Origin of the sequence: Alteromonas sp. S015, from assembly GCF_036864485.1 — a bacterium.
In the GTDB taxonomy this organism is placed as follows: Bacteria; Pseudomonadota; Gammaproteobacteria; order Enterobacterales; family Alteromonadaceae; genus Alteromonas.
Genome location: NZ_JAZETO010000009.1, coordinates 172,441 through 230,111, shown reverse-complemented (window position 1 = coordinate 230,111; position 57,671 = coordinate 172,441). Strand labels below are relative to the sequence as shown.

Below are 57,671 nucleotides of genomic sequence, written 5' to 3'. Positions count from 1 at the left end.
TTTGTTCATACGCTAAGTTTTCTTACCAATTAGCCTCAAAATATGATGTGCCAAGCTTACCTACCAATAAGCGCTATCTGTCCTAGTCAGGTTTTTCTAGTTGATATAGCGCTTCTTCATAATCCATCTGTTTAAACCGATAACAAGATATAGCTAAAAAAGCGATGCTATTACTACTAGTAGGTGAACTTTTTTTCATGTTGTGGCCGTACAAATTAAAAAATAAGGCAACGGAATAATTATACGTTGCTCGATTCTTGCGTTGGAAAAATTGAAACGTACACAATATTCACGAACAGGCAAAAAAGGAAGGTGAGCGTATGACATATAAGTCTTTTTCGCAGCTTGAAGTAAACGGCAAAAACTTCAAGGCGGTTAATTTTGACAGTATAGGCAGTAAATATGCGCTCGACAGGCTTCCGTTTTGTATCAAAATTCTATTGGAAAACCTGATTCGTCATGAAGACCAAGAGTTTGTTAATAGCAACGATATTGAGCAGGTAGCGAAGTGGGATACAGAAAATCATGTTGATCATGAGGTGTCTTTTGTTCCCGCGCGCGTTATCCTCCAAGATTTTACGGGCGTGCCCGCTATTGTTGACCTAGCAGCCATGCGCGATGCAGTTAATCGTTTAGGTGGCGACGCTCAGGCCATTAACCCATTAAACCCAGTAGAACTTGTTATCGATCATTCAGTAATGGTTGATCACTTCGCTGAAGAGAACGCGCTTGAAAAGAATACTGATATAGAAATCCAGCGAAATAGAGAGCGTTATCAATTTCTAAAATGGGGGCAATCTAGCTTTGACAATTTCAAAGTGGTTCCCCCAGGTCGCGGTATCGTGCATCAGGTTAACCTAGAGTATCTTGCTCGTTGCGCATTTACCAAAGAACAAGATGGGGAAACCTTGGTTTACCCAGATACCCTAGTAGGAACAGATTCGCACACTACTATGATTAATGGCCTTGGCGTTCTAGGCTGGGGTGTGGGTGGTATTGAAGCAGAAGCGGCGATGCTGGGTCAGCCAGTTACCATGCTTTTGCCTAAGGTCGTTGGCTTCAGGCTTTCAGGTAAGTTACCTGCTGGCGTAACTGCTACTGACATGGTGCTTACCATAACGGAGCAGTTACGTGAACATGGGGTAGTTGGAAAGTTTGTAGAATTTTATGGACCGGGTCTGAAACACCTAACAACGGCTGATCGCGCCACCATCGCAAACATGGCACCTGAGTATGGCGCAACGTGCGGCATATTTCCTATTGATGACGTGGCTTTAGATTACCTCCGACTGACGGGTCGAGATGAAAATCAAGTTGCTCTTGTTGAGGAATATGCGAAGTTTAGTCATTTATGGCACGACGATCATTCAAAAGACGCACAGTATCATGAAACGCTGGAACTTGATTTAAGTGAAGTCGTGCCGTCGCTTGCAGGACCCAAACGCCCACAAGATCGAATTGCACTAGATAAAGCGGCAGAAGCGTTTAATGAATGGCATCGTTCGCAAATTGATGTAAAAGTTCTTGATGAAGAAACCGATCTAATCGCTGAAGCGGGGTTAGGTACAACAGACGAGGTGGACGAAGAGCACGACTCCTTTGTGGAATTTAGAGGAAGCAAGTTCAACCTAGAAGATGGCGCTATTGTAATCGCTGCTATCACCAGCTGTACTAACACGTCGAATCCATCCGTGCTTGTTGGAGCAGGTTTACTTGCTAAGAAAGCCGCGGAAAAAGGTCTAACGCGCAAACCTTGGGTTAAAACCTCACTAGCTCCTGGCTCTCAGGTTGTTACTCAGTATTTAGAAGATGCTGGCCTTATGGACCCGCTAGAATCGCTTGGTTTTAATTTGGTAGGCTATGGTTGTACTACTTGTATCGGTAATTCAGGTCCCTTACCTGACGCCATTACTGACGCCATTAGAAAAGCGAAGCTCACCGTGACGTCGGTTTTATCTGGTAACCGTAACTTCGAAGGCCGAATCCATCCTGATGTAGCTGCAAACTACCTTGCATCTCCGCCGTTGGTTGTGGCGTACGCATTAGCAGGGAATATGAATGTTGATATTACGAAACAGCCGCTAGGCCAAGCGAATGACGGTACTCCAGTATATTTAAAAGATATCTGGCCTACTGAAGACGAGATTCAGCAATATATCGCACAAAACGTTACAGGCGATTTGTTTAAAGAAAAGTATGCAGATGTTTTCAAAGGAAGTGGTGAGTGGAACGAGCTACAGGTAAGTAAAACTTCAGTATATGACTGGCCGGAATCAACCTACATTAAACACCCGCCTTTCTTTGAAGTGATGGGTAAGGAGCCTGAAGCATTATCTGCAATCGAAAACGCGCGCTGCCTGGTTAAGGTTGGTGATTCGATTACTACTGATCATATTTCGCCAGCTGGCGCCATTGCTAAAGATAGCCCTGCGGGCGAATATCTGCAGGCGCAAGGCGTTGACCCTAATGATTTTAACTCTTACGGGTCTCGTCGTGGTAACCACGAGGTTATGATGAGAGGTACGTTTGCTAATGTTCGACTCCAAAACCAGCTGGCACCAGGTACTAGAGGGAGCGCAACAACACATTTCCCTAGTGGCGAAAGCATGTCCATTTTCCACGCTGCGATGCGTTACAAAGATGACGGCGTACCAGCCATTGTTATTGGTGGAAAAGAGTACGGTACTGGCTCGAGTCGAGATTGGGCAGCTAAAGGCCCTTCACTTATGGGTGTAAAAGCGGTTTTGGCTGAGAGCTATGAAAGAATACATCGTTCAAACCTAATTGGTATGGGAATCTTACCCCTTCAATTTAAATCGGGTGACAGCGCGAGTTCTTTGGAACTTAAAGGCAATGAGTCTTTTTCTATTAACGCTGTTGAACGTGGGCAGACCGAGGTTGAAGTGAAAGCAGTGTCGGATGAAGGGAAAACAACAACGTTTATGATGGATATCAGAATTGATACATCAAACGAGTTCACTTACTTTGAAAACGGCGGAATTCTACATTACGTGATCAGAGAATACTTGAAAAAATAAGTACTCCAAATGTCGAAGGCAAGGGAGCGCTCCCTTGCCTTTCTTTTACGTTGAAAACGAAAATAGAAGATTAATCACCACCAATAATTTGTACTTGAGCTAGGTCGGTGTCGCCTTTAAGTACTTTAAAAATTGCATCTTGTACGAGAGTACGCATACCATCAGCTGCTGCCTGAGATTTCATATCGGCGACGCTAGCTTCTTTATATATCATTGAGCGAAGCTCTGGCGTCATGCCCAGTAATTCGTGTACGCCTGTTCTCCCCTTGTAACCTGTGTTTCCGCACTCTTCACAGCCTTTTGCTCGGTATAACTCTAACGGCGTTTGAATATTCAGTTCTGCAATGTGCGCATTGCCGTACTGGCGCTCAATAAAGGCCATATCGGTTTCAGTGGCAATGTATTTTTCTTTACACTTACCGCAGAGCGTGCGGATAAGCCGTTGGGCCAGTATTCCTACGCAGGCATCAGAGAAGTTCACGGGATCGAGACCCAAATCAAGTAGACGAGTAATGGTTTCTGGTGCTGAGTTGGTATGAAGCGTAGACAACACCAAGTGACCGGTTAACGAGGCCTCAATACCTGCATGCGCGGTTTCTTTATCACGCATCTCACCAATCAGAATAATGTCAGGGTCGGCACGTAAGAATGCGCGCAGGGCTGCAGCAAAGTTGAAGCCAATCTTAGGGCTTACCTGTACCTGTTGTAGGCCAGGTTGTGTGATTTCCACTGGGTCTTCAGCCGTCCAAATCTTCTTTTCTGGTGTGTTCAAATAACCCAATATCGCGTGAAGCGTGGTGGTTTTACCTGACCCCGTTGGTCCCACTACCAAAAGAATGCCGTGAGGCTTCTTAATCATCTCTTCCAAACGGGCACGGTTGTTCGGTGCCAAGTTCATCTTATCTATAGGCATCGCACCGCCAGAGGCAAGAATACGCATAACCACACCTTCACCGGCAACCGTAGGTATGGTGGCAACACGAACTTCAACAAGTTGACCATTCATTCTGAAGGCGAGTTTGCCATCTTGTGGTACGCGTTTTTCAGCGATGTTCAAATTCGACATAATTTTTATGCGGGCAATTACTGCGCTATGGTGAGAATTCGGCACCTGGTTCATGTCGCGGCAAACACCGTCCACGCGCATACGCACGCGAGTAGGCGCGTTTTTCTCTGGGTCGATATGGATGTCCGAAGCATTAAGTCTTTTGGCATCGTGAAGAATACGGCTTACTAGGCGCACAACGGCAGGAGCGTCGTCCGATAGCTCGTCTACTTGTTCGTCAATATCGTTAGTCGATGTGCCTATCTCGTCGAGAATATCGCTCATCTCGCCTGGACCACCACCGCCGCTGTTTTCCCCCAAATATTGGAGGATTAAACTTGGAAGGCTGACAGCTATCTCGTAGCTGTCAATGCCCATGGCACTCTCTATTTCCATGAGAAGCGCAGCATTATTAGGCTCAGCCATCAATACAATGGGTTTGTCATGGGCATCGGCAATAACAGCCACATAGTTTCTTTTTAAATAAGAAACATTTAGACGGCTTTCATTTTCGAACCTGTGGTATTTATCAGGTAAATAGGGAATGAAAGGCACTTGATAATGAATAGAAAGCGAATTGCCAATTTCTTCTTCAGAGATACGATGTTCAGATACAAGGCGATGAATTAGGGCGCGAATGTCTGGAGTAGCGTCCTGAGTATCGTTCAATGTGGCTTCGTCCAACAGGCCTTTATGAACGAGTAGATCGAAAGGGTTATTCGTACCCCCTAATTCAAATCTGAATTTATCGCCTAGAATAAGGGCAAGTGCGTTACCAAGCTTAAGATCGTCTTCTGTAAATCCACCGTTGGTTTTGTTGATGATTTGAATTACACCCATTAACACACCTGCATTCATTATCGGTACGCAAAGAATGTTCTGTGTTTTGAAGTCGTTGTTTTTATCAAATTTGTCGGCGAACCGAAGGCGGGGGTGAATACTTTGAAGTAGCGTAGGGTTGTAAGGGTCGTCGATAACAACAGGTTTCTGCGAAAGGGCAACGTAGCCAGCAATAGACATGGGGCTAATCGGTACTTTTATTTCTAAGTTTTCTTTACCAGTTTTAAATCGGGCAACCAAGTCCTGATGCTGACGGCGGCGCTGAAAAATACTCATGCGAGTTGCGTCAAATAAGCCGAGTATCATGGGCTCTAATAGGCTGTAGGCATCTAACAACGTAGAGTGGCTGCTTAAGATGCGTTTTATTTGTGCAAAAATTTGCTGACTATTTACTACTTCCATACTCTCACTACTAAAAATGTTGTCGCCTATTCCTTTAAGCATTTGGCATAACACGTACTTGTTAAGTTAAGGTAACAAGATATACCTATACAGTAAAAGCAACAATACTACTTATAGCCAGTTACATATACAGGCATAGCGTAAAAATATGTGTATAAAAAGCAAACTGACGCTTGCATTGCTTCAGTCTTTCTGTATAATTCGCGCCCACTGCCCAATTAGGGCACGTAATTTTTAGCCGCAACCTCACTGCTTTTAGGGTGGTTGCCGAAGTGACGGATTCATCTTTACCGATTAGCCTGTTGCTGGCGTGCTAGAAAAAAGAACAGGGTTCCGATTGGGAACCATCGGTTTACGCACATCCTTTCTTTCCTACATTAATGGAAGAGAAAGGGTGAATTTTTTTGTTCTTTCGATTGGAGCTTAATCGATGCCAAATCAAAGAATTCGCATTCGTTTGAAAGCGTTTGATCACAAGTTGATCGATCAGTCTACGGCTGAAATCGTTGAAACTGCGAAACGCACTGGTGCTCAGGTAAGTGGTCCTATTCCTCTACCTACTCGCAAAGAACGCTATACAGTTCTGATTTCTCCGCACGTTAACAAAGACGCGCGTGATCAATATGAAATCCGTACTCACAAGCGTTTGGTAGACATCATCGAGCCAACTGATAAAACAGTTGACGCGTTGATGCGTTTGGACTTGGCTGCTGGCGTTGATGTTCAAATCAGCCTGGGCTAATAAGAGAGGGTTATAACAATGGCGATTGGTCTAGTCGGTCGTAAAGTGGGTATGACTCGCATCTTCACTGAAGATGGTACGTCTATCCCTGTGACTGTTATTGAAGCGACCCCAAACCGTGTTACTCAGCTTCGTACTGAGGAAACTGACGGTTATCGCGCTCTTCAGGTTACTGCTGGAACTAAGAAAGCTAACCGCATCAACAAAGCTGAAGCAGGTCACTTTGCTAAAGCTGGTGTTGAAGCTGGACGCACTCTAGTAGAATTCCGCCTAGAAGAAAACGAAGGTGCCGATATTGAAGTAGGCAGTGAAATCACTGTTGAAATCTTTAACGACACTAAGAAAATTGATGTAACTGGTACATCAAAAGGTAAAGGTTTCCAAGGTGCTATCAAACGCTGGAATTTCAGTTCTCAGCGTATGACACACGGTAACTCTTTGTCACACCGTGCTCCTGGTTCAATTGGTCAAAACCAATCACCAGGTAAAGTATTCAAAGGCAAGAAAATGGCTGGTCAGCTTGGTAACAAGCAAGTGACTACTCAGTCTTTGGAAGTTGTACGTGTTGACGTAGAGAACGGCCTTATCCTAGTTAAAGGTGCCGTACCTGGCGCAACTGGCAACGATGTAATCGTAAAGCCAGCTGTTAAAGCGTAACGTCTGGGGAGTGAACTGATGGAATTAACATTGAAAGACGCGAAAAGCGCTCTTGAAGTATCCGAAGCGACCTTTGGACGTGAATTCAACGAAGCCCTGGTACACCAGGTAGTTGTAGCTTACGGTGCAGGTGCTCGTCAGGGTACAAAAGCGCAGAAAACTCGCGCTGAAGTTCGTGGTGGCGGTAAGAAGCCATGGCGTCAAAAAGGTACTGGCCGCGCGCGTGCTGGTACAATCCGTAGCCCAATTTGGGTTGGCGGTGGCCGTGCTTTCGCAGCAAAGCCTCGTGACTTTGACCAAAAAGTTAACAAGAAAATGTATCGCGGTGCGATCAAGAGCATCCTGTCTGAACTAATCCGTCAAGACCGTTTGGTTGTTGTAGAGAAGTTCGGTGTTGACGCACCTAAGACTAAAGCTCTTATTTCAGCACTTAACGAATATGAACTAAATGACGTTCTAATCGTTACTCCTGAAGTTGATGAGAACTTGTTCCTAGCGGCGCGCAACTTGTACAAAGTTGACGTACGTGACGTAGCAGGCATCGACCCAGTGAGCTTGATTGCATTTGAAAAAGTGCTAATGACTGCTGATGCGGTTAAACAACTTGAGGAGGCGTTAGCATGAAAGAAGAACGTCTACTGAAGGTGCTAGTAGCACCTCACGTTTCAGAAAAGTCTACAATGGCTGCTGAAGCGAACAACACAGTTGTATTTAAAGTAGCTAAAGACGCGAACAAAGCCGAAATCAAAGCTGCAGTTGAAAAACTGTTTGAAGTTGAAGTTGAAGGTGTTCGTACTGTGAACGTTAAGGGTAAAACCAAGCGTCACGGCATGTCTTTCGGTAAGCGCAGCGACTGGAAAAAGGCCTACGTGGTTCTTAAAGAAGGTCAGGACATCGACTTTGTCGGTGGTGCTGAGTAAGAAGGGGATTAGAAATGCCATTATTGAAAGCTAAGCCAACTTCTGCCGGTCGTCGTCACGTTGTTCAGGTCGTAAATCCTGACCTGCACAAAGGTGCACCGTACGCACCTTTGCTTGAAAAGAACAGCAAATCTGGCGGTCGTAACAACAATGGTCGTATTACCACTCGTCACATTGGTGGTGGTCATAAGCAACACTACCGTGTAATCGACTTTAAACGCAACAAAGACGGCATTCCAGCTAAAGTTGAGCGTTTAGAATACGATCCAAACCGTTCTGCAAACATTGCACTAGTATTGTACGCAGACGGTGAACGTCGTTACATTCTGGCTCCTAAGGGTATGCAAGCAGGTGATGCAATCCAGTCTGGTTCGGACGCTCCGATCAAGTCTGGTAACACACTACCTATGCGTAACATCCCTGTAGGTACTGTTGTACACGCAATTGAAATGAAGCCTGGCAAAGGTGCGCAAATCGCACGTTCTGCTGGTGCTTATGCTCAGATCCTAGCACGTGACGGAAACTACGTTACCTTACGTCTACGCTCTGGCGAAATGCGTAAAGTTCTATCTGATTGCCGCGCCACTATCGGTGAAGTTGGCAATGCAGAGCACATGCTTCGTTCACTAGGTAAAGCTGGTGCTACACGCTGGCGTGGTGTTCGTCCTACCGTTCGTGGTGTTGCCATGAACCCGGTTGATCACCCACACGGTGGTGGTGAAGGTCGTACATCAGGCGGTCGTCACCCAGTAACTCCTTGGGGTGTTCCTACCAAAGGTAAGAAAACCCGAAGCAACAAGCGTACTGATAAGCTTATCGTACGTCGTCGAAACAAGTAATAGCGAGGATTCACCATGCCACGTTCTCTCAAGAAAGGTCCTTTTATTGACCTTCACTTGCTGAAGAAGGTAGAGGCTGCAGTGGAAAAGAACGAACGTAAACCAATCAAAACTTGGTCTCGTCGTTCTATGATCATCCCAGATATGATTGGGTTGACCATTGCGGTCCATAACGGTCGCCAACATGTACCTGTCATTATTAGTGACGAAATGGTCGGCCACAAGTTGGGCGAATTTGCGCCAACGCGTACTTACCGCGGCCATGTCGCGGATAAGAAAGCTAAACGTTAAGGGGTAGGAAGATGGAAGCATTAGCTAAACACCGTTTTGCCCGCACGTCGGCTCAAAAGGCACGCTTGGTTGCGGATCAAATTCGCGGAATGCACGTTGAGAAAGCTCTAGAGCTTCTTGCGTACAGCCCGAAGAAAAGCGCAGCGCTAGTAAAGAAAGTATTGGAATCTGCGATTGCTAACGCAGAGCACAACGAAGGTGCAGACATCGACGAATTACGCGTGTCTAAAGTTTTCGTTGACGAAGGTCCAACTATGAAACGTATCAAGCCACGTGCTAAAGGCCGTGCTGATCGTATCTTCAAGCGCAGCAGTCACATCACTGTGGTTGTAGCGGATAACTAGGAGTAGATAATGGGACAGAAGGTACATCCTACAGGTATACGCCTGGGTATCAGCAAACCATGGACTTCTACCTGGTACGCTAATACTGCAGACTATGCAGACAACCTGTATAACGATCATCAGGTACGTCAGTATCTGACTAAGCAACTAAAGAACGCTTCACTTTCTAAAATCGTGATTGAGCGTCCTGCTAAGAGCATCCGTGTGACTATTCACACTGCTCGTCCAGGCGTTGTAATCGGTAAGAAAGGTGAAGACGTAGAGAAGTTGCGTAACTACGTATCTAAGCTAGCCGGCGTGCCAGCTCAGATCAACATCGCTGAAGTACGTAAGCCAGAGCTAGATGGCCAGCTAGTAGCTGACAGCATCTCTAGCCAGCTAGAGCGTCGTGTTATGTTCCGTCGTGCTATGAAGCGCGCAGTACAAAACGCAATGCGTTTAGGCGCGAAAGGTATCAAAGTTGAAGTTAGCGGCCGTTTGGGCGGAGCAGAAATTGCACGTTCTGAATGGTACCGTGAAGGTCGCGTTCCTCTGCACACTTTCCGTGCGGATATCGATTACGCAACCTCTGAAGCGTCAACTACTTACGGTATCATCGGCGTTAAAGTATGGATCTTCAAAGGTGAAGTTCTAGGTGGTCTACCTACAACTCAAGAGCAAGCACCAGCTGCTCAACCTAAGAAGAAAGGCCGCAACGCTAAGCGAGAGGGCTAATCATGTTACAACCAAAACGCATGAAGTTCCGTAAGATGCACAAAGGCCGCAACCGCGGCTTAGCAGCGGGTAATACTGTTGCCTTTGGTACTTACGGCCTTAAAGCAGTTGGTCGTGGTCGAATGACTGCGCGCCAAATCGAAGCAGCGCGTCGTGCTATGACTCGTCACGTTAAGCGTCAAGGTAAAATTTGGATTCGAGTTTTCCCTGACAAGCCAATTACTGAGAAGCCTCTAGAAGTGCGTCAAGGTAAAGGTAAAGGTAACGTTGAGTACTGGGTATGCCAAATTCAGCCTGGTCGTGTGCTATACGAGATGGAAGGTGTTCCTGAAAATCTTGCACGCGAAGCGTTTGAATTGGCAGCGGCTAAACTGCCATTTAAAACAACCTTTGTAACTCGGACGGTGATGTAATGAAAGCGACTGAACTGAAAGAAAAGAGCGTAGAAGAGCTGAACGCAGAGTTGATTAACCTGCTACGCGAACAGTTCAACCTACGCATGCAGCACACAACAGGTCAGCTTGAAAAAACTGATCAGTTGAGAAAAGTACGTCGTAACATCGCGCGTGTTAAAACCATTCTGACTCAAAAGGCTGATGCGTAATGACTGAGCAAAAAATTCGTACAGTACAAGGTCGTGTGGTTAGCAACAAGATGGATAAGTCTATCACTGTTGTAGTTGAACGTTTTGTTAAGCACCCAATCTACGGGAAGTTCATCAAGCGCTCTACTAAGCTTCACGCACACGACGAAAACAACGTATGCAATAAAGGTGACGTAGTAACAGTACGTGAATGTCGCCCGCTATCTAAGAGCAAATCTTGGATGCTAGTTGACGTTGTTGAGAAAGCTGGCGTTTAATCGCTAACTTTTTTCAAAGTCTTAAAAAAGCCGCTTTCGAGCGGCTTTTTTGTATTTTGACCTTCCTAGTAGAGGCTCACCCCGTTGAGTTAGAGCCTGATCATCGCAGTTAGAGAGCAATATTTAACTACGCATAATAAGGCCAAGCTCTAGACGCAGGCTATTAAGTCACTACAATGTCGAAACTATTTATTTTGGCATGTGACAGTTTACAAACGTATTTACATGCGCAACGCTTTAAAGTGAGCGCATCGCTTCTTGTCACACAAGGTTTGAAAGGCAAATATCAATATTTGCTAACACAAAGTCCTGTTTCCGAAGTACCTGTTTTAAAAGGATGTATTTATGGTTGTTGCCAACATTCACGGCTATAAACCGACTTTACTTGAAACACTCTGCCGGTGGGGATATTCGCTTGTATTGGTACTTGCTATTCCCTTCGCACTTATTCATTTGTTAATAAAGGCCTCGAAAACAAGTGATAACTCGCATCGTGGACGATTTGAGCGGTTTGGCTTAGTCCCACAGCCGCTTAAGCAGAATGGCTATTTATTTCACTGTGTTTCGGTAGGGGAAGTGGTAGCTGCTTCGTGCGTAATTAAACGGATAATTCAACAGGAACCCAATGTGCAAATAACCGTTACAACTACAACACTTACAGGTTCTGCCCGCGTACGAGATATATTTAAAGATACGGTTCATCATTTCTATTTGCCTTACGACTTGCCGTTAACCATGTCTGCAATGCTAAAACGCATTAAGCCAAAAGCCGTTATGATTACTGAAGTTGAATTATGGCCAAACCTTATTGATGTGTGTTGGCGGCGGAGCATTCCCGTTATGGTGATAAATGCTCGCATGACCGATCGCTCAGCTAAGCGTTATAAAAAAATTGGAAAGCTATTTAATCCCATGTTGTTAAAGCTATCCCACGTGTGTGCACAAGGCCAAAGAGATTTCGATAACTACGCATGGTTAGGAGTTACGCAAGATAAGCTAACCCTAACGAATAATATTAAGTTTGACCAAGCCGCTACCACAGTTAGACCCTCTGAACGCTTTCTTGGATTAGCGAAGGGTGAAAGGCCAATACTTGTTGCAGGTAGTACGCATGAACCTGAAGAGAGCGTTATCATTGAAGCTGCACAGGCTTTATGGAAAGTGAATGCCCAGCTACGGGTTATTATTGTTCCTCGCCATCCAGAGCGTTTTGATAGCGTAGACAAGTTACTTGAAAAGCATAAACTAACTTTTGTTAAAAGTTCAGAGACAAGCAAGGTACCTGAAGATGTAAACGTCATCTTATTGGACGAAATGGGGAAGCTAAATCACGCCTATGCCGTTGCCTCATTTGCCTTTGTTGGCGGATCGATTGCCGATAGAGGCGGTCATAATGCTCTTGAGCCCGCTGCTCACGCGCTGCCAATAATGATGGGGCCACACATCTATAATAACCCTGTTATTTGCGATTACCTGAAGGAGTGCGGCGCGTTGAGAATAGTTGAAGATGCCTCCCGTATTTCTTCAACGGTGCAAGATTGGCTTGAATCACCCAGTAAGGCAGAACAAGCTGGAAGGGCGGGTAAAAAGGTTCTGCAAGACAACAGTGGCGCATTAGATTCTACTTTAGCGTGTATTCATCGCTGTTTGCATTAATGACGTCATTGAAAGCGACAAATCATTGTAAATGAACGAAAAAAGAACCCCGTAACAGTGCGCATGATGCACCGAAATGGTAACTCTGAGCGCGGATAAGAAGTGGATAGGACCGCGTTTTTGAACTATGTGTATGATTTTAAAGGCTTTGAAAAAGTTGGTTTGCGTCTTGCTATAAAGCGTACGACAGCGTAACAACAGCAAAATTCAAATAAATATGCGCCTTTAAAACGGGCACTGTGTTACGTGTTCTCCAGGGAGAGACCTCCTGCCGGTCGGCAGGAGGTTTTCTTACCTTCACCCTTCTATTTCTTGCTCAGGCTCAATCAAGCTGATAACACGCCAGCCTGCTTTAGGCTGAATACTATTGCCGTTGATGAAGGTATAACTTTTACCTTCCGCATTAATAGCGATAAGAGGCGTAGCGCGCTCACCATACTGCTTGGCGTACTGCTCGTAGGTAAATTCTTCAGATAAACGAGTGGTTTTCACCATTGAGTCACGGGCAATGGCTGACGCCAAGTACCCATAGGTCACACCTTCATCGAACAGTGTAAGCTTTTTAGCATACTGTTCACTAACTTGGTGGCTAGGTCGCGTAGATTGTTCATTATTAGTAAGCGCCCACACCTTGTCTTTGCCCATGGTATATTCAAAGTGATAAGCAATGAGAGGGTTAAGTTGTTTGTAAGGCGACATAATTAGCACAGTACCAAAGGTGTTTAAATCGAGGTGTCGTGCTGCATGGTCAGACATTGGGTTGCCAAAATATACAGGAATATCCATCATACGTGCTTCACGAATAGCATCCCAGTTTGTATCTGCAATAGTGACGTCTAGTTTTTGGTTTATCATTTCCGTTGCTAAGGCGCGGTTGAATTTACTGCCACCGAAAATCAGATAGCCAGTTGGCGCAGGCGCCCTCACCTTAAGCAGCGAGGCAACAGTGCGTGAAGTTAGGCTTTGTACCACTACTGTTGCAATAATCACCATAAAGACGATAGGAACGATAATCCCCGCGCCTTCATAGCCTATTTCTTCAAGTTTCAACGAAAAAAGGGCTGATACGGCCGCTGCGACTATACCGCGAGGTGCAATCCAACTCAGCAAAGCTAGCTCGTTTAGTTTGAGTCCAGTGCCAACGGACGACGCCAGCACGGACAAAGGCCTAGCCACAAACATAATGGCGGCAAGAACCACAACTGAGCCCCAGCCTACATCTACGACAGATTGCAGATTTAGGCGTGTGGCAAGCAAAATAAATAGCCCGGAAATAAGCAGAACACTGAGGGTTTCTTTAAATTCAAGAATGTCTTCTACGTCTACGTCCTTCATATTGGCGAGTACCATACCTGAGATGGTAACCGCTAAAAGGCCAGACTCGTGCGCAACATAGTTAGACGCTGCAAACACACCTAGAATAACGGTTAATACCGCGGTATTAAGGAGGTAGTGTGGGATCCAGTCTTTGCGAATAGACAGTCCAAGTAGATAGCCGGAAGCAAGACCTAGTACTGAGCCAATGCCAATGGTTTTGCCAAACGCAATTAGCGTATGGGTTATCGCTGTTTCTTGTGAAGCAACGATAAATTCGAAAACCAGTACGGCGAGCAGAGCCCCAATAGGGTCGATGACAATGCCTTCCCAGCGTAAGATATTGGCTAAGTTGGTTTTGGGACGCACGGTTCTGAGCATAGGTACGATAACCGTGGGGCCCGTTACAGTAACAATGGCTCCGAATAGGAACGACAGTTGCCAAGTAAGGTCCAGGCTGTAATGAGCAGCAGTGGCTGCGACGAGCCAGGTTACTACCACACCAACAGAGCAAAGATTTCGCACCATGTTCCCGTGACCAGCGATATCGCTGAACTTCAGCGTCAGTGATCCTTCAAAAAGAATAATGGCAACAGAGAGAGAAACGACAGGAAACAGCAAATCACCGAATAAGTCGTCCGCGTTGAGCACGCCAAAAACAGGGCCAACCACAATACCGACAATTAACAGCGGTAAAATAGCAGGGAGCCTAATCTTATAGGCTAAGTATTGGCAAGTAATTGACAGTAATCCAACTGCAACGAGTGAAAGAAGCGGGTCTGACAAAGTGAGTCCTTAACGTGTTGGTATTATTCCATGGTATATTAGCCTAAACATTTGTCATACAGAGACTTTAGACCATATCATGTTTATAGCGATATACGCTTGGGCTAAAAGTTTAGACCAATAGACCTTATTTAGCGCACTAAAATGCATGCTAGAGAGTGGGTAGGTTTGATATTATTTGTCACTTATCGTTCTTTTAGGAGCCTTTCATTGAACACTCACTTCAAATTCGCGGCGCTATCAGCATCGCTTGTACTAGCATCGGCATGCGCGGTTCAATATCCCATCTCCTCTGCTCAGTTACAAATAAAAAATATCGTTGAGTTGCCGGAAGAGCTTTCAGAAACATCGGGTCTATTTTGCGAAGTAGACGGCATGTACTCATTAAATGACTCAGGTAATGCGCCCGTCATTTATCGTATCAATTATCAGGGTGAAATTACTGAACGAACGCGCTTACCTCTCACTAATAAAGACTGGGAAGCAATAACCGCTGACGCTTCATCGTTTTACATTGCGGATGTGGGTAACAATAAAGGCAAAAGAGAACAGGTTGAAATACATAAAGTAAACCGCTCAAATGTGAATGACATCACCTCTATTACGTTGAAATACGAGGGTAATGACGCTTCGAATAACATTCCTTATGCACACGATTTCGATTCAGAGGCGATGGTTAAGCATGGCGATGACTTGCTTCTTTTCTCAAAAAGCTGGAAAACAGGTATAACCCATATCTATAAAGTAAACGAAGACCAAGCGGAGCAAACTGTAAGTACGTTTGCGTCCATTGTTGGACTGCCAGGCGTGGTGACTGGGGTAGACTTCGATCAGCACCAAAATAGGTTTGTTGTCACCGGCTACAAATCAGATCCATTTGGAAACTTTGCCACTTTCATGGCTCAAGTATCGAGCGACTTTGCACTTCTTAATGTATGGCCGCTTGAGCAATATAAACAAGTTGAAGGCATATGCGTGGATAATAGCGGCACATATTGGTTCAGTGAAGAAGCTACTGAAGGGCGCAAAGCATCGTTGTCTAGCGCCAAAATAATGCCATAACAGATAGTGCCGTAATAAGGGCGGACTTACGGAAGTTTGGCAGCCAATCCCCCCAAGCTTATTCACAGTTGTTAATAAGCGCTCTTTCATTGTCAGCAGCTGTTCTTTTAAAGTTATCTTTTAGCCAATGTTAGTAAAATGGCTAATACCCAACGGCCTACTTTCCTGTCTATACTGAAATTGTGTTCGAATAAGTTGTAGCCAACCACAATTTAAGAGGCAGCGAAAAATGAGACGCTTAAACCAGTCCTTTTTAGCAGTATGTATTTGCCCATGTCTGTTGATGATGGGTGTAGCAAATGCCTCCGTGGTCGAAAAGGCACAAGAATGGCTCAACAAATATTCAGACAGTGACGATACGTTTTCCCTAACTCTCACTAAGAATAAAATTAAGTTTAAGGGCTGCAAACAAAAGCAGTATCAACTTGCATTTAGCCAAAAACTGGCGCCTATGTTTAACGTTGAAGCCATTGTCCATTACAACAAGGGGCTCCTTGACTACGGCGTTATGTCTCAGCGTGTTAGAAGCCACGAGTTTGAAGTGGTTAGCTGGTGGGATAGGGGGGATTATCGGTTGGGGTTAAGTCATAAAATACGCCCCCGTCATGAGATGAGTATTCCGGTTGCCGACACAATTCGTCTGCCTACCAGTACATCAGCAGGCCTTTACGTAGAAATTCCATTCAATGAAGACAAGCACCTTCTTACTGTTGGGGCTATAAGAGAGTCGTGGGAAAGTGAAGGAGCATCAATGCAATTGCCATGGCGCTCCAGCCGTGACAATCTAGTAAAAGTAGAATACGCCATCACTTTCTAAATGATGGCGCATGAGGTTTTATTATCTCAACTCTTCATATTTCATAAGGCGTAAATAAACTTAAAGCTTAAATCTACTCACTTCTAACGACAGTTCTTGCGCCAGTTCGTCGAGCTTATCACTCACGTTAACCAATATCTTAGTCGCGTTCAGGGTTTCTTCACTTGATGCACTAATATCATTAATGTTTCGACTAATATCTTCAACTACCGTAGCTTGCTCTTCCGTAGCTGTCGCCACTTGCGTGTTCACATCGTTGATGTGGGCAATTTCTTCCGCAATATCTTGAAGCAGTTTGTCGATTTCATTGGTTGCAGCCACCACATCGGTAGTGCGCGAGCGGCTTGACTCCATTTGCGAAACCGCCGATTTAGAGTCTTGCTGGAATCTATCTATTTTGACCTGTATTTCGTCAGTGGCTTGGGCAGCACGTTGTGCAAGGGTTCGCACCTCATCTGCCACTACCGAAAAGCCTCGGCCGTGATCGCCAGCGCGTGCTGCTTCAATAGCCGCGTTCAGCGCAAGCAGATTAGTTTGCTCTGAAATGCCTCGTATCGTATCAAGAATACCGCCAATCGCCGCGGTGTGTTCATCAAGTGACTGAATAACTCGAGAGACATCTTGAATTTGATCGGAAAGCCCGTTTATCGCGTGCACTGCGCGCTGGGTAATTTCTCGTCCGTGAGCCGAGTTCGTGGTGGCCATATTTGCATTTTTCGCTGCATGGGTAGCAGATTGGGCAACTTCATTCACCGTACTGCCCATCTCTGTTAATGCCGCTGCCGCCTGTAAGGTTTGATCGCGCTGACTCTTTGTAGAGTTTTCTGTTTGATGAGACTGTTTAGCGACATCTTGCGCTGAAGCCTTTAGTGCATGACTTGTTTTCGCCACTTGCGAAATAGTGCCGTGAAGGTGATCAATAAAATTATTAAACCCTTCCACTAAGCGAGCAATTTCCTTTTGTTCTGGCATAGGGATTCGTGAACGCAGGTCGCCTTGTCCTTTGCCAAGCTGTTGAAAAACATCGGCCAGTGACTCAAGTGGCCTGGTAAGTGTGCCAGCTAGCCAAACTCCGATAAGCGCAAAAGCCCCCGCTATCACTAAAGCCCAAATAATAATCTGGCGACTACCAGCATTTAATGATGCGTAAAGCTCGTGCTCGGGTACTTGTGCTACCACATACCAACCTGCTTTTTCCACATACGTACTGGCAAACAGCTGCGTATCGCCTGTTGAATCGCTGGTGGCCATAGCAAAGCCCTGACGATTAATTAGTTGCCCTGCTGCGCTTGAATCGCTTACTGACGCTAATTTTACTTTTCCTAATAAATCAGTATTGGGATGAGCGATAATGGTGCCGTTACCGTCAACAAGAAAGACAAAGCCGGTTTGTGCAATTTTCACGGCATTGATGATATCAAGCAGTTCATCGACGGACTTAGCGACACCCGACATACCTCTGCCGTTTACTTGCTGGTAATTCGCAAAAAGTCGGTAACCTTGGTTTGGTTCATTGTACAAACTTAATGATATTGGCTCGCCGCTCTCTTTATAGGCAAAAAACCATCCATCGAATTCATCGTTTTGAAGCACTCTTAAAAAACCGTCCTGGTTCCAATATTTATAAGTGGTTCTGTCGACAAACGAAGCCACGGTTAAGTCGTTAAATTCCACGATATTATTTAAATAGCTAAGAAGGCGGGTTTCGCCTGCGCTATCGGCGCCTGCAGATGACCAAGCAAGAATATCAGGGTTAGAGGCGATGCTGTGAGCCACGGTAAGCATCACACTAGCCTCTCTATCTACGCGGTTGCCAACCTGTTTCAGTAAAGAAGGGAGCTGTAGTTCTTCCATGTTCTCTTTAACGAGATCACGGGCAATCCATTGGCTAATTGAACCTACAAGAATTGCAGCAGCAAGCACCGCCACAATAAGTGAAATAATGAGTTTTTGTTTAATACTGAAAGTCATGACTTTCGACCACGTAAGTTAATGCTGAAAAATAATTGATCAAAGGTGACGTGGCATTGCAGGCACAGCAACGTCGGATACTGAATCCTAGGCGGGTCAGTACTACTTCATGATTCTTACGCTAATGCTTTTATTATTAAAGCGCAGAGAAGTTATCGACCTATTCTTTGCAAAGTTTATGCTTTTTGCCAATAAATAAGTCATGGAGATTGTGAAGCATAATTGACCAATAGGTCAATAAAAACATTAACCTTTGCACATAAACAAAAAAGCCCTCGGTTTACTCATTAAACCGAGGGCCAGTGTAAGTAATGTTCATCAGAGTATAAGCTTACTCTTTGGTTTCCTTAGGAATAGGGAAACCTCGGTCACGCATTAATGCGTCTACCTTGGCGTCACGACCACGGAACTTGCGATACGCTTCGGCTGGATCCATCGCGTTACGTACAGCGAATAGGTATTTCACTAAGCGATCGCCTACTTCTTTATCGTAGAAACCACCCGGTGCTTCCATAAAGGCTTCTGCTGCGTCAGCAGTCAACACCTCTGCCCACATGTAGCCGTAATAGGCCGCAGCATAACCTTCACCCGAGAACACGTGACCGAAGTGTGGTGAGCGGTGACGCATAACGATCTCTTCCGGCATGTCTAGCTTCTTAAGCTCTTCGCGCTCAAAAGTATCAGGATCAATTTTACTAGGGTCGGTTGTATGGTACTTCAGGTCCATTATGGCAGAAGCCATATATTCAGTGGTTTTGAAGCCTTCATTGAAGGTTGAGGCCTTCTTAATCTTCTCAACTAGTTCTGCTGGAATTGGCTCGCCTGTTTCATGGTGTACCAGGTAGTTGTTAATCACCTCATCAGTGGTCAACCAACGCTCAAGTAGCTGAGACTGGAATTCAGTGTAATCGCGCACGCCAGAATGAGAAGATGGGTATTTTACGTCAGACGCTAAGAAATGAAGTGCATGACCAAATTCATGGAAGTAGGTCTCAGCATCGTCCCAGGAAATAAGCGTGGCTTCGCCTTCAGCGCCTTTTACGAAATTCGAGTTGTTAGAAGACAATACGGTTTTCTTGCCATCAAAGGTAGTATAAGAGCGATACGTGGTTGCCCAAGCACCAGAGCGCTTACCTTGGCGTGAGAATGGGTCAAGGTACCAAAGACCAATGTGTTCACCGCTGTCTTTGTCTGTTACTTCCCATACTTTCACGTCTTCGTGGAAAACAGGCACTTTGCCTTCTTCAACAGGCGTGAAGTTGAAGTTGAACAAACGACCTGCAACGTAGAACATTGCTTCGCGAAGTTTATCAAGCTGTAAGTACTGTTTTACTTCGTTTGAATCTAGGTCGTATTTCGCTTGGCGCACTTTTTCTGCATAGAAGCGGTAGTCCCAAGGGGCAATGGTGATGTCTGCACCTTCTGCATCAGCAATGGCTTGCATGTCGGCCACTTCTTCTTCAACGCGAGCAATAGCGGCAGGCCATACTTTCATCATCAGTTCCATGGCGTTTTCTGGGTTCTTCGCCATGCGATCTTCTAAACGCCACTGTGCGTAATTTTCGTAACCTAACAGCCCAACGCGCTCGTCACGAAGGGTTAATATACGCTTAATAATGTCATTATTATCAAACTCGTCGGCATTGTCACCGCGGTTGTAGTAAGTACGCCATACTTTTTCGCGAAGCTCACGATTGGTTGAGTAGGTCAAGAACGGGTCCATAGACGAACGCGTATTGGTGATCGCATATTTACCTTCTTCTCCGCGAGTCTCGGCGGCCGCTTTAGCTGCCTTTACAAACGAGGCCGGTAAGCCGTCAAGCTGGTCTTCAGTAATATAAGTAACGTAGTTTTCTTCGTCTGCAAGCACGTTGTTAGAAAACTTGGTGTGCAGCGTAGCAAGTTCTTGGTTAATTTCAGCGTAGCGCTTTTTCGCTTCGCCATCTAACGTCGCACCATTGCGCGCGAAGCTGTTGTAAGTCATCCACGTAATACGCTGTTCTTCTGGCGTGAGCGATTTCAGTTCATCAGACTCGTACACCGTTTTCACTCTTTCAAAGAGTTTTTCATTTTGCGTAATTTGAGTGAAGAAAGCTGACAGTTTTGGTGACATCTCGGCCTGAATTTCGCGGAATTCAGGGCTAGACTTGTTTGAGCTCCAAATGCCGTAATACGTGAATACGCGTCCAAGCTCTGCACCTGCACGCTCCATTTCAATAATGACGTTTTCAAAGGTTGGTGGCGCTTCGTTATTTGCGATGGCTTCGATCTCTTTAAGATTCAGTTCCATGGCTTTTTCTAGCGCAGGCTTCAAATCTTCCAAATTCATTTTATCGAAAGCAGGCACACCGCCGTACGGGCCTTTAAACTCTTGAAGCAGCACGTTATCAAACTGTGCTTGTTGAGATGTCGCTGTTTTTTGTGCATCTGTGCTGATGGTCTCAGGTGCTTTTTGTTCTGAACATGCACCGAGTGCAACCACAACCGCCATAGCGGTGAGTGATGATTTAAATTTACCCATGAGTTTTCCTGTCTGTTTTTATCTATACGTTTTATGACAAAAACCATCTTAAGATAATGTAAAAATAAGTTAAATGCTCTTTAACGTAATTCCTTGCAGCACAGCGGTTTGAAGAGAAATCGCGCTGATATGTAATTCATCGAAACTGGTCAAATTTTGATTGGCTTTATGCTGGTTGGAAATTACACTGCGCGCGTTCTGAATAGCTGTCTTCCGCAGCTCGTAAACCACTGACTTTTTTACTGTGATCACCATGTTTGAATTACTTCTTCACGCGTTTCCCGTTGCATTCGCTTTGGCCTCCTTTTGGTCGAACACTGAACGTAAATTACTGCTACTGAATTTAGGGTTATGTATTGCTATTGGCTCACTTTTGGTTTTCGAGCAAGCGTGGGGAGGAGCTGTAGTAATTACGGTGGCGGGGCTGAGTACCAGTTATCGTTTAATAAAACAAAAACTTCTGTCTCCTGTTGCAACCTACATTACATTAATCTCTATGATGGTTATTGTGCTGACGGTGAATAACCTAACCGGTAAAACATCGTTAGTTGAAGCTATGCCGGTGTTAACTTTTATGGCATACCGGTTTGGTGAACTTCACTGTAAGGAAGCGGGTTTAAGGGTATGCATGATTATTGGCTCCATCAACTTCACTGCGTACGGAATAATTACGCAAACGTGGGGATTAGCCATTACTGAAGCCCTGTTTGCAGCCTCGAACCTGTGGTATTACATGAAGCTAAGACGTGCCATGCGTACTAATCCCGTTTAGCTTTATGTTAAACCAATAAAAATGTAAAAAAAGCTTAGCCGTTGAATGTATAGCCGCTTTGTGATTTATTTATCGTCAAAATGGAATCTGGCTTACAGGGAGCGTTATGCAACGTAAATTCATCGATAAGGCACTGTTTTTTGGTTTTCCTGCTTTTTTATGGGGACTCTTTTTCCTGAACTTAAACGTCGTAGGCGATCTGAAGTTAGCGGCGACCATTGGCAGCGTAGGGCTATGTATTGGCTATGTCTCTTATTTAATAAGCATGGGCTTCGGCAAAAAATACGCTATCGAAAGTTTGATAGAAAAAGATGGTGAACTAGTGATGTTCCACTATTTACACAGTTATGGACGCCAGCCACTAAAGGTGAACGCTAACGCTATCTATGCGCTCAATTTTTCTCACCGTTACCTTGGTGTAATCCTAGATAAAAACGGCAAGGGTTTTGATTTTCACTATCCTTATAAAGAAGCGGTGATAAAAGCGAGGCTTCAAGAGGTGCTTGGTGAAGATGGGTTTAAAAACGTAAAAGTTAACGTGTAGATAGAGTGAAGCCAGTTTCAATAGAAGCCCGAGCATATTTTGCTGTCGGGCTTTATTATTGGGCAATCGTAAAAGCTTACGCAAACACCACGGTTTTATTTCTGTGAATAATCACGCGGTCTTCTAAATGGTAGCGCACACCGTGAGCCAGTGCGTTTACTTCACAATCTTTACCTTTGCGCACCATGTCAGCTGCGCTGTCGCTGTGACTAATACGCTTTACGCTCTGCTCAATAATAGGGCCTTCGTCTAAATCTTTGGTGACGTAATGGCACGTTGCGCCAATTAATTTAACGCCGCGATCATAAGCTTGCTGATAAGGCTTAGCACCCGCAAAGCTCGGCAAGAAGCTGTGGTGAATATTAATAGCTTTACCTTCTAATTCTTGGCATAACGTATCAGGTAAAATCTGCATAAAGCGAGCAAGCACGGTTAAATCAATTTTGTACTCTTTTAGTAAGGTGGTGATTTGCGCAAACGCCGCTTCTTTGCCTAACGCTTTAAAGTCTACCCAATGAAAAGGCACTTTGTACCAATCTGCAAACTGTTTCATTTGGGGGTGGTTGCCAATAATGACTGGAATATCACAGTGTAGTTCGCCTGTGTGCCAGCGGTGAAGCAGGTCAACTAAACAGTGAGACTCAAGGCTAGCTAACAGGGCAACGCGCTGTTTTTTGCTGGAGTCGCTCAGCTTCCAGTTCATCTGATATTCGTTGGCAAGTGGGGTGAACGCTTCAACAAAGCTCTGGTGGTCTAACTTTAGCGAGTCGGTGCTGATTTCATGACGCATGAAAAAGCGGCCGGTTTGCAAGTCGGTATGATGACTTGCTTCAACGATGGTTGCGTTATGGTCGGCTAAAAATTGCGACACGCTAGCAACTAACCCGATTTGGTCAGGGCAGTCTATAACTAATCTAAATGTTTGTTGCATGTGGGCAGAATAAATAAAAAAACAGACTATCTTTTTACCCGTGACGCTAGGCGATGTAAAGGTTATGGGGTATTTAAAGCCAGCTTAAATTGCTATATCTCATAATCACAAAACTTGTTCATCAGATATTTACAGGTTTTTAAACTTATGTCGGCTTTTTACAGAACAAGCAAACCACAAATCGACATGGGTTTGTCTGATTCAGCACTACGCAGTATTCCTCCTTATTCGTCGGTTATTCCACGCCGTAGTTTTTCTCTTACCGACATATTGTGCTTTAACGGCCAGGATTGGCGAATAGGGTAAGTCACGCCTTGAGGTGTAGAGATTGATTCAAAAAGATGAAAAGCAGAAACATGCATGTCGATATTGGGGCTATACAGTGGTAAAGGTAACGTAGACGTAGCCTTTCTGACCATGGTGACGTGAGGCTTGTACTCTCTGTTTTCCACTTCTATTGCCGCTTTGCGGGCCGCTTTTCGCGAGAATTTGGCAAGTTCACTGAGTGCCTTTGGCGTATCCTTCGGCGCAGCGAAGAGTATTTTGGGACCATTCCACAAGCCTGTCGTATCAAGGGTCAGAGAGAATGGCTCGCTTATTAACTGGTCAAGTTCATAAATAAGCGCTTCGTGTTGTCGATGACTTATCTCGCCAAGAAAGCACAACGTTATATGAAAGTTTGCTGCAGGCACGGCGTAAGGCATTGCTAATCCTTGGTTATCATTTTGATGCCTACTATGCTTTCGCGACGCTGTTGCGGAATTTTTAAGCCATTGACGTGGCATCACTTCAGGCAATGCCTGTTGGCGCCAACTATCTAGAGCAAGTTTTTCTGTGGTGCTAAGATCTAAACCGATAAAGCTTCGCATAGCTTTACTCCTTCCAATTTGCCCTTTAGCTTGTACATTACGTTAATGCGCTACCTGCAAGATAAAAAGTTAAGAGGGTAGCCCCAAAGCCTATACAAACCTCAGCTTATCATGGCACTACCTGTGAGCGCCAAAACAAGCCGCAAAGTTTCGCTTTCTATCGAACTTAAAAAAATAGCCGTGATGTTCAGGTGAATTGATGAAATCAGGTACACTATACCCATCAACTTATAACACCTTTTTGCCCTTTATGTTACAGCCGTTTTCTCATTTACCCGCTTATGAACTTGTTACACCGCTCCAAGAAGCTGTGGCCATTAACAACGTCATCATAGGGGCACCACCTGGCGCGGGAAAATCCACAGTACTTCCTTTGTCACTGCTGCAATCGTCGCTTCAGGGAAAAATATTGCTTATGCAGCCACGACGGGTGGTGGTAAGAAACCTTGCAGATTTCTTAGCTAGGCAACTGAATGAAAATGTGGGCGAAACAGTTGGCTATCGCATTAAGGGTGAGTCGAAAACATCGGCTGCTACTCGGCTTGAAATCATAACCGAAGGGGTGCTGACCCGCATGATTCAGCAAGACCCTGAGCTTGCAGGTGTAGCCGCTATAGTCTTCGATGAATTTCACGAACGCAGTATTCACAGTGACTTTGGTTTGGCGCTAGCACTTGAAGTCCAATCCGGACTTCGCGAAGATTTACGGTTAATTGTGATGTCGGCTACCTTGGATGTAGCGCCACTTCAAACATTACTCAATGGGTTTAGCGTATTACCAGTAGTGAACTTGAATACGCAAGGTCGCATGTTTCCCGTTGATATTCGCTACACTCAAGATGTGCAGGCGCATGAGCTAGTACATAAAATCTGTAACATCATAAACCAGGCTGTAGGCGAACACGCCGGAGATATCTTAGTGTTCCTTCCTGGGCGAGGAAGTATCAACGCTGTTGCCAAAGAAATAAAAGGGTTCATTGAAAGCGCGGACATAGCCGTTCACATGCTCTATGGAGCACTGAGTAAGTCAGCGCAGCAAGCCGCTATTGCCCCAGACCCGCAAGGTAAACGAAAAATCATATTATCTACCAATATTGCTGAAACAAGCTTAACTATCGAAGGCGTGACAGTGGTTATTGATAGTTTGTGGGAAAATAGTGCTCAGTATCATCCGTCGAGTGACATTACAGCGCTCACCCAGCAACGCATTTCGCAAGCATCTGCCATTCAAAGGGCCGGTCGAGCGGGGCGGGTAATGGCCGGAACTTGCTACAGGCTATGTAGCAAAAGTAGCTTCGAACGCTTGGCTAGACACAGTGCGGCGCAAATTGAAAAAGAAGATTTAAGTAGCTTGTTGCTTGACACCTTAGCTTGGGGGAGCAGCCCCGATACGTTGGCATTGTTGACGAAACCTACACACGCACAGCAGCAAGTCGCGCAGCAAAAACTTCAGCGGGTTAATGCTATCACCCAAGCAAATATTACTCCCTATGGAAGAGCATTGGCCCAGTTGCCCTGCCAGCCCCATTTAGCCCATTTATTGCTAACTGTTAAACACGGCATTGAAGGGCTTAGTGCTGATGAGAATAACGCGCTACGCTATGCCGCACCTTTTGTCGTGGCGCTCAGCGAGAGTAATATCAGTGTGGGGGGCGCGACCAACGCAATGGAAGCGCTGCTGCAAGCCAATAGCAACATTTGCAGTCAGCTTATACAGCAAGCTTCCCGTTATGCACGCTACGTGCAGAATAAGGATGCAAAAACACAGATACCCAAGCTTGATATTAATGCATTAGACGAGCAAGCTTTTGGGCTCTGTATCGCTATAGCATTTCCTTTGCTGGTGGGCTACAGGCGCAATGCGCCAGGTAAATCGGGAGAGAACCCCAACACATCAAAAAGTGTACCGGGGGGCACAACAATAAACGGTAAGCTTAAGGCCAACATAATCGAATACAAGCTGGCGAGTGGAAAAGGTGCAGAGCTTACCACTGCTGGCAATGTCTCCGTTTTTGATGAAAGCGAAAACGGCCGAGGGCCTTGGCTGGCAGTGCTTGAAGGGCAGCTGATAAAAAGCACCGTGGCAATACGCTTGGCACAACCTGTGCCTGAAAGCTGGCTGCGCTTTGCTTTTCCAGACGAATTCAGCGAAAAACGCAGTGTTATTCTTAATAGCGACACTGGCGTGATGGAAGCCAGAGTGAGTACGGGTTTTTATGACATAAGGCTAAATAGTACACCGGTATCTGGGCAGGAAAAAAGTCGTGAAAAAGCGTTTTGGGATGATACGTTGTGCAGCACATGGTTGACGTATCTTGATGCATTACCTTTATCAAGCTGGCCGCTTTCTGATGCCGACTGGCAATGGTGGAGAAGGGTCGAGATGGCCGCAAAGCTCAATTTGCCACAAGATAAAGCCTTCGATGAGCCCGACCCGTGGCCGGTGTCTTTAAGCGATCTCGCGCACGCGGCCAAAGACAGTTTAGCGCCTGTCTTAAAAAACTGTAAAAGCATTAAAAATCTTAGGCAGTTACCGTGGAAAACAGCCTTAAATAATGGTTTATCTTGGCCTCAGCAAGACGCGCTTTCCACACTTTTGCCAACTCACTTGACTATTCCAACGGGTAGAGAAGCTAGCCTGGATTATCGGGATAATGGAGATGTAGTGCTGTCGGTCAAAATGCCAGAATTGTATTCACAAAGCACTCCACTAACCTTAGCGGGTGGGCGAATTACCGTTGTATGTGAGCTGCTGTCACCAGCAGGTAGGCCATTACAAACCACCAGTGATTTAGCCGCCTTTTGGGATGGCAGTTATAAGGAAATACAAAAAGAAATGAAGGGGCGCTATCCAAAGCACTTTTGGCCAGATGACCCCGCAAATGCATCGCCGACCAGCAAAACAAAAAAGCATATGTAGCGCGTTGATACGGCTACACGAACCATCGTTTTCAGGTGATTTTTGTTTATTTTAAACAAAAGTAGTATCTATACGCCATTTTCCTATATGCCAGTTTCGTACACAGTATGTTTTTTACGACAGTGGTCGTACGCGGAAACTTGCGCTAAGTTGGAGTATGAAACCTCACTCTTATTTACAGGTTAAACTACCTAATGAAACTATCTTGTATTGCTACCGCTGCTTTTTTATTTGCTACTTCAATTAACGTTCAAGCTCACGATTTTTGGCTAGAACCCACAGCATATCGTTCTCAAGAATCGAGTTCGCTGGCATTGCAGTTTAAAGTGGGTCATAAGGAAGACACCTCTCATTGGAACCTTGCATGGGATAGAATAGTCGCCTTGCGCACCTACTCTTTTGACGGTGTGACTGATATGGCTGCCAGTGTTGTACCTAAAACCTCAATGCTGCCGGGCATGGCAAAAACAACCAAGCTCCCATCCGGTACTCACGTCATAGGGTTTGAAAGCTATCACGCCACAAGCACATTAAAAGCGAAGAAGTTTAATCAGTATGCAAAAGAAGAAGGCTTAACTGAGGTATTGGCGCACCGCGAGGCGAGGGGACAAAACGATATCGCCGGCAAAGAGCTGTACTCTAGAAAGGCGAAAACCATTGTGCAAGTTGGTGACGCGGTAACGAACAACGTATTAAAACCCATTGGCCACACATTGGAAATAGTGCCTCTTGAACATCCTTACAAGCTTGCAGGAAACACGCTATCTGTTCAGGTATTATTTAAAGGTAAGCCTTTGAGTAACGCGCTTATTGATGCGTATTCCTTGGTTGATCACAGCGCTAAAGAGCAAGCGGTTAAAACTGATAGTGAGGGCAAGGCGACGTTTAAATTTGACGTCGAAGGACCTGTAATTTTGAATACAGTTTGGGGAGTCCCACTTACAAATAGCGCGGCTGCAGATTTCGAAACCTATTTTTCAAGCCTAACGTTTGAGTACTTTCAGTAACCAACAAAGTGAGTGGTTTACACCTTGTAGGCCACTGAAAATACCAAACAGTGAATGCGCGCCAGAAATGGCGCAGCATATTTCAAGTTTAAGAAGTCGTCGTTGCAAGGTCGATATTAAGTGCAGCCATCACTTCAAGTCCTGGGAACCCATCCGCAATCATGTTGTTACTAATTTGGTAATTGCGAATGCCTTCACGGGTAGCGGGGCCAATAATGCCGTCAGGCTTACCCACATCAAAGCCCAAATCATTCAGCTTGCTTTGAAGGGCAATAATATCTTTGCGATTGTACGCAGGTAAATCAGGTAACGTGGCTTTAATACCAGACGCCCCAGCGATGCGGTCGGCCAATACACCCACGGCAATGGCATAAAACTCAGAGTTGTTCCAGCGCATAATAACGCGGAAATTCTTATAGGCGATAAAGGCAGGTCCGTTATGGCCCGCAGGCACAATAACATAGGCCGTAGTGTCGCCTTCGCCCAACTCAGAACCATCAGCTTTTTTAACCCCTTGGGCGTTCCATTCACTAAGCGATTTTCTATTTTTATAGCCTGACTCTTGATAGTCGAAGCTCTCAGGCAGTTGCACCTCACGACCCCAACGGAAGCTACGCTCCCAACCAAGGTTAGCAAGGAAGTTAGCCGCAGAAGATAAAGCATCTTCTTCACTTGCCCACAAATTGATTTGCCCGTCGCCATCGCCATCGATAGCGTAATGGGTATAGGCTGAGGGCATAAATTGGGTGTGACCCATTGCACCGGCCCACGAGCCAATCATGTCTTCTTTTTGAAGCTTCTCTCGCTCCATCAGCTTCACAGCCACAAGAAACTCTTGGGTGAAGTAGGTGCTTCGTCGCTTATCACAAGCCAAAGTGGCAAGCGAGTCGAGTACCGGCATTTTGCCCTTATAAGAACCAAAGTTTGTTTCTAGTCCCCAGAAAGCAAGTAGGTAGTGAGGAGGTACGCCGTATTTTTCATTTAGCTTATGCAAAAGCTTTTCGTGTTTTGCATACATCTCTTTGCCTTTCTCGGTGCGCCAGTCGGTAACGCGCTTGCTGAAGTACCCGGGAAAGGTTTGTACGAATTCAGGTTGGCTGCGGTCTAGCTCTATCACGCGGTCTTGGTGAACAAGACGAGGAAATACATCATTGATAGTTTGCTGACTAACCCCTTCCTGCTTGGCTTTATCGGCTAGCGCGGCGGCACAGCTTGCGAACTGCTCATTGGCTAGCGCTGAATTGAATGTGGCACCCGCGAGAAACAGCGCCAGAGACGAGCGAAGTGACGTTCGGAAGAATGAGGCGTAAGACTTTGCCTGTCTAGACGAACGCGTAGAGAAAAAAGAAGACTTAAATGAAGCTAAGCGCATAGTACGGTTCCTGTGTTACTTGCCAGCATGCTATCGCATTGTGACCTTCAAACGCGAGTAAAATTCATTTTTACCATTAGACCTGTAAGCACTTTGATGCCTTTCTAGAGTGTTAAATTAGTAGTGTGTACATTTGGAAACAGTTGTTGAGTGGCTGCCCGAATGGTAATGTTTATACTAGGAACTAGGGCTGTATCGGGCTTAAAAAGCTTTCATTGAGCCCCAATTTGAACATTTATGGTCAACAGCTCTCTTCAAAGCTAACGTTTTACAGATGTTCGTTAAATCCATATCGCAATGACTGCGATGTCATCAACAGTGATCTTCATGGCGTTTTCACGTGGCAAAAAGACAGACAAAAAACAATTCATCTTCTAAAAGCAAAGTATCGAGTAAGGGCAAAAGCTCAGCCAAGCGTTCTTGGTTTGTTAAGTTGTTCTGGCGATTGACATTAATTGGTTTTGTCGTGCTTGGAGCATATGCTTTTTATCTGGACGCACAAATTAAGCATGCGTTTTCTGGAAATAAGTGGGAAGTGCCTGCGCAAATCTTTGCGCGCCCGTTGGAAATTAGCAAAGGCGAAGAGATCACGCCCCAAGAAGTTATTGATGAACTTAATTTGCTGGGCTATCGCAAGGTTACTTTTGCCGACAGTAGCGGTGAATATAGCTATCAAAATAAGGTGCTGAATGTACAGCGCCGTGCATTTCAGTTTCCTGAAGGCGCAGAGCCTTTGCGTCATCTAGTAATAACGTGGGAAGGTGCGCGTATCGGGGAAATTTATGATAAATCTCAAGGCCGCCCATACGGTTCTGCCAAATTAGAGCCTTGGTTAGTGACGCGCATGGCAAGCGGTTCTCAAGAAGATCGCATGCTGGTGACGTTAGATACTATTCCCGAAATGTTGCCAAAAGCGCTGACGCTGGTGGAAGACCGAAATTTTTACAATCACCATGGTGTTGCACCGCTTTCAATATTGCGAGCGCTAGTGGCTAATATTGCCGCCGGTCGAACGGTTCAAGGCGGCAGCACGCTAACGCAGCAGCTGGTTAAAAACATGTTTTTAACCCGTGAGCGTTCAATAGTGCGTAAGGCAAAAGAAGCCATTATGGCGGTGATTATTGACGCCCGTTACAGCAAATCAGAAATTATTGAAGCTTATTTAAACGAAGTGTTCTTAGGTCAAAACGGCGACATGGCCGTGCATGGTTTCGGGCTTGCCAGCTATTTCTATTTTGACCGACCCGCCAAAGAGCTAAGTACGCCCGAAATAGCTACGCTGGTTGCTATCATAAAAGGTCCATCTTATTACAACCCCCGCAGGTATGCAGAGCGCACGAAAGAACGTCGTGATTTGGTGCTGCGTATGTTGTTTGATGAAAATGAAATCAGCCGTCAAGAATACGAACGCTTTGTGAACATGCCGTTAGGGCTAGCCAGTGGTGCAAGTTTAGCAAGCGGCAAACACCCTGCGTTTATGGAGCAAGTTCGTAGAGAGCTCAATGAAATTCTGGCAGAACCTAGTTTGAGAGACTCAGGCGTAAAAGTGTTTACAACACTAGATATCGTGGCTCAACGCCGCGCTGAAAGCGCATTGTCGGATACACTAAGCGGTTTGCAAAAAGATAAAAAAGTGCCTTTACAAGGCGCGATGGTAGTGACCGACAGCGCAAGTGGTGAAGTACGCGCTATTGTTGGCGGAAAAGACTTTGCGTTTAAGGGCTTCAACCGTGCGCTTGACGCTAAGCGTCCTATTGGCTCGTTGATCAAACCTGCAGTTTACTTAACCGCATTAGAGGATCCTACACTATTTAACTTGGCAACACCGCTAAAAGATGAGCCGATTACCCTTGAAAGTCGAAATGGAAAAACCTGGTCGCCACAAAACTACGATAAAGCGTTCAGAGGGCAGGTGCCTTTACTACAAGGGCTTGTGGAGTCATTGAATGTGCCAACGGTTAATTTAGGCATGCAAATCGGGCTTGATGCGTTAGCCGATACGATAGAGCGACTAGGAGTAACTACACCTGTAGATAAAGTCCCGTCATTGACACTGGGCGCTTTTGAATTGACCCCCTTTAGCACCAACCAAATGTATCAGACGCTATCGAACGAAGGGCGCTATATCCCGCTGCACACAGTGACCTCAGTAGTTACCGTTGACAACGCATTACTTTGGAAAAAGGCGGAGTTTTTTGCTCAGCGTACCGATGAAGCGGCAACCTACCTTCTCAATTATGCATTGTATAAGGTTACCACGGATGGCACAGCCAAACGCATTGGTTGGAATTTTGGCAATGTGAATATGGCCGGTAAAACGGGCACCACCGATGACTATCGCGATAGTTGGTTTAGCGGCTTCGATAGAAACAATGTGGTTACGGTTTGGGTAGGCAACGATGATAACCAGCCTGTTAATTTGACCGGAGCAGCGGGTGCCTTACCCGTCTTTATTAATTATATGAAGTCTCAGTCACCCAAGTCATTATCAAGGCGTTTCCCGAAAGGCTTAGGGATCGCACATTTTGACGCCCAAACTGGCGCGGTTGTTGTTGCCGGGTGTGGGGGTAGTTTAAGTGTACCGGCTATTTTGGATGTGCTTCCTCCGCCCCAACAAGATTGCTCAGGCGAACCTGTAGACAAAAATGGCAACAAGAATGATAAAAGCTGGTGGGAGCGTATATTCGGATAAAAAACTCCAGTAAGAAGATAGAAAACACAATCACTTGGCTGGGATACAGTCCGTGCTTTCTATCTCCCTCTGGAGTAAAAGGCCCAGGGAAGGCAAATCTTTTAGCGGTAGTCGGTTAGGTTCCTATTTGTTTTTATTGCGTTTTCAGTGACCTTTCTGAAGGAATAGGCGCGCTGTTGAAAACACCAGCGCACTGACTACAAACGCAATAACCGGTCCGAGTACCACCATAAATAGGGTTGCGGCGGTTAACATGTGCATTCTCCTTATGCGTCGTTATCGTCTGAGCTGATAGGCTCAATCGGCGTAATAGTGATGTCTGCAACCAATGCATTTGCTTCTTCTACTTCTGGCTCAAACGTATGGCTTGCAGTTAACACGTCATAAGTCACGCCTAGGTCCAAGTTCTGCTTTACGTCATGCATGGCGCTTTCAACGATAAAATCTGTATGCGAAACAATGTTGTTCTGAGTGTCGTCAGCGAACGCTGATGCGCTCAATACGCTAGTTGCTAAAGTTAGTGCAGTGAAAGTTTTGCGACCGATAAACATAGTAATCTCCAAAAATTAAGTTAGACACTGCACTTGAACATACTGCGTGGCAGCTATCATGTTGCTAAAGGTTTCGATAATAAGTCGTTATCAATTAACAATTAGTTTATAGCGAGGGATGTGCCAACTTGTAAAAATGCGGTAAGTGCATGAATTTATTGAATTTTAAATTTGTTTAAAAAATAAGGGTGAAATTAAGGAATTAAAGAAATACTAAAATTTAGCGAATTTAATGTAGAGGTGGTCAAAATGACTAACACAAATTTTTTAACATTTGCGCAGCGACACTGGTGGCCATGAGAAAGGTCAGAAATAGGGGCGCTAGTCTATAAAAAAGAGCAGCGCCGCCAATGTATAAAAGAGTGAATAGGTCTAGGACGGTTTACTTCTAAATTGTGAAACCATTGTCACTACTAGCGCAATGAACACACCAGCAGCAATACCAACAACACCATCAGCAAGTATAGACATAACCAGCGATGCGTCTGGGATAAGTGCGGTAAACCAGTCGGTAATAACGTGCAAAAAGCCAATGCTGTGTGTGAGAATACCACCACCGACTAAAAACATAGCAACAGTACCTACTACCGCGAGGGTTTTCATTAGTGCGGGCGCGGCAACTAATAACGCTCTGCCAATAAATCGTTGAAGAGTGTTCATAGACCCTGTTAGCGACTTGCGAAGCATGTAAAGACCCACATCGTCCATTTTAACTAATGCCGCTACCAGCCCGTAAACGCCAAGGGTAATGGCTAAGCTTAGTGCTACTAGCACACCAATTTGTGTGGTAAGCGTTGCATCGGTCACAGTACCTAATGCAATTACAATAATTTCGGCAGACAGTATGAAGTCAGTGCGTATTGCACCTTTAATTTTATCTTTCTCAAAAGCCACCATGTCCACATCTTCATGGGTAAGTGCCTCTATTCTGGCTTCTCGTGTTTTTTCTTCATCCTCGTGAGGGAGGTACTTATGCAGCAGTTTTTCTGCACCTTCAAAACACAGATATAACCCGCCCAGTACTAATAGCACAGTGATAAGTGAGGGAACAAAAGCACTTATGGCTAGCGCTGCAGGAACTAGAATGGCTTTGTTGATAAGTGAGCCTTTTGCTACGGCCCATACCACAGGCAGCTCTCGGTCTGCTTTAACCCCCTGAACTTGGTCGGCATTCACCGCCAAATCGTCGCCCAAAACGCCCGCCGTTTTTTGCGCTGCGACTTTCGACATGGTTGCGATGTCATCCATTAACGTTGCTATATCATCAAGTAGGGCAAGTAAGTTAGCGGCGGCCACAGTGATTTTCCTTGTATTCGTTGTTATAGAGTATGCGGTTTTTATGCTTCACCAACATAGCAAGTAGGCAAGCTATAAGTGGTTGCAGTTTGCCAAGAATACGCGCAGCATCTTACCTTTGGCAACCTATGAATAGTGTGACATCAAATAGAAGGCAGGAATGAGTGTGAGTAACAATAGAAAAATAAATGAAGCGACAGCATTGCCCTCACTTTCTATTCGTTCTTATGCCAGAACTGCACGGAGTCATGCCCACCCTTATTACCAGTTGGTATTGCCTATTAACGGGCATATAGAGATAAAACAAGACTATTTTTCAGGGAATGTTGGCGTGGGAGAAGGTGTGTGTATTGCTCCCCACGAAGAACACAATTTTAGCGCAAATGAAAATGCTAAGTTCGTGGTAGCTGACTTGTTAACTGTGCCAGTGCAGTTGCAAGATAAACGCACGCCTATATTCCAAGTTAATTCTGCTCTTCTGACTTTCTTGAGCTTTGTCGAAGTGCAATTAACGCATTACGCTTATTATGGTCATCGTGAAGTGGCTGATTTATTTCAGGTGTTATTAGCAAAAAGCGAAGTCGGAAATGGTACAGGCAAGCGTATGACTCGTGTAATAAGTCATATACACACTGATTTAAGCGCTTCACACTCTTTAAAAGCCCTGTCTGAGCTTGCTTGCATGGGAACAACACAATTCAAAACACGTTTCAAAGGCGCAACTGGACTTAGTTTACGAGACTATCTCGTGAAAGTGAGAATGGAGAAGGCCAAAGCACTGCTTAGAAATACTGATACGCCAATGATAGAAATAGCCCAGATAACCGGGTATGAAGATGTTGCAGCGTTCAGCCGACGGTTTAAAGCGTATTTCGGGCGACCCCCTAAGTTTTTCAAAAGAAAGTAACTAAACTGGTGCTTTTACCTGATATGCGGTCAATAGTTGATAGAGACGGCTAGTTTATCTCTTCGTCTTTAGGAAGTTTATTGACTCTGGCGTCTATAAATCGTTGGTGATCGTCCATTTTGGTGCATTCTAAAGTACCACCACCAAACCCACTCAATATCACCAAAGCTGTATTGGTTGTACTGCTACAGTTTACGCGTTTTGAAGGGCGTCGATTTTCATTAGCTTGTATTTGCTGTGTGCTTGGCCCGCTAAGCACTGGACTATTTTTACGCTCTTGAAATGCTTTTGCTGCCTGTTCTGCGTCTTCAGCGACTTTGTCACTGTGATACTTTTCAAAGTAGAGGGCCGCGCCATCTTTTACCGACAGATTCAACGAGCCTGCGCGCCGATTTGCGTCTTTTGATAAAGTGGGCGACGGCAGTGTATTAGTCGGCTTACTTTCAATGGGTACCTGCTGTGTATCGGGCTCAGCATTTTTCTGTTGCTTGGGCGCAGGGCTTTCTACAATTTCATTTTTACTATCAAGTGCTTCAGTAGCTTTGGTTGCGTCAGGCTTCAACTCAATTTCTTGCCTTTTAGGGGAAACATCGATTGGTTTAGTTTCTTGTGGTTTAGCTTGGGCAGGAGGGCGTGGAACGGGGGGATAGTACAGTCTGGCGCTTATCTCCGGCGTTCGCTCCAAAACATTTACTCGTGCTTTTTGGTTGTTGATGCCCATTTGAGAAAGTATGACCATTACGATGACCCCAAACACATGTGCACAGCCCGAAATTAATAGTGGGCGCCACGCCGTTTTCTTTGCAACGGAATGGTGTTCAATGCTGCGCTCAGGCGCAAAGAAAGATGGGGTGATAGTTGTCATAGTAAACAACAGACCATGGGCCCTATCGAATAGTTCCATCCTAATTTCATCGCACTTTTTAGTCCTCTCACCTTACCGCAACCTCATACCGCTTCAAAATTGGGCAAATTTTTAACAGTGCACCATTAGTGTGCATTATTTTAGTGCGTTCATGAAGCGTTTGCTTGTATGTATTTGATTTATTTGGCTAATCATTTGTGGCATGGCTCTTGGTTTATCTTCCCATAGTTGGAAACACGAACATAAATCACAGAATAACCAAAACAAACTGGGAGCAACTCATGAAACTAGTCACAGCGATCATCAAGCCGTTCAAGCTAGATGATGTTCGTGAAGCCATTTCAGAAATCGGTATCGACGGTTTGACCGTGACCGAAGTGAAGGGCTTTGGACGTCAAAAAGGACACACTGAACTTTACCGCGGAGCGGAATATCAGGTGGATTTTCTACCTAAAGTCAAACTGGAAATTGCTGTTCAGGATGATCAAGTAGAGCGCCTGGTAGAAGCCATCGTTGGCGCTGCCAAAACAGGCAAAATTGGAGACGGCAAGGTATTTGTTTACGACCTTGAACACGCCGTTCGTATTCGAACTGGTGAGTCGGATAGCGACGCGCTGTAAGCCACAACGATATATTTGCGGAGAAAACCATAATGGAAATCACTTTTGAACTTGGGTATGCGCTAGATACCTTTTATTTTCTAATCTGCGGTGCACTGGTTATGTGGATGGCTGCAGGTTTTGCGATGCTTGAAGCTGGTCTTGTTCGAGCGAAAAACACCACAGAGATTCTAACTAAAAACGTGGCGCTATTCGCTATCGCTTGCACTATGTATATGATTTGCGGTTACGGCATTATGTACGGTGGCGGCGACTGGGGTCCATTCCTAAGCGGTATCATGGCTGATGGCGCAACAGGTGTCGCTGAAGAGCCAGCAACATATGCACCTTCTGCTGACTTCTTCTTCCAAGTAGTATTTGTTGCAACAGCAATGTCTATCGTATCTGGTGCGGTAGCTGAGCGTATGAAGCTTTGGGCATTTCTAGCGTTCGCAGTTGTTATGACGGGCTTCATCTATCCAATGGAAGGTGCTTGGACATGGGGCGGCGAAGCAGTATTCGGTATGTATACGCTTGGCGACCTTGGTTTCTCTGACTTTGCAGGTTCAGGTATTGTTCACATGGCTGGTGCAGCTGCTGCTCTTGCTGGTGTTCTTGTGCTTGGTGCTCGTAAGGGTAAATACACCGCTGACGGTAAAGTAAACGCGATTCCAGGTGCAAACTTACCGCTTGCAACTTTAGGTACATTTATCCTGTGGATGGGGTGGTTTGGCTTCAACGGCGGTTCAGTGCTGGCTACTGCAACTGTTGAAAGTGCAAACTCAGTAGCGATTGTATTTATGAACACAAATGCTGCAGCTGCTGGTGGTGCAATTGCTGCACTTATCGTAGCACGCATTCTATTCGGTAAAGCTGACCTAACTATGGTACTTAACGGTGCACTAGCCGGTCTTGTGGCTATTACAGCAGAGCCTTCAACTCCTACACCATTACAAGCTACTTTGTTCGGCGGCCTTGGTGGTATTTTAGTAGTGCTTAGCATTGTTGCACTAGACAAGCTTAAGATTGACGATCCAGTGGGCGCAATTTCAGTTCACGGCGTGGTTGGTCTTCTAGGTCTTATCCTTGTACCTTTCACTAACGATGGTTCAAGCATCTCTGGTCAGCTAATTGGTGCAGCGACTATCTTTGTATGGGTATTCGTAGTGAGCCTAGTGGTATGGCTAGTAATTAAAGCGGTTATGGGTGTACGTGTGAGCGAAGAAGAAGAATTCGACGGCGTAGACATGAGCGAATGTGGTCTGGAAGCATACCCAGACTTCACAAGCAGCCGTTCGTAAGAGAGTCTCGATTAGGCAACGAAACAACAATAACAATAATGCCTTATTACTTCGTTTAAGCCCCACTAATGCGGGGCTTTTTTCGTTTCATGCAATGTGTTTTATGACCATTTTTGAGCTTAGGAAAAGAGCCTAGGCGTAATGTGACAATAACGCTACACTATAAATCGATAGACTAACGCTAGATTTATTATCGGCAACGTTTTAGTAAAAGGACGGTTATGATTGCAAGTGTGCGACTTCTACCTTTGATACTGGCTTTCTTTAGTATCAGCTGTTTGGGCTATGACAGAATAACGGGGCATCCCTTTGCAAGTCGCTCAGAAGTTATTGCAAAGAACGGCATGGCAGCAACAAGCCAACCATTAGCTACGCAAGTGGCGTTGGATATTTTAAAACAAGGCGGCAGCGCGGTCGATGCCGCCATTGCAGCCAATGCCATGTTAGGTTTAGTGGAGCCAACAGGAAGCGGTGTTGGCGGCGACTTATTTGCTATAGTGTGGGATGCAAAAGAAGAAAAGTTAGTCGGCTTAAACGCCTCGGGTCGTTCTCCAAGGCAGCTAACTAAAGCTGTGTTTGCCGAGCGTGGTTTGCATCAAATTCCAAAATTTGGTCCGCTACCAGTTTCTGTCCCTGGCGCTGTAGATGGCTGGTTTGCACTACACGAAAAATTTGGCAAGCTGCCCATGTCTGCGCTGCTTACGCCATCTATCAAATATGCCCGTGAGGGGTTTCCTGTTTCAGAAGTCATTGCCTATTACTGGCAGATGAATCAAGAGCGAATTGGTCACTATGACGGCTTCGCAGAGACTTTTCTTATCGACGGGAAAGTACCGCAAAAAGGCGATGTTTTTAAAAACCCTGCGTTAGCCGTGACCTATGAAAAGATTGCAACAGGCGGGCGAGATGCTTTTTATAAGGGCGATATCGCACGCACTATCGATGTTTACATGAAGTCTCAAGGCGGCTTTTTGTCATACCAGGATTTGTCATCGCATACCTCGGAGTGGGTAGAGCCCGTTTCTGCTAACTATCGGGGGTATGATGTGTGGGAACTTCCGCCCAACGGACAAGGCATAGCGGCACTACAGATTCTTAATGTGCTTGAGCACTATGATATCGAAGGAATGGGGTTTAACTCAGCAGACTACATCCATACCTTTGTTGAAGCCAAGAAGCTCGCCTTTGAAGATCGCGCTAAGTTCTATGCGGATCCAGACTTCAACGATATTCCAGTCGACTGGCTAATTTCGAAAGAGTACGCGGCTAAGCGTCAGAAGCTCATAGATAATGAACGCGCAGCGAATCGCGTTGATGCGGGTATTTATGAAGGGGATACCATTTATCTGACCGTTGCTGATAAAGAGGGCAATATGGTGTCTTTAATTCAAAGTAACTACCGCGGAATGGGCTCAGGCATGACACCTCCAGGGCTAGGTTTTATTCTTCAAAATAGAGGTGAGATGTTTACGCTTGAAGAAGGGCACTTTAATGAATATCGCCCGGGAAAGCGTCCATTTCACACCATTATCCCGGCTTTTGTAACAATAAACGGTAAGCCGGTGATGAGCTTTGGCGTGATGGGCGGTGGAACTCAGCCTCAAATGCATGCACAAATTATTGTAAACATTCTCGACTTTGGAATGAATCTGCAGGAAGCGGGGGATGCTCCACGCATACTGCACAGTGGGTCGAGTAGCCCAACGGGCGCGTTGATGACTGATGGTGGCTATGTGAGCTTAGAATCAGGGTTCAGTGAAACCGTTCAGCGAGAGCTAATGGAGCGGGGGCATAAGCTTCAACGCGTGGTAGGCGCGTTCGGTGGCTATCAGGCCATCGCTTGGGACGAGCAGAAAGGTGTCTATTTTGGCGCTTCAGAAACGCGAAAAGATGGACAAGCCGCGGGCTATTAAGCACACTAGTGTAAATAATAGGCGGCGGAGTTAATTTGTTCCCCGTTTGCTGCTTCGCTTTAAAGGGTTTCAAAGTTTGAAGCAGCCGCTACACTTTACGATAAGGTTCGCACAACAAAGCGCGGCGAATGATCGCAAGCAGCGAAACGTCAGAACAAGGCGTTAATAACAACAAGAGCGGCAATGACACAACCACAAAAAGGCCTCTGCGCTGAGCCAAATTTACATGCACAGTATTTATTACTGAACGTAATTGATGATGATAGCCAAGCGGTGCGGGCTAAACTCTCGCGCGTGCTGGATATATTTGAGCATTTTGAGAATGAGCACTACGAGGCCATGGTAACGGGCGTTGTCGCTATTGGCACCGGTTACTGGGCTGAGGTATACCCTGGTCTTATCCCTGTTGAGCTAGCCCCTTTTCCCGATATGCAGTGTGACGACAGAAGTGCTCCCACCATGCCTTGCGACCTTTTCATACAAATTCGCGCGGATAGGCTGGATATATGCCATGCGGTTGGCATTGAAGTGATGGATTTGCTGCGCATTCACGTTGAGCTGGTAGAGCAGATAAGAGGGTTTAGGTACTTAGATGGCCGTGACCTCAATGGTTTTCTTTATGGCGCAGATAATCCACGTGGAATGAAGCGTAGACAAGTCGGCATTATTGGTGAAGATGACCCTGATTTTAGCGGTGGAAGCTATGTCCACATACAACGCTATCGACATGACTTAAGGCGCTGGAATAGCCTTTCAAGTCGCCAGCAAGAACAAGTGATGGGCACCACACAAGAACACAATCTGGTAAGTAGCGAACAGTCTGAGTCATCGCACTGTGTAAGAGCAAGTACCGTTGCTCCCGATGGTGATGAGCCTAGACTAATAAAGCAAGGCATGCCATACGGTGATATGGCCTCTCAAGGGTTGTTCTTTGTGAGTTGCAGCGCCAGTGCGCGGCCTTTTAAACAGATGCTCCATAGCCAAATATACGGCAATGGCGAAGGCGATTATGACAGATGGCTAGATTTTACCAGCGCTGAAACAGGTGCTGCGTTTTTCGCGCCTTCCGTTAACTTTATTCGGCAGCAGGCAAAATTATCAGAAACTTAAAACGAAAAAGGCACTATTCAGTGCCTTTATTTTTTCGTGAGCGAATTAAAGCGTTGAGAACACTTTATCTGCTGCAGCAAGGGTTTGCTCAATGACTGCAGCGTCATGCGCTTTAGAAACAAAGCCCGCTTCATAAGATGCAGGTGCTAAGTAAACGCCTTGCTCTAGCATACCGTGATAGAATTTGTTGAATTGCTCGGTATTACAGTTAATTGCTTGCTTGTAGTTTGTGACTTTCTCTACGTCAGTAAAGAATATCCCAAACATACTGCCGGCAATATTAGTAGTTAGACTAATGTTGTGTTTGTCAGCAAGGGCTTGGAAGCCATCCACTAGCGTTTGCGTATTTTCGAAAATTGAATCGTAAAGTCCCGGCTGCTTTATTTGTGTTAAAGCAGCAAGACCTGCCGCCATTGCTACTGGGTTACCAGAAAGCGTGCCAGCCTGATAAATTGGCCCTGTTGGTGCGATATGCGTAATTATGTCACGACGGCCGCCAAAACAGCCCACTGGCATGCCGCCGCCAATCACTTTACCCAAGCAAGTAAGGTCTGGTTTGATGTTATAACGCTCTTGCGCCCCGCCGCGAGATACGCGGAAGCCGGTCATCACTTCATCAAAAATCAATACGCTGCCATATTGGTCACAAATAGCGCGAAGTCCTTCGAGAAAGCCTTCTACAGGCGGAATGCAGTTCATGTTGCCAGCGACCGGCTCAACAATAATGCACGCAATGTCATCACCATGGGCTTCGAAGATTTCTTTTACGCTGTCTAGGTTATTGTATTCAACGGTAAGCGTATGCTCAGCAACATTTGCTGGGACTCCTGGTGAACTTGGCACACCAAGGGTTAGTGCGCCTGAACCTGCTTTTACCAGCAAAGAGTCGGCGTGGCCGTGGTAGCAGCCTTCAAACTTTACGATTTTGTTTCGGCTAGTGTAGCCGCGAGCCAGGCGAATCGCTGACATGGTGGCTTCTGTGCCCGAATTCACCATTCGCACCATCTCCATGGATGGAACCAGCTCGCTAACCAGCTCGGCCATGATCACCTCTGCTTCAGTAGGTGCACCGAAAGACAGGCCGTTATATGACGCCTCAATAACCGCTTCGCGAATTTGGGCGTTATTGTGGCCTAGAACCATTGGGCCCCAAGACTGGATATAATCAATATATTGCTTGCCATCCGCATCCCACATGTATGCGCCATCAGCTTTTGTGATGAAGCGGGGTGTACCGCCTACCGCTTTAAAAGCGCGAACAGGTGAATTTACGCCACCAGGAATGGTTTTTTGGGCGCGGGTAAATAGGGCTTCAGATTTTTGCATGTAATTACTTACTCTTATTGCTGTACCAAACCACGTCACGCTCGTACTTGGTGAGAAGGTTTTCTACACCCAGAGTAAGCGCAAACAAAGCCATTCTAACAAGTACACCGTTGTCGGTTTGTCTAAAAATGGCAAGGTTTGGATTAAGGTTTAGATCGTTATCTAATTCGTTGGCTTCCATACGCGAATCTCGAGGAAGTGGATGCATGATAACGGTCTTCGACTGAAAATGTTTCGTGTAAATCGACTGATTAAGGCGGAACTTGCCACGGTATTTGTTGGCCTCATCCTGAGAAGGAAAGCGTTCTTCCTGAATGCGTGTTTGGTAGCAAATGTCCGCATCCATATTACCTTCAAGGGTATCGGTAATGGTAAGCTGATGCCCCGCATTTTCAATGGCGTCAATAATGGGCTGAGGCATGGCCAATTCTTTGGGCGAGATTAGCGTAAAACGAATATTCTTGAACAAGCATAACAAGCGAGATAAAGAGTGCACAGTTCGGCCATAGCGCAAATCACCAATCATGGCGATGTGCAACCCGTCAATGCCGTGGCCATTGTATTCAAGCTCTCGCTTAATCGTGAATAAGTCCAACAGGGCTTGTGTTGGGTGTTCGTTTGCACCATCACCACCGTTGATAACCGGTACACGACTACCTTCGGCAAATTCTGCCACTGAGCCCGCCGCAGGGTGTCGCATTGCAATAATATCAGAATAGCCGCTCAGCACGCGGGCAGTGTCGTACAATGACTCACCTTTAGCCAGTGCAGAGCTCGACATGCCGGTGGTTTCTCTAACTTCGCCACCTAACAGGTTGAATGCGGTACCAAAGCTAACTCGCGTACGGGTACTTGGTTCAAAGAAAAGGTTGCCGAGAATAGCACCGTCTAGCACGGTTGTGCGCTTTTGTCGTTTGGCATAGGGTTGCATGGAATTGGCAACTAAGAATACGTTCTCAATAGCCTCGCGATCGAATTGATTAACCGAAAGAATGTGGTTACCGGTAAAGTCAGACATGCGCTTCTCAATCATCAACGAAAACGGCGCTAGTTTATAATACCACTGGGGTTAAGTCATTAGCGCAACGTTAATCTTGCCTTACGTTTTTCTCAGTCTGGCGTTTTTATTGAAAAGGGCTTTTTACAAATCAAAGCGCAAGCTCGCGCGTGCGCAGATGTCGACTAATTGCGTCGTTGAGTATAGTGGGTAAAGAGTAAAAGGATCTTTTCCGCTGCGCTATTTACGTGGGCTGTGATGGCTTCGTCTTGAAGCGGAGGCTGTATTCCACACAGCATCATGGTGTGATACTCCCCCTTAAGCAGAGCGCAATAATCTACTGCCAGCTGTTGGGCGATATCACGGCTTAAGCTGCCTTCTCCGAACTTCTCTATGACATCGCTTAATGTAGAGAGGGACGCTTCTGGGCCAGCCTGATAAAAAAGTGTTGCTACATGAGGGCTATTTACTGCTTCAGCTATAATTACTCGAAAGATAGCAATGGCCTCAGGATCTTGTAGTAATCGCACAAACTGACAGCCCACTTTTTGTAAACATTCTAACAGCGAGAGTGAGTCTGAAGTGGAATTGATAAGTTGTTGCGTGTCGAGTTGGTATGATCTGCATTTCGATGAGATTGCCGCCTTAAAGAGTGCATCTTTTCCTTCGAAGTGAGAATAGACAGTTTGCTTAGACACACCCGAAGCTTTAGCCACAGTGTCCATAGATGTATTGGCAAACCCATCTTTTAAAAACAGGCAAGACGCGGCATGCAATATAAGGTGGTATTTCTCTTCGCTTTTGGGTCGGCCTTGTTTTCGAGTGGTAGCCACGTACATTCTCACTTTATTGACGAATATTTAAATATCAAACTGGACGGTCTAGTATTTATATACTAGCATAGCACAACAAGTGTGCAAATATAGCCCATAGCAAACGCTAAACTGGTTAAAGGAAATGTTATGACTGCTGCAACGATGCCTTCTAAAAGTGGCAAACTCTCACTTATTATCTCTATTGTCGTTTTTACTGCAGCGTTGGTCATTCTTTTGATGACAGCAGGTCTTGGCAATGCGACACAAACACCAGAGGCAAGAGTTCCCGTTGCAGTGTCCACTGGAACAGTCAAAATTCAATCGGGCTTTGAAACTCCAATCAATGTTTTTGGGCTAATCGAATCCCCGCGGGCCACTTCGCTTTCATTCGATATGGCAGGGCAAGTCAATACATTACTTGTTGAAGAGGGCGATGTAGTAAGCAAGGGAGATGTTCTAGCCCGTCAAGATATTCAGCGTCTCAATGCCAGAAAACGTGAGCTTCAAGCCTCACTTGAGCGTGCAAACGCCGACCTTGAACTTGCTAGAGTAAACAGCGAAAGAACCACGTCGTTGGTTGAGAAAAAGCTAGAATCAGCGCAGCGACTAGACGAAACCAAGGCAAGTCTCAATGTCGCTAAGGCACAAGTTAGTGAAATGCAGGCCGCCCTTGAATCACTGAATGTAGAAATAGAAAAAACCACCCTTATTTCTCCCTTCGATGGCGTAGTCAATCGACGCTTTTTTGATGAAGGCAGTGTAGTTAGCGCTGGAACCCCCGTGTTTGGAATTACGGGCATAGAGAATTATCAGGCACGTTTCGCGGTACCTGCCGATGTTGTGGATCAGTTTGACCTTAATGAGCCGGTGCTGGTTAGCGTCGGGGATATTGATGTGGCGGGTACTGTTTCGCAACGCTTACCTGTTCGCAACGTGCAAACGCGAACCATTGATATTTTAGTGACATTGAATAGTAATGAGCGGGTACGCCCCGGTGATATGGCTATTTTGTCTGGATTTCGCTCTCACTCTGAAACAGGAAGTTGGCTGCCGGTTAACGCGCTAAGCAACGGGTTACGCGGTTTGTGGCGCGTATTTGTTTTATCAAACGAGCAAAACGCCACTCTTGAAGCCCGTGTAGTGGAGGTTGTATATACCGACGGAAACAACGCGTTTGTGCGCGGAGCGCTTAAAGATGGAGAGGTTTACGTAAGCGAAGGTACACACAAACTCGCACCTGGCCAAATGGTATCAATCCCTAGTCAACATCAAGCTGGGGCACGCTAATGAAGTCCTTTAACTTCGGCTCAGATAAATCTTATCCATGGTATACCCTATTTTACCGACGAGGGCATTTACTCATACTGAGTCTTCTGGTGCTAGTCACAGCAGGGTTGTCAGCATTAGGCTCTCTGCCGCGTATTGAGGATCCGCGAATAGATACGCGAAACGCATTAATCATTACTCAATACCCAGGCGCGTCGGCGGAACGGGTAGAGGCACTGGTGAGTGATGTACTTGAAGACAGGCTTAGGGAAATATTTGAAATCAAGGAAGTGAAGTCCACGTCGCGTGCTGGCATCTCCATCATTCTCATAGAAACTCAGGATTGGATAAACAATTCAAGCAACGAACAACTATTCAGTGAAATTCGCGATGCCATTGGCGCTGCCGCTGAGTCATTCCCTGAAGGAGCCATGGCGCCAGTTTTCGACGAAAAGCGCGGCGCGACAGCGTTCACTTTATTGCTATCTGTGCGAGCGGACCACTTTGAAAATACCCCTATTACACTCACCGCCCGTTTGGCTCAAGAACTTACAGACAGGCTGCGAAACGTTAACGGCACTGAGCTAGTACGTGTATACGGCGCACCGCAGGAAGAAATTAGCGTCAATATCGACCCTATTAAGCTTGCTGCAACGGGTCTTACCTTACAGCAAGTAAGCAACTTAATAAGCCGCGCCGACCCCAAATTACCTGCGGGTATGCTTAACTCCCAGCAAAGTAATTTGCGCTTTACAGTGGGAGAGGGCTTAAATGGCGTGAACATGATTGCTTCAATTCCCTTAGTTAACGAGCAAGGCCGCTACTTACGGGTAGAAGACGTTGCGACAGTTGAACGCAGCTTCACTACCCCCCGCAGCGAAGTGGCGTTCTTAAACGGTGAAGAGTCCATATTTGTGGCAGCGCGTATGCAGCCCTCGCTGCGCTCTGATGTATGGACTGAAAATGCGCTAGCGGTGGTTGAGCAATTCAATAAAGATTTCAGCGGAACTTTGACCGCTACCGTCGCGTTTGAACAAAATGAATACACGGCAACCCGACTTGCTGACTTATCGATGAACCTGCTTATGGGGTGCGCCGTTGTCATGATGGTTATTCTACTTTTCATGGGGTTTCGTGCTGCGTGGATTGTGGGCCTGGCACTCCCATTATGCGCCGCCTTTGCGTTGTTCTCTTTAAGCTTTTACAACGAACAAATTCACCAAATGTCTATCTTTGGCATGATCATCGCCATTGGTTTACTTATCGATAATGCCATTGTTATTACCGATGAAATTCGCATTAATTTACAAGATCCTAATTTAACGCGAGTAGGTGCCATGGCTAAAAGTGTCTCACATCTATTCGTACCGCTACTGGCTTCGACGCTCACCACCATTTTAGGCTTTATGCCCATTTTTCTTTTAGACGGCAACATTGGTGACTTTGTTGGCCCGATTGCCATTAGCGTGGTGATGGCGCTTATTGGCTCGCTGTTTATTTCTCTTACTATCATTGCAGCCCTCGCCGCCCGATTTTTGCCAAAGCACGACAATAGTTCGCAGCATGAAATAGCATCGAAGGCGTGGTGGAAAGTGGGATTACAAGCGCCAGAGCTCAGTCTCGCTTTTAAAAAGCAATTGGGTAGATGGGTTAAACAGCCAATTTGGGTGTTACCGGTTATTGCTATCCTTTGTTTATCTGGTTTTGTATTGTCGGGCACCTTGGCAAATGTGTTTTTCCCAAGTGCAGATAGAGACCAGTTCGAAGTGTACCTGTGGACCAAAGAAGGGAGCAGCATCGACAACACAACGAGCTATGTTAAAAAAATAGATAGTGCTATTCGCAGTGAGCAAGGCGTGAAACAAGTTAGTTGGTTAGTCGGGGGCTCTGCGCCGTCAGTGTATTACAACCAGATGATGACCCGAGACAACATGCCTTATTTTGCCAATGCGGTAGTGTCGACACAGACGGTAGATGATGCCGTTGAATTAGTAGGCAAACTACAACAAGAGCTTGATAGCGCGTATCCAGAAGTACAAATTGTAGTGCGAGCCTTTGGGCAGGGGCCGCCTATTGCGGCGCCTGTTGAGGTAGAGATTTTCGGTCCCGATCTAAATGTATTGAATGATTTGGGTGACAAAGTACGCATGTTAATGTCTGAAGTCGACGGCATTTCGCAGTCAATTACTAGCGTTTCGATGGGTGAGCCAGAGCTCAAAATAAATGCTGACAGTGACAACTTGTCTTATTTAGGTATTACGCTCTCTGAGCTTGCCAACCAAATGCAAGTTAACTTTTCGGGTATTACCGGCGGTTCGGTATTGGAAAGCACGGAAGAAATCCCAGTGCGCGTAAGGCTAGATGAGGAATACAGGCAAAATGTGACGGGCGTAGACGCCATGCCAATACCTGTTGCAGGAGATAATGCTATTTCTTGGTCGCCGCTTGCAGCGGTAACAAACTTAACGCTGCAGCCTGCAACCAGCAGTATCACGCGTCTTGATGGCGAAAGACTTAATCGTATTCAGGCGTTTTTGCTTCCTGGCGTTCCGGCCATTGATGCAAGCAACCATTTGCGAGATCTGCTCGAAAGTCGATTAATTCTTCCCGAAGGATATCGTATTCATTTAGCTGGCGATGCTGATGAGCAGCAGCAAGCATTAGGTAAATTAGCGACCTATGCACCGGTGCTGCTGGTTCTTATGGTAACCACGCTCATTCTGACTTTTACCAGCTTGCGCATGGCGGGTGTAATCGGATTAGTGGCAATACTTTCTGTAGGGCTGGGAATGTTCAGTCTTTGGATATCTGGCTTGCCGGTTGGATTTAACCCGCTGCTAGGTTGTGCTGGCCTTATTGGCGTGGCAATCAACGGTTCGATAGTGGTCATTGCTGCTATTAATGCGAACCCCAAAGCAAAGCAGGGAGATACAAAAGCCATTGTTGAAGAAACGATGAGCTGTAGCCGCCATATTTTGTCGACTACGTTCACAACGGTAGGCGGATTGATTCCTTTGCTATTGTTCAGTGAAGGTAGCTTTTGGCCGCCATTGGCCGTGGTGCTGGCCGGTGGAGTAGGATTCTCCGTAATCTTGTCGTTAGTCTTTACACCAACTATAGTGGCGGCCTTTCAGCGATACCGTTATAGAAGTCACACATTGGCATAATTTTACGGTTAAACTATCCCTTTTTAACCCACGTATAAATTTGGATAATTTAGCGTATGCGAAAATCAAATCCTCTTTTGCGTTGGTGGCAAACTGACTGTGTGAAGTGCAAACGCACGAGACTTTATATCGTTTGGGCCGTAATTATGTTGGTGGTGTATTTTTATGTCTGGTACTAGTGTCGAACCAATTTATATTCGAGCAGCCTCGAAAAGTAACGGTCTAACCAGCTTGGTACTAGGCTGTATAGGCTTGTGTGTTGCGGGCCTATGGTTAGCATTTTTTCCTGACTGGCTGTTTTTAGCTGGGATTTTTATCACAAGTGCCGCGCTGGTGTGTTTGCTGGTAGGGTATTTTAAAATTCGTGAGCCTGACTACAGTTTGGAAATAGCCAAAGATTATATTACCTATCATCACCGTTTGGGCAGTTGGCGAATTCACTGGAATAATCTACTGCGCGCAGACTGTCCACGTGTTCGCCATGGGCTTGATCACATTCCCCTTGAAACCATCGGTTTCAAAATCAAAAGTTACACGGATTTTCTCAATACGATCTCACCACGGCTTGCTACGCATTTATTAATGGAGCAGCGACCATTGCTAATGCAGAACACAGATGAGAATTGCGCTTCTGGAAGCTGTTATGAGCAATCTATGTTTGACGATAAGCAGTACGTTATGGAAGACGGGACCATTATTAAAGGCATTAAAGCTATGCTGGCACATCGTATGGTAGAGCTAAGAAAGCGCCTTGGGTATGATATTTTTATCGCGAGCTCAGAGTTAGATAGGGATGCCAGCGAGTTCGCTAGGCTTATTGCACAGTGTCAACAGGCCAGGCAGTCTTCTGACGTTAGCGGAACCAGCGTGAGCGGTTAGGCTATCGTTCGTTACTTAGTCAGCGCTGTCTTTCATTTTACTTTCATTAAGTACTTTTTTGGCTTCTGCGATAAGGGCGGGTAAATTTTCTTCGACTAGCTTGTGCTGACCTAGCTTAAGAGCGCTTTCCGTTTCATAGGCTAAATGTTGTAAGCGTGGTAGACCCGTGTAGCAACACGCCCCGTGCAGTTTATGTACTTCGGTCTTAAGTTCATTGTAATCTTGGTCGTCCCACAGAGTCGAAAGCGTCTCGATAGTTTCAGGCAGCAACGCAACAAAGCCGTTTAACATTTCTCTTGCCGTTTCTTGATTTTGATTGGCTCGCTTAAGAGCTAACGGCCAATCAATCGACGGAAAGACAATTTCACTAGGCTCAATATTGTGGCACCAAGAATTAATAAGAGTAATGAGTAGCTCAATTTCGATAGGTTTTGGTAAGTAATCGTCCATACCAGATGCCAGAAGTCGTTCTTGCTCTTCTTTAAAAGCATGCGCGGTTACTGCCACTATAGGTGTGCCCATATTTAACGGCGATTTACGAATTTCACGGGTGGCCTGCAGTCCATCCATGCCCGGCATCTGCACGTCCATTAGAATTAAGTCAAACTCTTGAGTTTGACATTGGTTGACCGCATCTTGGCCATTAATAGTAGTGGTAAGTTCAATAGGAGAGTTATCGAGCCACGTGTGCAGAAGCTTGAGGTTCATTTCCATGTCATCGACAGCAAGAATCTTAACTTTTGGTAAACTACAGATTTTTTCTTGAATGGCATTTTTAACTGGCACTCTATGATGGTGTACCAAACTATCTAACTTAGTAAGTGTCATTGGCATGCGCGCTTGGGAATGGAAGTGTTGTGACAGGCTTGGGTATTGTGAAAAAGGTTCAGGACCGGAATACCAAAGTATGCGCTTTTGTGCAGCGAATTGTACGAAACGGCTTAAATAGGTATCCCTTAACCCTATCTTACTTACTGGCACGGTTGCCATAAAGAAATCATAATTGCCTTTAAGTGATGTCAAGTAAGCTAGTGACTCAACAGAAGTCACCTGCGCCCCCAGTGTAGACAACATGTTTGCGCTGGAGCGACGAGTTGCAGGCACAGGGTCGAAAATAACCACGTTCTTACCTTTCCAGTCGTCACTACTGGTAAGTGCATATTTCTGACTTAATTGGTTCATGCGAAGTGAAACGTTGAACGTAGACCCTTGGCCCAATACGCTCTTTAGCGTTAGATCACCATTCATTAAGCGAACCAGTTCTCGGCTGATAACGAGCCCCAACCCTGTACCTTGGTAACTACGATTAAGGGCATCGTCTACTTGAGAAAAGGCGTTAAATAGCTTTTTTCTATCCTGACGGCTTATCCCTATGCCTGTGTCTTCAACGGTGATATTAACTTCGTGAATGCCGTGAGGAAGCGTGCGCCCGCTTGCCGAAAGTGTAATAGTTCCGCTGGATGTGAATTTAAGTGCATTACTTAATAGGTTATTGAGCACCTGCTTAATACGAAACACATCGCCGATTATTTTCTCAGGGAGCGGGTGCAAATCAAATACAAATTCAATGCGTTTACTGTGAGAAGATTTCGCCATGATAGTGACCATTTCTTCGAGTAGCTTATTGGGCGAAAAAGGCTGATTGTTGATTTGCAGTTTACCTGCTTCAATTTTAGAAAAATCGAGAATGTCGTTTACGATTGTCAGCAGATTATCGGCTGCAGTGTTCACAATTCGGACCTGCTCTTGCTGGTCAGTGGGTAGCGGTGCATTGTTTAGCTCTTTACTAAACCCTAAGATAGCGTTGAGTGGCGTGCGAATTTCATGGCTCATGTTGGCCAGAAATTGAGATTTAACATTACTGGCTTTGATCGCATCTTTACGGGCTATATCTAAGCGGGCATTCTGCTCTTCAATAAGCTCCATGTTATTGCGTAAGTCATTAGTGGCCTGCTCAACTTCACTCTCTAATTGGCCTCTGCTCTTCTCCATTAAGGCAAATGAAAAAAGGCCCGCTTCAAGAAAAACGCCTACCTGGAAACAATATGTGGTGAAGTCGTTGGAAGGTAAAATACCGATGAGGCTTAGCATGCCTATAATCGCACCGGTGGCGAGCATGCTCCATGCAAAAATGAAGTAGCGCGCTGGCTTAAACTTATTGAAAAATGCTTCGAATCCAGCGTATATATAACTCAATATCGCCACAAGGCCAACGCCGTATACTAGGTTATTCTTCCAAATCGAGGGCAACAGGTCGACAAAGCACATCAGCCCTGTTAATGCTTGGCAAACCAACAGTAAGTTAATAACTGGATGTGCCATAGGGGAGTGCTTTTCGGTTTCTAAAAACGTCTTGGTAAAGAAGCCTGAGCTCATACCAATTATGACAAATATGAGCTCGGAATGCCCAACGAGCCAAGAAGGAAGCCCCTGACTAAACAGCAAGTGTGTATGTCCGCCCCACACAAACTGCCACAAAATAACTGCAGCGATATAGCCAACATAGGCAATCAGGCTTTTTTCCCGTACACCTATAAACAGTGCTAGGTTATAAATTGCGAGAATAAGCAATCCACCGTAGAAAAAGCCCCAGAGCAAGCTGTCCATTTGAAAGTAGCTGCTATGTAGCGGCTCTGCCTGAATTCGAAGTGGTGCAATCAAGCTAGACGAGCGACTTTCAACGCGTATATAAAGGTCGACAGGGTCGCTATTAGGCAACTCGACACGGAAGGTAGGAACGCGAAAACGCTGTTCTTTTTGTGCTTTTCCCTGATGGCTTTGCTTTATAACTCTGCCGTTTTGTACCAAATAGAAATCAGCACTGTCGAGTTGGCTGAAATTTATTGAAAATACCCAGTGTTTTTCATTAGAAACATTGGCGACAGAAGTCAGTAGCCACATGCCATTATTACGAAATCCAAAGTTAGGATTGTCATGGGGATGCATAAGGAAGTCATTACGCCTTCGGGATACATCGCTAATGGTAAGCTGATAATCGGTTTCAAATAGAAAATACAAAGAGCCTGATAAATCTAGCGTATTTTCTTCATCGAAGAGCTGCTCGATATGCTGCGCGTTGGCATTTGAAGACAGATAACTACTTACAACAAGGAATAGAAAAAAGAATACGCGAAAAATGGCCATGATTGTCTGTACTTAGTTATCGTTTATTTAAGGCTTTGTTATTTCTTAATTTACTCTTAAGGATGAAATTAGAGCGGAGAATTTCGCCTAATGCTATTTAACCACTCTCTTCGAAGAATAACAAAACAAACCCTTAATCTGAGTAGCGAGTCAATGCCAAAAGTCGCGACAATTGGTTTCAAGGATTGCACACAAATGCGGTTTACCCCACAATAGCCTTTAACGCTCGCGAGCTTTCACTATGTGGTGCGCTATAAACTACCCACAAATGACGGCCTTCCAAGCACGAGCGCATTGGTATTAATAACAAAACGAAAAAACTATCATGAGTGACGAGATCATCATTAATCGCGATGGGGTAGAGCAACTTCCTCTTCGACGTTTCACCGAAGACGCTTATCTAAACTATTCCATGTACGTCATCATGGACCGTGCACTTCCACATATTTCCGATGGTTTGAAGCCTGTTCAGCGACGCATTATTTATGCGATGTCAGACTTGGGCTTGAGTGCAAACGCTAAATATAAAAAATCGGCAAGAACCGTAGGTGATGTACTAGGTAAGTTTCATCCTCACGGCGACTCCGCGTGTTATGAAGCAATGGTGCTGATGGCTCAGCCTTTCTCTTATCGCTACCCCTTGGTAGATGGGCAAGGAAACTGGGGGGCGCCGGATGATCCGAAATCGTTTGCTGCCATGCGTTATACCGAGGCTAAGCTCTCGCGTTTCTCTGAGGTGCTACTAAATGAACTTGGTCAAGGTACAGTAGATTGGGTGCCTAATTTCGACGGTACGCTGAACGAGCCAAGTGTGCTTCCAGCTCGCTTGCCACATATTCTACTTAACGGTGTGACAGGGATTGCAGTTGGTATGGCGACCGATATTCCCCCTCACAACGTAAGAGAGTTGGCCAACGCGTGCGCCATGTTGCTAGACAACAGCAAAGCCGAGCTTAGCGATGTGCTAGCGCACGTTAATGGACCTGACTATCCCACTGAAGCAGAAATTATTACGCCCAAAGCTGATATTCATAAACTGTACGAAACAGGGCGGGGCTCAATAAAAATGCGTGCAGTGTATACAGAAGAGAATGGTGATGTTGTCATTACCGCTCTACCACATCAAGCATCTGGCGCCAAGATTCTAGAGCAAATTGCAGCGCAAATGCAGGCGAAGAAGTTACCTATGGTAAGCGATCTTCGTGACGAATCAGACCATGAAAATCCAACCCGTTTGGTGATTACGCCTCGCTCAAATCGCATTGATGTCACGCAATTAATGCAGCATTTATTTGCGACTACTGATTTAGAGAAAAACTACCGAGTTAACTTGAACATGATTGGTCTGGACGGCCGCCCTCAGGTGAAGGACTTACGTACGATTTTGTCTGAATGGTTGCAGTACCGAAAAGATACCGTAACGCGCCGCTTGCAGTACCGCTTGGATAAAGTATTAGCGCGCCTACATATTTTAGAAGGTTTGTTAATTGCATTTTTGAATATCGATGAAGTTATCGACATTATTCGTACGTACGACAAACCAAAGCCAGAGTTAATGGCGCGATTCGGTCTAAGTGACACACAAGCTGAAGCTATTTTAGAGTTGAAGCTTCGTCACTTAGCCAAGTTAGAAGAAATGAAAATTAAGGGCGAGCAAGATGAGCTGGCAGAAGAGCGTGACAAGCTTCAGCAGCTACTAGGCTCAGACCGTCGTCTTAAAACGCTAATTAAGAAAGAAATTCTTGCTGACGCTGAAAAGTACGGTGACGACAGACGTTCACCGATTATTGAGCGTGGTGAAGCTAAAGCACTGTCAGAAAAAGAGCTGGTACCTGCTGAGTCTGTGACCGTTGTACTTTCAGAAAAAGGCTGGGCACGCTGTGCAAAAGGTCACGATATTGATGCTGAAGGTTTAAGCTACAAAGCAGGCGATGCCTACTTATCTAGCGCCGAAGGCAAAAGTAATCAACCAGCCGTATTTATGGATAGTTCGGGCCGAACTTTCTCTTGTGACGCTCACGCTTTACCGTCTGCCCGAAGTCAGGGCGAACCGCTTACTGGACGTTTCAGTATTGTGGGTGGCGAGTCGTTTCAGCATGTCATCATGGCTCATGACGAAAGCAAATTCCTGGTAGGCTCTGATGCAGGCTACGGTTTTGTGGGCATGTTTAACGATATGGTGAGTAAGAATAAGGCGGGCAAGGCTTATTTATCATTGCCTACTGGAGCGAAAGTAATGAAACCCATGCCGGTCACGAACCCAGACTCCGATTGGTGCCTAAGCATTTCCAATGAAGGTCGTATGCTCATGTTCCCGCTACGCGATTTGCCAAGTTTAGGAAAAGGAAAGGGCAACAAGCTAATCAATATTCCCTCTGCAAAGTCACAGTCTCGTGAAGAATACGTGAAGGTACTTGCTGTTGTGCCTGATGGTGCATCTATTAAAGTGGGAGCCGGTAAACGAAATATGACACTGACGGCTGAAGATCTTACGCACTATCAGGGTGAAAGAGGACGAAGAGGGAATAAATTACCGCGCGGATTGCAGCGGGTTGATACCGTTGAAGTTGTTTTATCTAGCAAAGGCGAAACATCCGAAGATTTGTCATAAAGTTTAAGTTGTTCTTGTGCTTGGGTGAACTACAATCAATAAAGGATTAAATGAGGAAGTTGCATGCTAGGCATAGTTTTTACATCGTTAATCGATATGCTCGAGGAAAAGGTTTCACCGGAGTTCGCCGACGATGTCATCATGGAAGCTGAGTTAGAAAATGACGGTGCTTATACCGCAGTGGGTTATTACCCGTATGAGGAGATGCAGCGCCTGTTAGCTGTGCTGGTGGAGAAAACGGGTAAATCGGCTAACGAGCTACTCTACGATTTTGGTTTCTATTTATTTGGTAGGTTAGGTGCAGTGCACGGTGATGTACTAGCCAATACAGAAGGCATGCTGGATATGCTGGAGCACTTGGACGGCGACATTCATGTTCAAGTTAAGAAGCTATACCCTGACGCCGACCTACCCCGATTCAAGGTGATATCTCGCACCGATAATACCATGCGGTTACAATATTATTCTGAGAGAGAATTATATCCTCTAGCAGAAGGTTTGATGGACGCAGCCGCAGCTCACTATAACTGCACCCTTGAAAGAGAAACTCATCAACTAGAAACGCCTCATACCTACGAATTTAGTATATCTCTCGTTTAGCGGAGGCAAGTTATGTCAGGTGGAACAACGCATAGCACGCCCTCTGAAAATAGTCGTGCTGCGATACTTGAAAGGCGCTTGAGGCGAGAGCGAAATGCTAGAGAGCAAGCAGAAACGTTACTAAGTGAAAAAACGCAAAGCCTGTACGTAGCATTACAGCAAAGCCAACGTGTTCAGAAGAATCTAGAGCTTGCTCTATGGGCCTCCCAAGAATCGTTTTGGAGCTGGGAGGCCGCTACTGATGTAATGGAGATACGCTCTTTCTCACTAAATTCAGAGCACGCATCTACATGGTCTGGAACACTCATCTTATTATTGCAACGAGTACATGAAGACGATTTAGACGGCCTACAGTTTCACTGGAGTATGGCACTGCATGGGAATCGAGACAGAATAGAGTTTTCGTTTCGTCTAAAGCTCGACAGCGATTTTCAGTGGGTGAGGTTGCGTGGGAGAGTGCTAAAGCGAGGGAGTTCGGGTGAAGCGCTTCATATCGTCGGCACCACAAAAGACATTACCCAACAACGAAAAGCTGAACAATCATTTCACTTGATGGCATCTGCTTTTGCGAGCTCACGGGAACCCATGTTGGTGCTCTCGCCTGACCTTATTATCACGGAATGTAACGATGCTTATATTCGACTAATCGCTGCGCCTGTAAAAGAGCAATGTATTGGACTGGATTTCAATCAAATATTCATTGCTGACAAAGTTGATAAAGTGCAATTGGCGCTTAAAAAACAAGTGCGCTTTGAATCCAAAGTGAAGGCGCAAAACGGCGAAGTTAAAGCGGTCGATCTTTCGGTGGCACTGTTTGAGACCCACCAATATACGTCGTCTTATTTGATTGCTACTATGCGCGATATCAGCGATAGGAAGCGCAACGAGGCCAAGCTGCGTCAATTGGCATTACACGACGAGCTCACAGGCCTTTCTAATCGCAGTTATCTACGTGAGTCTATATCTGACTTAGTTCAGCAGGAACAGTGCTTTATTTTGGTCTTTATTGACCTAGACGGCTTCAAAGCGATTAATGATAACGCAGGGCATGAAAGAGGGGATGTTGAGCTTCAACGTGTCGGAGCACTTCTTACCGGTATGTTTGGCCCCATTGGCGAAGTCGGCAGGTGGGGTGGTGATGAATTTATAGCGGTTTTACCTAATCAAGATATAAAGGAGATTGCCGAACGCTGTACGCGGCTCATCAGCCAAATAGAGGAAGAAGTTATCGCGGTAAAGACGACTGAACTTAGGCTGTCTGCCAGTATTGGTATTGCTGAATTTCCAGAGCATAGCGATAGCCTTGAAAGTTTGGTGCAATGTGCCGACGCCGCAATGTACCAAGCAAAAGAACTTGGTAAAGGGCAAGCATTTATTTATGAGCCAGGGCTGTACGAAAGTATGACCCAGCAGGTTAGTATGGTGAATGACTTGCGAAGAACGGTAGAAAACCATCTACTCGATTTTTATATTCAGGGCAAGTACGACTTACATAGCAAGTTGAAAGGCGGTGAAGTGTTGTGTCGCTGGATTTCCGGATTGCACGGTGTTGTATCTCCCGCTGTTTTTATTCCCATGGCAGAAGAGCAAAAGTTAGATAGCACCATCGGCTTACAAGCGCTGGAAGCAGCCTGTGATTATATTTCTATAATGGAGTCACAGCAGGGAGAGGCAATTCCTTTGTCAGTAAATATAAGTGCTGCTCAAATGCTCGATCCTGCATTTCCCGAACAGGCGGTGTCTATTTGTAGGGATAACCACGTATCCCCTGAATTTATCGAACTAGAGCTAACCGAGTCTGTTTTTATTCGCGATGAAAAATCAGCACTTAGAGCGTTAAATACGTTAAGGGAGCGCGGGTTTAGACTGTCTCTTGATGATTTTGGTACTGGCTTTTCATCCTTAAGCTACTTGCGAAGCTTTCAGTTTGAAGTGGTAAAAGTAGATAAAAGCTTAATTCAAGGTATTCATCAAGATAGCAAAGCAAACGCGCTTTTTAATGGCCTGATAGCCATGTTAAAGAGTTTGCAAATAGATGTAGTGGCCGAAGGCGTTGAATTAGAGTCCTATCTACCCTTCATGGAGCAGGCTGATATTCAGCTAATGCAGGGGTTTTACTTCGATAAGCCCATGCCTTACGACCAGTTTTTAGCAAGGCATACCTCTGAGCCCGACCGTTAGCGAAAGTTTGGGCGCTATTAGCTCGGTAATTATCTATGCGGACTGGTAAAAAGCGTCTCTAGCATTTTTGATGGGCATTATCGCCGCGCCACAACCCAGCGTTTTACACTAAAACGAAAAAAGCCCGTATGGGCTTTTTTTGAAACTAAACGCCAAGGTTATTTTGCATTAGTACTTTCAAAAATTTTATCTGCCGATGCAGCGACAAAGCCTTTA

Annotated in this window: 46 protein-coding genes (1 of these 46 running past the window's edge); 31 read left to right on the top strand and 15 right to left on the bottom strand. The window is 45.6% G+C overall.

Annotated features, from left to right (window positions below; translation table 11 throughout):
- Positions 1-320 precede the first annotated feature (320 nt).
- Entirely contained in the window at positions 321-3,038 is a 2,718-nt protein-coding gene (gene acnA / locus V7R42_RS17330) for an aconitate hydratase AcnA (protein ID WP_334021589.1), read from the top strand.
- Between the two features lie 70 nt (positions 3,039-3,108).
- Here acnA and V7R42_RS17325 read toward each other — a convergent pair whose 3' ends face one another.
- Positions 3,109-5,367, bottom strand: a complete 2,259-nt coding sequence (locus V7R42_RS17325) for a GspE/PulE family protein (RefSeq protein WP_334021587.1) — start codon at positions 5,365-5,367, stop codon at positions 3,109-3,111.
- A 388-nt stretch (positions 5,368-5,755) separates the two neighbouring features.
- Between V7R42_RS17325 and rpsJ the strand changes: the two genes are divergently transcribed.
- From rpsJ to V7R42_RS17265, 12 genes are all read left to right on the top strand, one after another.
- Entirely contained in the window at positions 5,756-6,067 is a 312-nt protein-coding gene (rpsJ, locus tag V7R42_RS17320) for a 30S ribosomal protein S10 (RefSeq protein ID WP_010179497.1), read from the top strand.
- 18 nt (positions 6,068-6,085) lie between these two features.
- Complete coding sequence (gene rplC / locus V7R42_RS17315) at positions 6,086-6,724, top strand: 50S ribosomal protein L3 (RefSeq protein ID WP_014947975.1); 639 nt, start codon at positions 6,086-6,088, stop codon at positions 6,722-6,724.
- 18 nt (positions 6,725-6,742) lie between these two features.
- A complete protein-coding gene (gene rplD / locus V7R42_RS17310) occupies positions 6,743-7,348 on the top strand; it encodes a 50S ribosomal protein L4 (protein WP_334021586.1) in 606 nt (201 codons plus the stop codon).
- Positions 7,345-7,644, top strand: a complete 300-nt coding sequence (rplW, locus tag V7R42_RS17305) for a 50S ribosomal protein L23 (RefSeq protein WP_012516959.1) — start codon at positions 7,345-7,347, stop codon at positions 7,642-7,644. The genes rplD and rplW overlap by 4 nt, the downstream gene beginning before the upstream one ends.
- Positions 7,645-7,658: 14 nt before the next feature.
- Complete coding sequence (rplB, locus tag V7R42_RS17300) at positions 7,659-8,483, top strand: 50S ribosomal protein L2 (RefSeq protein WP_014947976.1); 825 nt, start codon at positions 7,659-7,661, stop codon at positions 8,481-8,483.
- A gap of 15 nt (positions 8,484-8,498) precedes the next feature.
- Positions 8,499-8,774 carry a 30S ribosomal protein S19 gene (gene rpsS, locus V7R42_RS17295; protein ID WP_012516961.1) on the top strand — a complete coding sequence of 92 codons (276 nt, stop codon included), beginning with the start codon at positions 8,499-8,501 and terminating at the stop codon, positions 8,772-8,774.
- 11 nt (positions 8,775-8,785) lie between these two features.
- Complete coding sequence (gene rplV, locus V7R42_RS17290; protein WP_014947977.1) at positions 8,786-9,118, top strand: 50S ribosomal protein L22; 333 nt, start codon at positions 8,786-8,788, stop codon at positions 9,116-9,118.
- 9 nt (positions 9,119-9,127) lie between these two features.
- Positions 9,128-9,832 (top strand): 30S ribosomal protein S3, encoded by a 705-nt coding sequence (rpsC, locus tag V7R42_RS17285; RefSeq protein ID WP_014947978.1) that lies wholly within the window; start codon positions 9,128-9,130, stop codon positions 9,830-9,832.
- Between the two features lie 2 nt (positions 9,833-9,834).
- Positions 9,835-10,245 (top strand): 50S ribosomal protein L16, encoded by a 411-nt coding sequence (gene rplP / locus V7R42_RS17280; RefSeq protein WP_014947979.1) that lies wholly within the window; start codon positions 9,835-9,837, stop codon positions 10,243-10,245.
- On the top strand, positions 10,245-10,436 hold the full coding sequence (gene rpmC / locus V7R42_RS17275; RefSeq protein ID WP_014947980.1) for a 50S ribosomal protein L29: 192 nt from the start codon (positions 10,245-10,247) through the stop codon (positions 10,434-10,436). The genes rplP and rpmC overlap by 1 nt, the downstream gene beginning before the upstream one ends.
- Positions 10,436-10,693 (top strand): 30S ribosomal protein S17, encoded by a 258-nt coding sequence (gene rpsQ / locus V7R42_RS17270; RefSeq protein ID WP_014975444.1) that lies wholly within the window; start codon positions 10,436-10,438, stop codon positions 10,691-10,693. Before rpmC ends, rpsQ begins: the two co-directional genes overlap by 1 nt.
- 345 nt (positions 10,694-11,038) lie before the next feature.
- A complete protein-coding gene (locus tag V7R42_RS17265) occupies positions 11,039-12,349 on the top strand; it encodes a 3-deoxy-D-manno-octulosonic acid transferase (protein ID WP_334021585.1) in 1,311 nt (436 codons plus the stop codon).
- A gap of 297 nt (positions 12,350-12,646) precedes the next feature.
- Here V7R42_RS17265 and V7R42_RS17260 read toward each other — a convergent pair whose 3' ends face one another.
- Positions 12,647-14,449: a cation:proton antiporter gene (locus V7R42_RS17260; RefSeq protein WP_334021584.1), complete on the bottom strand. Its 1,803-nt coding sequence runs from the start codon at positions 14,447-14,449 to the stop codon at positions 12,647-12,649.
- A gap of 210 nt (positions 14,450-14,659) precedes the next feature.
- On the opposite strand from V7R42_RS17260, the gene V7R42_RS17255 reads away from it, so the two are divergent.
- The gene (locus V7R42_RS17255; RefSeq protein WP_334021582.1) at positions 14,660-15,511 is read left to right on the top strand and encodes a hypothetical protein; all 852 of its coding nucleotides are present in this window, start codon (positions 14,660-14,662) and stop codon (positions 15,509-15,511) included.
- Positions 15,512-15,740: 229 nt separating this feature from the next.
- On the top strand, positions 15,741-16,328 hold the full coding sequence (locus tag V7R42_RS17250) for a hypothetical protein (RefSeq protein WP_334021580.1): 588 nt from the start codon (positions 15,741-15,743) through the stop codon (positions 16,326-16,328).
- A gap of 60 nt (positions 16,329-16,388) precedes the next feature.
- Here V7R42_RS17250 and V7R42_RS17245 read toward each other — a convergent pair whose 3' ends face one another.
- Positions 16,389-18,299 carry a methyl-accepting chemotaxis protein gene (locus V7R42_RS17245; protein WP_334021579.1) on the bottom strand — a complete coding sequence of 637 codons (1,911 nt, stop codon included), beginning with the start codon at positions 18,297-18,299 and terminating at the stop codon, positions 16,389-16,391.
- Between the two features lie 331 nt (positions 18,300-18,630).
- Positions 18,631-20,820, bottom strand: a complete 2,190-nt coding sequence (locus V7R42_RS17240) for a M3 family metallopeptidase (protein WP_334021578.1) — start codon at positions 20,818-20,820, stop codon at positions 18,631-18,633.
- A gap of 253 nt (positions 20,821-21,073) precedes the next feature.
- Here V7R42_RS17240 and V7R42_RS17235 point away from each other — a divergent pair, with 253 nt between their 5' ends.
- Both V7R42_RS17235 and V7R42_RS17230 read left to right on the top strand, forming a co-directional pair.
- Positions 21,074-21,592: a YgjV family protein gene (locus tag V7R42_RS17235; protein WP_334021576.1), complete on the top strand. Its 519-nt coding sequence runs from the start codon at positions 21,074-21,076 to the stop codon at positions 21,590-21,592.
- Positions 21,593-21,698: 106 nt separating this feature from the next.
- Positions 21,699-22,136 (top strand): hypothetical protein, encoded by a 438-nt coding sequence (locus V7R42_RS17230; RefSeq protein ID WP_334021575.1) that lies wholly within the window; start codon positions 21,699-21,701, stop codon positions 22,134-22,136.
- Between the two features lie 76 nt (positions 22,137-22,212).
- On the opposite strand, the gene purU is transcribed toward V7R42_RS17230, so the two are convergent.
- The gene (gene purU / locus V7R42_RS17225; RefSeq protein WP_334021574.1) at positions 22,213-23,067 is read right to left on the bottom strand and encodes a formyltetrahydrofolate deformylase; all 855 of its coding nucleotides are present in this window, start codon (positions 23,065-23,067) and stop codon (positions 22,213-22,215) included.
- A 224-nt stretch (positions 23,068-23,291) separates the two neighbouring features.
- Complete coding sequence (gene thpR / locus V7R42_RS17220) at positions 23,292-23,936, bottom strand: RNA 2',3'-cyclic phosphodiesterase (RefSeq protein ID WP_334021572.1); 645 nt, start codon at positions 23,934-23,936, stop codon at positions 23,292-23,294.
- 196 nt (positions 23,937-24,132) lie between these two features.
- Here thpR and V7R42_RS17215 point away from each other — a divergent pair, with 196 nt between their 5' ends.
- A complete protein-coding gene (locus tag V7R42_RS17215) occupies positions 24,133-26,856 on the top strand; it encodes an ATP-dependent RNA helicase (RefSeq protein WP_334021570.1) in 2,724 nt (907 codons plus the stop codon).
- Positions 26,857-27,050: 194 nt separating this feature from the next.
- On the top strand, positions 27,051-27,863 hold the full coding sequence (locus tag V7R42_RS17210) for a DUF4198 domain-containing protein (protein WP_334021568.1): 813 nt from the start codon (positions 27,051-27,053) through the stop codon (positions 27,861-27,863).
- 88 nt (positions 27,864-27,951) lie between these two features.
- Here V7R42_RS17210 and V7R42_RS17205 read toward each other — a convergent pair whose 3' ends face one another.
- Positions 27,952-29,235, bottom strand: coding sequence for a lytic murein transglycosylase (locus V7R42_RS17205; RefSeq protein ID WP_334021566.1), 1,284 nt, complete (start codon positions 29,233-29,235; stop codon positions 27,952-27,954).
- 340 nt (positions 29,236-29,575) lie between these two features.
- Here V7R42_RS17205 and mrcB point away from each other — a divergent pair, with 340 nt between their 5' ends.
- Entirely contained in the window at positions 29,576-31,927 is a 2,352-nt protein-coding gene (gene mrcB / locus V7R42_RS17200; RefSeq protein ID WP_334021564.1) for a penicillin-binding protein 1B, read from the top strand.
- A gap of 266 nt (positions 31,928-32,193) precedes the next feature.
- On the opposite strand, the gene V7R42_RS17195 is transcribed toward mrcB, so the two are convergent.
- Together V7R42_RS17195 and V7R42_RS17190 are read right to left on the bottom strand one after the other, a co-directional pair.
- A complete protein-coding gene (locus tag V7R42_RS17195; RefSeq protein WP_049588555.1) occupies positions 32,194-32,478 on the bottom strand; it encodes a hypothetical protein in 285 nt (94 codons plus the stop codon).
- A gap of 372 nt (positions 32,479-32,850) precedes the next feature.
- Positions 32,851-33,774 (bottom strand): DUF808 domain-containing protein, encoded by a 924-nt coding sequence (locus V7R42_RS17190; RefSeq protein WP_334021562.1) that lies wholly within the window; start codon positions 33,772-33,774, stop codon positions 32,851-32,853.
- A gap of 166 nt (positions 33,775-33,940) precedes the next feature.
- Here V7R42_RS17190 and V7R42_RS17185 point away from each other — a divergent pair, with 166 nt between their 5' ends.
- Positions 33,941-34,681 carry an AraC family transcriptional regulator gene (locus V7R42_RS17185; protein ID WP_334021561.1) on the top strand — a complete coding sequence of 247 codons (741 nt, stop codon included), beginning with the start codon at positions 33,941-33,943 and terminating at the stop codon, positions 34,679-34,681.
- 49 nt (positions 34,682-34,730) lie between these two features.
- Here V7R42_RS17185 and V7R42_RS17180 read toward each other — a convergent pair whose 3' ends face one another.
- Positions 34,731-35,546 carry a hypothetical protein gene (locus V7R42_RS17180; protein WP_334021560.1) on the bottom strand — a complete coding sequence of 272 codons (816 nt, stop codon included), beginning with the start codon at positions 35,544-35,546 and terminating at the stop codon, positions 34,731-34,733.
- Positions 35,547-35,827: 281 nt separating this feature from the next.
- Between V7R42_RS17180 and glnK the strand changes: the two genes are divergently transcribed.
- From glnK to V7R42_RS17160, 4 genes are all read left to right on the top strand, one after another.
- Positions 35,828-36,166, top strand: coding sequence for a P-II family nitrogen regulator (gene glnK / locus V7R42_RS17175; protein WP_012516988.1), 339 nt, complete (start codon positions 35,828-35,830; stop codon positions 36,164-36,166).
- Between the two features lie 32 nt (positions 36,167-36,198).
- Positions 36,199-37,446: an ammonium transporter gene (locus V7R42_RS17170; protein ID WP_014948004.1), complete on the top strand. Its 1,248-nt coding sequence runs from the start codon at positions 36,199-36,201 to the stop codon at positions 37,444-37,446.
- A 221-nt stretch (positions 37,447-37,667) separates the two neighbouring features.
- Positions 37,668-39,359 carry a gamma-glutamyltransferase gene (gene ggt / locus V7R42_RS17165; protein WP_334021557.1) on the top strand — a complete coding sequence of 564 codons (1,692 nt, stop codon included), beginning with the start codon at positions 37,668-37,670 and terminating at the stop codon, positions 39,357-39,359.
- Positions 39,360-39,542: 183 nt separating this feature from the next.
- Positions 39,543-40,469 (top strand): Dyp-type peroxidase, encoded by a 927-nt coding sequence (locus V7R42_RS17160; RefSeq protein WP_287498091.1) that lies wholly within the window; start codon positions 39,543-39,545, stop codon positions 40,467-40,469.
- 45 nt (positions 40,470-40,514) lie between these two features.
- Here the strand turns inward: V7R42_RS17160 and hemL are convergent, their stop codons facing one another.
- The 3 genes from hemL to V7R42_RS17145 all read right to left on the bottom strand — a co-directional run bounded on the left by hemL (position 40,515) and on the right by V7R42_RS17145 (position 43,631).
- Positions 40,515-41,795, bottom strand: a complete 1,281-nt coding sequence (gene hemL / locus V7R42_RS17155) for a glutamate-1-semialdehyde 2,1-aminomutase (protein WP_014948008.1) — start codon at positions 41,793-41,795, stop codon at positions 40,515-40,517.
- 4 nt (positions 41,796-41,799) lie between these two features.
- Entirely contained in the window at positions 41,800-42,813 is a 1,014-nt protein-coding gene (locus V7R42_RS17150; RefSeq protein ID WP_334021553.1) for an aspartate carbamoyltransferase, read from the bottom strand.
- A 164-nt stretch (positions 42,814-42,977) separates the two neighbouring features.
- Positions 42,978-43,631: a TetR/AcrR family transcriptional regulator gene (locus V7R42_RS17145; RefSeq protein ID WP_334021551.1), complete on the bottom strand. Its 654-nt coding sequence runs from the start codon at positions 43,629-43,631 to the stop codon at positions 42,978-42,980.
- Positions 43,632-43,754: 123 nt separating this feature from the next.
- Here V7R42_RS17145 and V7R42_RS17140 point away from each other — a divergent pair, with 123 nt between their 5' ends.
- The 3 genes from V7R42_RS17140 (at position 43,755) to V7R42_RS17130 (ending at position 48,919) form a co-directional block, all read left to right on the top strand.
- Positions 43,755-44,894, top strand: coding sequence for an efflux RND transporter periplasmic adaptor subunit (locus V7R42_RS17140; RefSeq protein WP_334021549.1), 1,140 nt, complete (start codon positions 43,755-43,757; stop codon positions 44,892-44,894).
- Complete coding sequence (locus tag V7R42_RS17135) at positions 44,894-48,040, top strand: efflux RND transporter permease subunit (protein WP_334021546.1); 3,147 nt, start codon at positions 44,894-44,896, stop codon at positions 48,038-48,040. Before V7R42_RS17140 ends, V7R42_RS17135 begins: the two co-directional genes overlap by 1 nt.
- A 165-nt stretch (positions 48,041-48,205) precedes the next feature.
- Positions 48,206-48,919: a DUF2982 domain-containing protein gene (locus V7R42_RS17130; protein WP_334021543.1), complete on the top strand. Its 714-nt coding sequence runs from the start codon at positions 48,206-48,208 to the stop codon at positions 48,917-48,919.
- Positions 48,920-48,934: 15 nt separating this feature from the next.
- Here the strand turns inward: V7R42_RS17130 and V7R42_RS17125 are convergent, their stop codons facing one another.
- Positions 48,935-52,063, bottom strand: a complete 3,129-nt coding sequence (locus tag V7R42_RS17125) for a hybrid sensor histidine kinase/response regulator (protein ID WP_334021541.1) — start codon at positions 52,061-52,063, stop codon at positions 48,935-48,937.
- 325 nt (positions 52,064-52,388) lie between these two features.
- Between V7R42_RS17125 and parC the strand changes: the two genes are divergently transcribed.
- The 3 genes from parC (at position 52,389) to V7R42_RS17110 (ending at position 57,455) form a co-directional block, all read left to right on the top strand.
- Positions 52,389-54,674: a DNA topoisomerase IV subunit A gene (parC, locus tag V7R42_RS17120; RefSeq protein ID WP_334021540.1), complete on the top strand. Its 2,286-nt coding sequence runs from the start codon at positions 52,389-52,391 to the stop codon at positions 54,672-54,674.
- 63 nt (positions 54,675-54,737) lie between these two features.
- Positions 54,738-55,274 (top strand): heme NO-binding domain-containing protein, encoded by a 537-nt coding sequence (locus V7R42_RS17115; RefSeq protein ID WP_334021539.1) that lies wholly within the window; start codon positions 54,738-54,740, stop codon positions 55,272-55,274.
- A 12-nt stretch (positions 55,275-55,286) separates the two neighbouring features.
- Positions 55,287-57,455 carry a putative bifunctional diguanylate cyclase/phosphodiesterase gene (locus tag V7R42_RS17110; protein WP_334021537.1) on the top strand — a complete coding sequence of 723 codons (2,169 nt, stop codon included), beginning with the start codon at positions 55,287-55,289 and terminating at the stop codon, positions 57,453-57,455.
- 158 nt (positions 57,456-57,613) lie between these two features.
- Here V7R42_RS17110 and V7R42_RS17105 read toward each other — a convergent pair whose 3' ends face one another.
- On the bottom strand, positions 57,614-57,671 hold the end of the coding sequence (locus tag V7R42_RS17105; RefSeq protein ID WP_334021536.1) for a DUF1338 domain-containing protein. The gene runs 749 nt beyond the window's last position; only the last 58 of its 807 coding nucleotides appear in the window; its start codon lies off the right edge, out of view — the gene reads right to left on this strand; its stop codon occupies positions 57,614-57,616.

What these genes read in the sequence shown, in the direction of transcription:
- acnA (WP_334021589.1), top strand. Translation starts at nt 321, where the DNA reads ATGACATATAAGTCTTTTTCGCAGCTTGAAGTAAACGGCAAAAACTTC.
- V7R42_RS17325 (WP_334021587.1), bottom strand. Translation starts at nt 5,367, where the DNA reads ATGCTTAAAGGAATAGGCGACAACATTTTTAGTAGTGAGAGTATGGAA.
- rpsJ (WP_010179497.1), top strand. Translation starts at nt 5,756, where the DNA reads ATGCCAAATCAAAGAATTCGCATTCGTTTGAAAGCGTTTGATCACAAG.
- rplC (WP_014947975.1), top strand. Translation starts at nt 6,086, where the DNA reads ATGGCGATTGGTCTAGTCGGTCGTAAAGTGGGTATGACTCGCATCTTC.
- rplD (WP_334021586.1), top strand. Translation starts at nt 6,743, where the DNA reads ATGGAATTAACATTGAAAGACGCGAAAAGCGCTCTTGAAGTATCCGAA.
- rplW (WP_012516959.1), top strand. Translation starts at nt 7,345, where the DNA reads ATGAAAGAAGAACGTCTACTGAAGGTGCTAGTAGCACCTCACGTTTCA.
- rplB (WP_014947976.1), top strand. Translation starts at nt 7,659, where the DNA reads ATGCCATTATTGAAAGCTAAGCCAACTTCTGCCGGTCGTCGTCACGTT.
- rpsS (WP_012516961.1), top strand. Translation starts at nt 8,499, where the DNA reads ATGCCACGTTCTCTCAAGAAAGGTCCTTTTATTGACCTTCACTTGCTG.
- rplV (WP_014947977.1), top strand. Translation starts at nt 8,786, where the DNA reads ATGGAAGCATTAGCTAAACACCGTTTTGCCCGCACGTCGGCTCAAAAG.
- rpsC (WP_014947978.1), top strand. Translation starts at nt 9,128, where the DNA reads ATGGGACAGAAGGTACATCCTACAGGTATACGCCTGGGTATCAGCAAA.
- rplP (WP_014947979.1), top strand. Translation starts at nt 9,835, where the DNA reads ATGTTACAACCAAAACGCATGAAGTTCCGTAAGATGCACAAAGGCCGC.
- rpmC (WP_014947980.1), top strand. Translation starts at nt 10,245, where the DNA reads ATGAAAGCGACTGAACTGAAAGAAAAGAGCGTAGAAGAGCTGAACGCA.
- rpsQ (WP_014975444.1), top strand. Translation starts at nt 10,436, where the DNA reads ATGACTGAGCAAAAAATTCGTACAGTACAAGGTCGTGTGGTTAGCAAC.
- V7R42_RS17265 (WP_334021585.1), top strand. Translation starts at nt 11,039, where the DNA reads ATGGTTGTTGCCAACATTCACGGCTATAAACCGACTTTACTTGAAACA.
- V7R42_RS17250 (WP_334021580.1), top strand. Translation starts at nt 15,741, where the DNA reads ATGAGACGCTTAAACCAGTCCTTTTTAGCAGTATGTATTTGCCCATGT.
- V7R42_RS17245 (WP_334021579.1), bottom strand. Translation starts at nt 18,299, where the DNA reads ATGACTTTCAGTATTAAACAAAAACTCATTATTTCACTTATTGTGGCG.
- V7R42_RS17240 (WP_334021578.1), bottom strand. Translation starts at nt 20,820, where the DNA reads ATGGGTAAATTTAAATCATCACTCACCGCTATGGCGGTTGTGGTTGCA.
- V7R42_RS17235 (WP_334021576.1), top strand. Translation starts at nt 21,074, where the DNA reads ATGTTTGAATTACTTCTTCACGCGTTTCCCGTTGCATTCGCTTTGGCC.
- V7R42_RS17230 (WP_334021575.1), top strand. Translation starts at nt 21,699, where the DNA reads ATGCAACGTAAATTCATCGATAAGGCACTGTTTTTTGGTTTTCCTGCT.
- purU (WP_334021574.1), bottom strand. Translation starts at nt 23,067, where the DNA reads ATGCAACAAACATTTAGATTAGTTATAGACTGCCCTGACCAAATCGGG.
- thpR (WP_334021572.1), bottom strand. Translation starts at nt 23,936, where the DNA reads ATGCGAAGCTTTATCGGTTTAGATCTTAGCACCACAGAAAAACTTGCT.
- V7R42_RS17210 (WP_334021568.1), top strand. Translation starts at nt 27,051, where the DNA reads ATGAAACTATCTTGTATTGCTACCGCTGCTTTTTTATTTGCTACTTCA.
- V7R42_RS17205 (WP_334021566.1), bottom strand. Translation starts at nt 29,235, where the DNA reads ATGCGCTTAGCTTCATTTAAGTCTTCTTTTTTCTCTACGCGTTCGTCT.
- V7R42_RS17195 (WP_049588555.1), bottom strand. Translation starts at nt 32,478, where the DNA reads ATGTTTATCGGTCGCAAAACTTTCACTGCACTAACTTTAGCAACTAGC.
- V7R42_RS17180 (WP_334021560.1), bottom strand. Translation starts at nt 35,546, where the DNA reads ATGACAACTATCACCCCATCTTTCTTTGCGCCTGAGCGCAGCATTGAA.
- glnK (WP_012516988.1), top strand. Translation starts at nt 35,828, where the DNA reads ATGAAACTAGTCACAGCGATCATCAAGCCGTTCAAGCTAGATGATGTT.
- V7R42_RS17170 (WP_014948004.1), top strand. Translation starts at nt 36,199, where the DNA reads ATGGAAATCACTTTTGAACTTGGGTATGCGCTAGATACCTTTTATTTT.
- ggt (WP_334021557.1), top strand. Translation starts at nt 37,668, where the DNA reads ATGATTGCAAGTGTGCGACTTCTACCTTTGATACTGGCTTTCTTTAGT.
- V7R42_RS17160 (WP_287498091.1), top strand. Translation starts at nt 39,543, where the DNA reads ATGACACAACCACAAAAAGGCCTCTGCGCTGAGCCAAATTTACATGCA.
- hemL (WP_014948008.1), bottom strand. Translation starts at nt 41,795, where the DNA reads ATGCAAAAATCTGAAGCCCTATTTACCCGCGCCCAAAAAACCATTCCT.
- V7R42_RS17150 (WP_334021553.1), bottom strand. Translation starts at nt 42,813, where the DNA reads ATGTCTGACTTTACCGGTAACCACATTCTTTCGGTTAATCAATTCGAT.
- V7R42_RS17145 (WP_334021551.1), bottom strand. Translation starts at nt 43,631, where the DNA reads ATGTACGTGGCTACCACTCGAAAACAAGGCCGACCCAAAAGCGAAGAG.
- V7R42_RS17140 (WP_334021549.1), top strand. Translation starts at nt 43,755, where the DNA reads ATGACTGCTGCAACGATGCCTTCTAAAAGTGGCAAACTCTCACTTATT.
- V7R42_RS17135 (WP_334021546.1), top strand. Translation starts at nt 44,894, where the DNA reads ATGAAGTCCTTTAACTTCGGCTCAGATAAATCTTATCCATGGTATACC.
- V7R42_RS17130 (WP_334021543.1), top strand. Translation starts at nt 48,206, where the DNA reads ATGTCTGGTACTAGTGTCGAACCAATTTATATTCGAGCAGCCTCGAAA.
- V7R42_RS17125 (WP_334021541.1), bottom strand. Translation starts at nt 52,063, where the DNA reads ATGGCCATTTTTCGCGTATTCTTTTTTCTATTCCTTGTTGTAAGTAGT.
- parC (WP_334021540.1), top strand. Translation starts at nt 52,389, where the DNA reads ATGAGTGACGAGATCATCATTAATCGCGATGGGGTAGAGCAACTTCCT.
- V7R42_RS17115 (WP_334021539.1), top strand. Translation starts at nt 54,738, where the DNA reads ATGCTAGGCATAGTTTTTACATCGTTAATCGATATGCTCGAGGAAAAG.
- V7R42_RS17110 (WP_334021537.1), top strand. Translation starts at nt 55,287, where the DNA reads ATGTCAGGTGGAACAACGCATAGCACGCCCTCTGAAAATAGTCGTGCT.